This window comes from Paenibacillus litoralis (genome assembly GCF_046244365.1).
In the GTDB taxonomy this organism is placed as follows: domain Bacteria; phylum Bacillota; class Bacilli; order Paenibacillales; family NBRC-103111; genus Paenibacillus_V.
On sequence record NZ_CP176395.1, the window covers coordinates 6,298,394 to 6,356,064 of the forward strand.

Annotated in this window: 50 protein-coding genes and 1 riboswitch (1 of these 51 cut by a window edge); of the genes, 9 read left to right on the forward strand and 41 right to left on the reverse strand. The window is 50.5% G+C overall.

Annotated features, from left to right (window positions below; genetic code table 11):
- The 5 genes from ACKGJP_RS26660 to ACKGJP_RS26680 all read right to left on the reverse strand — a co-directional run.
- Positions 1–658, reverse strand: partial view of an ABC transporter permease gene (locus ACKGJP_RS26660; RefSeq protein ID WP_409341811.1) — the beginning only. Its footprint begins 1,025 nt before the window's first position; 658 of the gene's 1,683 nt are visible here — the first part of the coding sequence; its start codon is at positions 656–658; its stop codon lies beyond the left edge, outside the window.
- Positions 642–1,754, reverse strand: coding sequence for an ABC transporter ATP-binding protein (locus ACKGJP_RS26665; RefSeq protein ID WP_409341812.1), 1,113 nt, complete (start codon positions 1,752–1,754; stop codon positions 642–644). The genes ACKGJP_RS26660 and ACKGJP_RS26665 overlap by 17 nt, the downstream gene beginning before the upstream one ends.
- Positions 1,755–1,926: 172 nt before the next feature.
- A complete protein-coding gene (locus ACKGJP_RS26670) occupies positions 1,927–3,009 on the reverse strand; it encodes an ABC transporter substrate-binding protein (RefSeq protein ID WP_409341813.1) in 1,083 nt (360 codons plus the stop codon).
- Between the two features lie 839 nt (positions 3,010–3,848).
- Complete coding sequence (locus ACKGJP_RS26675) at positions 3,849–4,649, reverse strand: response regulator (RefSeq protein ID WP_409341814.1); 801 nt, start codon at positions 4,647–4,649, stop codon at positions 3,849–3,851.
- Positions 4,642–6,570 carry a sensor histidine kinase gene (locus ACKGJP_RS26680; RefSeq protein ID WP_409341815.1) on the reverse strand — a complete coding sequence of 643 codons (1,929 nt, stop codon included), beginning with the start codon at positions 6,568–6,570 and terminating at the stop codon, positions 4,642–4,644. The genes ACKGJP_RS26675 and ACKGJP_RS26680 overlap by 8 nt, the downstream gene beginning before the upstream one ends.
- A 261-nt stretch (positions 6,571–6,831) precedes the next feature.
- Between ACKGJP_RS26680 and ACKGJP_RS26685 the strand changes: the two genes are divergently transcribed.
- Positions 6,832–7,692 carry a DUF421 domain-containing protein gene (locus ACKGJP_RS26685; RefSeq protein ID WP_409341816.1) on the forward strand — a complete coding sequence of 287 codons (861 nt, stop codon included), beginning with the start codon at positions 6,832–6,834 and terminating at the stop codon, positions 7,690–7,692.
- 67 nt (positions 7,693–7,759) lie between these two features.
- Here ACKGJP_RS26685 and ACKGJP_RS26690 read toward each other — a convergent pair whose 3' ends face one another.
- Both ACKGJP_RS26690 and ACKGJP_RS26695 read right to left on the reverse strand, forming a co-directional pair.
- Positions 7,760–8,695 carry a polyprenyl synthetase family protein gene (locus ACKGJP_RS26690; RefSeq protein ID WP_409341817.1) on the reverse strand — a complete coding sequence of 312 codons (936 nt, stop codon included), beginning with the start codon at positions 8,693–8,695 and terminating at the stop codon, positions 7,760–7,762.
- A gap of 47 nt (positions 8,696–8,742) precedes the next feature.
- Complete coding sequence (locus ACKGJP_RS26695) at positions 8,743–11,064, reverse strand: ATP-binding protein (RefSeq protein WP_409341818.1); 2,322 nt, start codon at positions 11,062–11,064, stop codon at positions 8,743–8,745.
- A gap of 81 nt (positions 11,065–11,145) precedes the next feature.
- Between ACKGJP_RS26695 and ACKGJP_RS26700 the strand changes: the two genes are divergently transcribed.
- Positions 11,146–11,328 carry a hypothetical protein gene (locus tag ACKGJP_RS26700; RefSeq protein ID WP_409341819.1) on the forward strand — a complete coding sequence of 61 codons (183 nt, stop codon included), beginning with the start codon at positions 11,146–11,148 and terminating at the stop codon, positions 11,326–11,328.
- A 115-nt stretch (positions 11,329–11,443) separates the two neighbouring features.
- Here the strand turns inward: ACKGJP_RS26700 and ACKGJP_RS26705 are convergent, their stop codons facing one another.
- The 4 genes from ACKGJP_RS26705 to ACKGJP_RS26720 form a co-directional block, all read right to left on the reverse strand.
- The gene (locus ACKGJP_RS26705) at positions 11,444–12,148 is read right to left on the reverse strand and encodes a hypothetical protein (protein ID WP_409341820.1); all 705 of its coding nucleotides are present in this window, start codon (positions 12,146–12,148) and stop codon (positions 11,444–11,446) included.
- A 42-nt stretch (positions 12,149–12,190) separates the two neighbouring features.
- Entirely contained in the window at positions 12,191–12,643 is a 453-nt protein-coding gene (locus tag ACKGJP_RS26710) for a flavodoxin (protein WP_409341821.1), read from the reverse strand.
- Entirely contained in the window at positions 12,615–12,773 is a 159-nt protein-coding gene (locus tag ACKGJP_RS26715; RefSeq protein WP_409341822.1) for a hypothetical protein, read from the reverse strand. Before ACKGJP_RS26715 ends, ACKGJP_RS26710 begins: the two co-directional genes overlap by 29 nt.
- A 135-nt stretch (positions 12,774–12,908) precedes the next feature.
- Complete coding sequence (locus tag ACKGJP_RS26720) at positions 12,909–13,796, reverse strand: helix-turn-helix transcriptional regulator (RefSeq protein WP_409341823.1); 888 nt, start codon at positions 13,794–13,796, stop codon at positions 12,909–12,911.
- Between the two features lie 163 nt (positions 13,797–13,959).
- Here ACKGJP_RS26720 and ACKGJP_RS26725 point away from each other — a divergent pair, with 163 nt between their 5' ends.
- The 4 genes from ACKGJP_RS26725 to ACKGJP_RS26740 are packed head-to-tail and all read left to right on the forward strand — an operon-like array spanning position 13,960 to position 18,136.
- Positions 13,960–14,163: a hypothetical protein gene (locus ACKGJP_RS26725; RefSeq protein ID WP_409341824.1), complete on the forward strand. Its 204-nt coding sequence runs from the start codon at positions 13,960–13,962 to the stop codon at positions 14,161–14,163.
- Positions 14,164–14,181: 18 nt separating this feature from the next.
- Positions 14,182–15,741 (forward strand): spore germination protein, encoded by a 1,560-nt coding sequence (locus ACKGJP_RS26730; protein WP_409341825.1) that lies wholly within the window; start codon positions 14,182–14,184, stop codon positions 15,739–15,741.
- 29 nt (positions 15,742–15,770) lie between these two features.
- Complete coding sequence (locus ACKGJP_RS26735; protein ID WP_409341826.1) at positions 15,771–16,862, forward strand: endospore germination permease; 1,092 nt, start codon at positions 15,771–15,773, stop codon at positions 16,860–16,862.
- Positions 16,859–18,136, forward strand: coding sequence for a Ger(x)C family spore germination protein (locus tag ACKGJP_RS26740; RefSeq protein ID WP_409341827.1), 1,278 nt, complete (start codon positions 16,859–16,861; stop codon positions 18,134–18,136). The genes ACKGJP_RS26735 and ACKGJP_RS26740 overlap by 4 nt, the downstream gene beginning before the upstream one ends.
- 52 nt (positions 18,137–18,188) lie before the next feature.
- Here the strand turns inward: ACKGJP_RS26740 and ACKGJP_RS26745 are convergent, their stop codons facing one another.
- The 21 genes from ACKGJP_RS26745 to ACKGJP_RS26845 all read right to left on the reverse strand — a co-directional run bounded on the left by ACKGJP_RS26745 (position 18,189) and on the right by ACKGJP_RS26845 (position 41,467).
- Positions 18,189–19,202: a protoglobin domain-containing protein gene (locus ACKGJP_RS26745; RefSeq protein ID WP_409341828.1), complete on the reverse strand. Its 1,014-nt coding sequence runs from the start codon at positions 19,200–19,202 to the stop codon at positions 18,189–18,191.
- Positions 19,203–19,471: 269 nt separating this feature from the next.
- A complete protein-coding gene (locus ACKGJP_RS26750; RefSeq protein ID WP_409341829.1) occupies positions 19,472–20,518 on the reverse strand; it encodes a nucleotidyltransferase family protein in 1,047 nt (348 codons plus the stop codon).
- A 56-nt stretch (positions 20,519–20,574) separates the two neighbouring features.
- The gene (locus ACKGJP_RS26755) at positions 20,575–21,654 is read right to left on the reverse strand and encodes a lipid II:glycine glycyltransferase FemX (protein ID WP_409341830.1); all 1,080 of its coding nucleotides are present in this window, start codon (positions 21,652–21,654) and stop codon (positions 20,575–20,577) included.
- Positions 21,655–21,678: 24 nt separating this feature from the next.
- Positions 21,679–22,455 (reverse strand): formyltransferase family protein, encoded by a 777-nt coding sequence (locus tag ACKGJP_RS26760; protein ID WP_409341831.1) that lies wholly within the window; start codon positions 22,453–22,455, stop codon positions 21,679–21,681.
- A gap of 110 nt (positions 22,456–22,565) precedes the next feature.
- Positions 22,566–24,500, reverse strand: coding sequence for a glycosyl hydrolase family 28-related protein (locus tag ACKGJP_RS26765; RefSeq protein WP_409341832.1), 1,935 nt, complete (start codon positions 24,498–24,500; stop codon positions 22,566–22,568).
- Between the two features lie 158 nt (positions 24,501–24,658).
- Complete coding sequence (locus tag ACKGJP_RS26770) at positions 24,659–26,185, reverse strand: glycosyl hydrolase family 28-related protein (protein WP_409341833.1); 1,527 nt, start codon at positions 26,183–26,185, stop codon at positions 24,659–24,661.
- A 44-nt stretch (positions 26,186–26,229) separates the two neighbouring features.
- Positions 26,230–26,388 carry a hypothetical protein gene (locus tag ACKGJP_RS26775; RefSeq protein ID WP_409341834.1) on the reverse strand — a complete coding sequence of 53 codons (159 nt, stop codon included), beginning with the start codon at positions 26,386–26,388 and terminating at the stop codon, positions 26,230–26,232.
- Complete coding sequence (locus ACKGJP_RS26780; protein WP_409341835.1) at positions 26,389–27,579, reverse strand: DegT/DnrJ/EryC1/StrS family aminotransferase; 1,191 nt, start codon at positions 27,577–27,579, stop codon at positions 26,389–26,391.
- Between the two features lie 38 nt (positions 27,580–27,617).
- Positions 27,618–28,286, reverse strand: coding sequence for an HAD family hydrolase (locus tag ACKGJP_RS26785; protein ID WP_409341836.1), 669 nt, complete (start codon positions 28,284–28,286; stop codon positions 27,618–27,620).
- Entirely contained in the window at positions 28,279–29,265 is a 987-nt protein-coding gene (locus ACKGJP_RS26790) for an ATP-grasp domain-containing protein (protein ID WP_409341837.1), read from the reverse strand. The genes ACKGJP_RS26785 and ACKGJP_RS26790 overlap by 8 nt, the downstream gene beginning before the upstream one ends.
- On the reverse strand, positions 29,255–29,866 hold the full coding sequence (locus ACKGJP_RS26795; RefSeq protein ID WP_409341838.1) for a sugar transferase: 612 nt from the start codon (positions 29,864–29,866) through the stop codon (positions 29,255–29,257). The genes ACKGJP_RS26790 and ACKGJP_RS26795 overlap by 11 nt, the downstream gene beginning before the upstream one ends.
- Entirely contained in the window at positions 29,863–30,993 is a 1,131-nt protein-coding gene (locus tag ACKGJP_RS26800; protein WP_409341839.1) for a glycosyltransferase family 4 protein, read from the reverse strand. Before ACKGJP_RS26800 ends, ACKGJP_RS26795 begins: the two co-directional genes overlap by 4 nt.
- 13 nt (positions 30,994–31,006) lie before the next feature.
- Positions 31,007–32,377, reverse strand: coding sequence for an O-antigen ligase family protein (locus ACKGJP_RS26805; protein WP_409341840.1), 1,371 nt, complete (start codon positions 32,375–32,377; stop codon positions 31,007–31,009).
- Positions 32,378–32,385: 8 nt separating this feature from the next.
- Positions 32,386–33,573 carry a glycosyltransferase family 4 protein gene (locus tag ACKGJP_RS26810; protein WP_409341841.1) on the reverse strand — a complete coding sequence of 396 codons (1,188 nt, stop codon included), beginning with the start codon at positions 33,571–33,573 and terminating at the stop codon, positions 32,386–32,388.
- A 20-nt stretch (positions 33,574–33,593) separates the two neighbouring features.
- Positions 33,594–34,880, reverse strand: a complete 1,287-nt coding sequence (locus ACKGJP_RS26815; RefSeq protein ID WP_409341842.1) for a lipopolysaccharide biosynthesis protein — start codon at positions 34,878–34,880, stop codon at positions 33,594–33,596.
- 11 nt (positions 34,881–34,891) lie between these two features.
- The gene (locus ACKGJP_RS26820) at positions 34,892–36,745 is read right to left on the reverse strand and encodes a polysaccharide biosynthesis protein (RefSeq protein ID WP_409341843.1); all 1,854 of its coding nucleotides are present in this window, start codon (positions 36,743–36,745) and stop codon (positions 34,892–34,894) included.
- 42 nt (positions 36,746–36,787) lie between these two features.
- The gene (gene galU / locus ACKGJP_RS26825; protein WP_409341844.1) at positions 36,788–37,705 is read right to left on the reverse strand and encodes a UTP--glucose-1-phosphate uridylyltransferase GalU; all 918 of its coding nucleotides are present in this window, start codon (positions 37,703–37,705) and stop codon (positions 36,788–36,790) included.
- A gap of 249 nt (positions 37,706–37,954) precedes the next feature.
- Positions 37,955–38,635 (reverse strand): CpsD/CapB family tyrosine-protein kinase, encoded by a 681-nt coding sequence (locus ACKGJP_RS26830; RefSeq protein WP_409341845.1) that lies wholly within the window; start codon positions 38,633–38,635, stop codon positions 37,955–37,957.
- Complete coding sequence (locus tag ACKGJP_RS26835; RefSeq protein ID WP_409341846.1) at positions 38,616–39,374, reverse strand: YveK family protein; 759 nt, start codon at positions 39,372–39,374, stop codon at positions 38,616–38,618. The genes ACKGJP_RS26830 and ACKGJP_RS26835 overlap by 20 nt, the downstream gene beginning before the upstream one ends.
- A 422-nt stretch (positions 39,375–39,796) precedes the next feature.
- The gene (locus ACKGJP_RS26840; RefSeq protein ID WP_409341847.1) at positions 39,797–40,966 is read right to left on the reverse strand and encodes an acyltransferase family protein; all 1,170 of its coding nucleotides are present in this window, start codon (positions 40,964–40,966) and stop codon (positions 39,797–39,799) included.
- Between the two features lie 42 nt (positions 40,967–41,008).
- The gene (locus tag ACKGJP_RS26845) at positions 41,009–41,467 is read right to left on the reverse strand and encodes a hypothetical protein (RefSeq protein WP_409341848.1); all 459 of its coding nucleotides are present in this window, start codon (positions 41,465–41,467) and stop codon (positions 41,009–41,011) included.
- 268 nt (positions 41,468–41,735) lie between these two features.
- Here ACKGJP_RS26845 and ACKGJP_RS26850 point away from each other — a divergent pair, with 268 nt between their 5' ends.
- Positions 41,736–42,101, forward strand: coding sequence for a helix-turn-helix domain-containing protein (locus ACKGJP_RS26850; RefSeq protein ID WP_409341849.1), 366 nt, complete (start codon positions 41,736–41,738; stop codon positions 42,099–42,101).
- A 97-nt stretch (positions 42,102–42,198) separates the two neighbouring features.
- On the opposite strand, the gene ACKGJP_RS26855 is transcribed toward ACKGJP_RS26850, so the two are convergent.
- The 9 genes from ACKGJP_RS26855 to ACKGJP_RS26895 form a co-directional block, all read right to left on the reverse strand.
- Entirely contained in the window at positions 42,199–42,405 is a 207-nt protein-coding gene (locus ACKGJP_RS26855) for a hypothetical protein (RefSeq protein WP_409341850.1), read from the reverse strand.
- A 329-nt stretch (positions 42,406–42,734) separates the two neighbouring features.
- On the reverse strand, positions 42,735–42,881 hold the full coding sequence (locus tag ACKGJP_RS26860) for a hypothetical protein (protein ID WP_409341851.1): 147 nt from the start codon (positions 42,879–42,881) through the stop codon (positions 42,735–42,737).
- A 199-nt stretch (positions 42,882–43,080) separates the two neighbouring features.
- Positions 43,081–49,155 carry an immunoglobulin-like domain-containing protein gene (locus ACKGJP_RS26865; RefSeq protein ID WP_409341852.1) on the reverse strand — a complete coding sequence of 2,025 codons (6,075 nt, stop codon included), beginning with the start codon at positions 49,153–49,155 and terminating at the stop codon, positions 43,081–43,083.
- A 282-nt stretch (positions 49,156–49,437) separates the two neighbouring features.
- Positions 49,438–50,103: a thiaminase II gene (gene tenA / locus ACKGJP_RS26870; RefSeq protein ID WP_409341853.1), complete on the reverse strand. Its 666-nt coding sequence runs from the start codon at positions 50,101–50,103 to the stop codon at positions 49,438–49,440.
- A gap of 46 nt (positions 50,104–50,149) precedes the next feature.
- Positions 50,150–50,953, reverse strand: coding sequence for an energy-coupling factor transporter transmembrane component T family protein (locus ACKGJP_RS26875; RefSeq protein ID WP_409341854.1), 804 nt, complete (start codon positions 50,951–50,953; stop codon positions 50,150–50,152).
- 4 nt (positions 50,954–50,957) lie between these two features.
- The gene (locus ACKGJP_RS26880) at positions 50,958–52,478 is read right to left on the reverse strand and encodes an ABC transporter ATP-binding protein (protein WP_409341855.1); all 1,521 of its coding nucleotides are present in this window, start codon (positions 52,476–52,478) and stop codon (positions 50,958–50,960) included.
- A gap of 26 nt (positions 52,479–52,504) precedes the next feature.
- Positions 52,505–53,086, reverse strand: coding sequence for an ECF transporter S component (locus ACKGJP_RS26885; RefSeq protein WP_409341856.1), 582 nt, complete (start codon positions 53,084–53,086; stop codon positions 52,505–52,507).
- A gap of 200 nt (positions 53,087–53,286) precedes the next feature.
- A riboswitch (TPP riboswitch) is annotated at positions 53,287–53,392 on the reverse strand.
- 52 nt (positions 53,393–53,444) lie between these two features.
- On the reverse strand, positions 53,445–54,863 hold the full coding sequence (locus tag ACKGJP_RS26890; protein WP_409341857.1) for an FtsW/RodA/SpoVE family cell cycle protein: 1,419 nt from the start codon (positions 54,861–54,863) through the stop codon (positions 53,445–53,447).
- Positions 54,860–55,195: a PadR family transcriptional regulator gene (locus tag ACKGJP_RS26895; protein WP_409341858.1), complete on the reverse strand. Its 336-nt coding sequence runs from the start codon at positions 55,193–55,195 to the stop codon at positions 54,860–54,862. The genes ACKGJP_RS26890 and ACKGJP_RS26895 overlap by 4 nt, the downstream gene beginning before the upstream one ends.
- A 262-nt stretch (positions 55,196–55,457) precedes the next feature.
- Between ACKGJP_RS26895 and asd the strand changes: the two genes are divergently transcribed.
- Complete coding sequence (gene asd, locus ACKGJP_RS26900) at positions 55,458–56,249, forward strand: archaetidylserine decarboxylase (RefSeq protein WP_409341859.1); 792 nt, start codon at positions 55,458–55,460, stop codon at positions 56,247–56,249.
- Between the two features lie 105 nt (positions 56,250–56,354).
- Positions 56,355–57,584, forward strand: coding sequence for an MFS transporter (locus ACKGJP_RS26905; RefSeq protein WP_409341860.1), 1,230 nt, complete (start codon positions 56,355–56,357; stop codon positions 57,582–57,584).
- Positions 57,585–57,671 lie beyond the last annotated feature (87 nt).

Consider the following 57,671-nt stretch of genomic DNA (forward strand, 5'->3'; position numbering starts at 1 on the left):
TAAGCGCACCTGCCGACAAAGTCGGGAAAATAAGCGGAAGCGTAATCGTCCGCAGCCTCTGGAAATTGGACCGACCGAGACTTTCCGCCGCTTCCTCCAGCGACGTATCGATCGTTTTGAGCGCCCCGGACACGTATAAATATATGTGCGGGTAAAACTGCAAGGTGAAGACGAAGACGATGCCCTTCCAGCCGTAAACGGAACCGAACGGAATGCCCATGTCGTGCAGGAACCGGGTGATGAACCCGTTGTTGCCGAGCATCAAAATCCACGAGTAAGCGCCGATAAACGGCGGCGACAACAGCGACATGATGACGAGAATCTGGATAAGCCCCTTGCACGGTATATCGTACCTCGCCGTTACGTAAGCGAGAGGGACGCCGATCAGGATCGCAAACACGGTAGCCAGTGCGGAAACCTGCAGGCTGTTCAGAAGGGCGCTGCGAAAATATTTCAGTTTAATGAAATTCCCGTAATTCTCCAAAGAGAACGCGCCTTTGTCGTTGAAAAAGCTGTTAAACAGCAGCGTAAACAAAGGATATACGATAAAAGCGAATAGAAACACATAGACGATCAGCGTCACCCACGTCCAAAAATCCCAGTGGCGCAGGCTAAGCCGTCTTGCCAGCGTCGGCGTAGGTTTAGTCGCGGTCTGCACTGTAGATGACCTCCTCGCCCTCGTTGTCGAACATGGCCGCTTTGGCAAGCTGCAGGTCGAGGTGCACGGTCTGCTTCTCGCTCAGCAGCTGATGCGGATCGATGGCATGCTGCTGGACGTCGATTTCGCTGCCGTCCGCAAGCCGCACGATATAGCTTACTTTCTCGCCCAAATACGTGACGGATGAGATCTGGCCCTGAAAACCGTTCCCGTTGCCGCTTGCTCCAGCGGAAGGCGTGAGCTTGATCCGTTCGGGACGAAGCGCAAACTTGACGCCGCCCGCATACGACTTGTTCAAACGAAGCTTGAAGGAGCGTCCCAGCAAGGCGATTTCCGCTTCCTGCGTAACCGGATCGTATCCCTGACAGGAGCCTTCGAGAAAGTTCGACGTTCCGATAAAGTTAGCGACGAACTTGTTTTCCGGGTAGGCGTAAATATTTTGCGGCGTTGCGATTTGCTGGATCTTGCCTTCGTTCAGCACGGCAATCCGGTCGGACACGGCAAGCGCCTCCTCTTGGTCGTGCGTGACGTAAATCGTCGTTATGTTGAGCTCCTTCTGCAGCTTGCGGATATCGGAGCGCATCTTGATGCGAAGCTTGGCGTCAAGATTCGAAAGCGGTTCATCCATCAGCAGCAAGCCCGGACGGATGACGATCGCCCGCGCCAGCGCGATCCGCTGCTGCTGGCCGCCGCTCATGTCTGAAGGAATCCGGTCCCGCAGATGGGCAAGCTGAACCATTTCAAGCGCTTCCATAACGCGCACTTCGATTTCTCTTTTGCCTACATCGCGTGCCTTCAAACCGTATGCTACGTTGTCGAACACCGTCATATGCGGGAAAATCGCATAGTTTTGGAAGACCATACCGATATTGCGCTTGTGCGTCGGCACGTCGTTCATCAGCTGATCGCCGAAATAAATGCTGCCTTCCTCCTGGCGGTAGAAGCCCGCGATCGTGCGGAGCAGCGTCGTTTTGCCGCAGCCGCTCGGGCCGAGCAGCGTGAAGAACTCGCCCTCTTGAATCGTGAAATGCGCGTCGTTGACCGCCTTTGCGGTTCCGAAATATTTGGTCACGTGATCGAACACGATTTTTTTCATCGTTAAACCTCCAAGTCTTGAAGCGTCGGATAAGGGGTTATAAGTATAAAATGGCTTTCGTTGCGGTTCCTGCTTCTGCAGTTCTTTATCTAAGCTACAAGGTGCCCTTCTCGTATTCCAGGCACCTTGTGCTTCCGCTATTCATGACAATACACGTTAAGCTTGAGGCGGCTTACTCTTGACCGGTCACGATTTTACCGAAACGCTTGATCGTTTCGTCTTTTTTGCTGGCGGCAAAATCAAAATCGTACTGCACAAGCTTGATGTCTTTCGATGCTGGGATGCCTTGGATCGTTTCCGCGTCCTTCCGCACCGAGCGGCGTTTGAACTCTTTCTGGATAAGGGACTGCACGTCTTTGCCTACCAGGAAGTCGATAAATTGCTTGGCTTGCTCCATGTTTTTGGCGCCCTTGATAACCGCTGCACCGTCCGGAACGGCGGACGTGCCCTCGGAAGGATACGCGATGCCTACCTTCGCTCCGCCTTCTACATAACGGAGAGCCGCTTCCTCTAGCGTAACGCCGAGCGAGAATTCTTTATCGGCTACGCCTTTATACACCATGCCGGAGCTGGACAAAATTTTGCCGTCGAGGTTCTTTACGAACTGCTTCACGAAATCCCAGCCAGCGTTGTCGTTCTTGCCGAACGCCGTCAGCATCGTAACGAGCTGCGTATAAGACGAACCGGATTTGGCCGGATCGGCGAAAGCGATTTTGCCCTTCCATTTCGGATCGAGCAGATCCTTCCAGGTTTTCGGCTCTTCGCCCGTTTTGACAAGTTCCTTGTTGTACATGATAACCATCGGCAGTGCCGCGAAAGGCGTCCACACGTTGTTTTTATCGATATATTCCGGCGAAAGGTTGTCGAATTCTTTAGTCTTATACGGTTCAAAGTAGGCTTTGTACGCTTCGAGCGAATCCGCGCCGCCTGCCCAGAACACGTCGCCGAGCGGGTTTTTCTCTTCGGCCTGTACGCGCTTCAGCAGCTCGCCGGTGCCTCCGGAAATGAGCTGAACCTCGATACCCGTGCGATCCTGGAATTCCTTCACGATAGGATTGTTTACTTCGGCCGCATTCGGCGAATACAGGGTCAGCTTTCCGCCCTTTTTACTTGTCGATTGGTCGGCCGGCTTGGCCGATGGCGAAGCGGATCCCGCTCCTCCGGATGTATTGTCCGTCTTGGTTCCCGCGCCGCAGCCGGCAACCGTAACTGCCAGCAGCATAGCTGCAATTGCCCCCGAAAATAGCTTTTTCATGTCGTGGTAAAACCCCTTTCATTTCTGTTTAAGTACGAGGTGTCGCTAGCGATACCTTAACTATAAGGGCGTTATAAAACGCTTTCAATGTGACGGAATTTCGTATTTTGTTGAATATTTTGCACAACAGGAAGCGGAAAAACACGCTAATTATGGAAAAGAAGCATACAAGGATAAACGCCAGGCAGCATCTTATGACGCCGTGGGTTTACCGGTGAAATATAGTCGCTTATCGTGTGAAACATATAAATTCTTATATTTTAGGAAGTTTCACCCTGTCGGTCCTTTTTTGTCCGAAGCCTTACGTCTGCGCGTGGGAGAGGGGACGGGTATGGGATTCCAGCCGCTCTTGAAATCGTGTTACATTGAATTGGTTTTACGGTAATAACACGATTTCAAAGGCGGCCGCTGTCGCTCTTCCACCCCATACCCGTCCCCTCTTCTCACCTTCCCTGCTTTCTGTTACGCCTTGGTTCCCTACCGGTCTTCCGGCCGGTATTCATTGCCATGAACACCGCTGTCCTTGTCCAGACGGAACATAGCTGCGTTATTTGCCGCATTCACTCTCGATTTCATAGCCAAACGGAACGACAGTACGCTATTCGCCTCTTTTTGAATGATACATTGGCGTTTTGCCGAAAATAATGCACTCTCGTTCCGCTAAGCGTCGATATACCGCTCGAAACAAGAAATAAGGGACTGACGTTCCGCTCATTCCTTATTAAAGCCCCATCCTGCTGATTCTTTATGATGGGAACCACGATATACTTTCTGACAAATCAAAAGAACCCGCCGTTTCCGGCGGGCTTACCTGCTTCCTGTAAGGATGCGCTTCCGTTCTAAACCGATACGATGCCAAGCCTCTTCCGGTATTCCGAAGGCGTTTCGCCCGTGCTCTTGCGGAAAATTTGGCTGAAATAGCGGGCATCCTGGTAGCCCACGCGCTCGGCGATCTCGTACATTTTGAACCGGGGATCTGCCAGCAGCTCCTTCGCCGCCTGAACACGCAGGTTCGTAATATATTCGAGAAAACTGACGCCTACGTGCTTCTTAAACAGCCTGCTGAAATAGCTCTCGCTCACGTTCATCCGGTCGGCCATGCTTTGCAGAGGCAGGTCTTCATGGAAATGCACCAGCAGATAGTCCATGATTTGTTGAAATTCGCGGCTTTCGCGGCTCTCCCGTTTGTCCAGTCCCGCCACGACGGGACGCCCATCCGCCCAGCGCCGGTCCTGCTGCTCGGCTAGCTGCTGCCGGCCGCGTTCTTGGTCCAGCTTCGCCGTAATGCGGCGAATGACCTTCTCAAGCTCATCCGGATTCGTCGGCTTCAGAACGTAGTCCACGGCGCCGAGCCGGAGTGCTTGCTGAGCGTAAGCAAAGTCGTCAAAGCCGGTGAGGAACACGATGCTGATATGCGGATGGCTCTCCGTAAGCCGTCCGGCGAGCTCGATTCCGTTCATGGTCGGCATGCGGATGTCCGACAGCATGATGTCCGGCAAGACCCGCTCGATCAGCTCCAGCGCCTCTTCTCCGTCTTCCGCTTCGCCGGCGACCTCGCAGCCGAGATTGCTCCACGGAATGGTCTGTTTCAGTCCTTCGCGGACAAGCCATTCATCTTCAACGATGATGATTTTATACATCGTCCCTCACCTCCGCCATGCCTTTGTCGTTGTTGTCGTTGTCGCTCCGGGACTTGTCGCGGCCGCCCCCCGCCTGCGGCTCGGAAGCGCTCGGCTCGGCCCCTTCCGCGCCGCCTTCCAAACGCATCGCTTCCGCTTGAGTAAGCGCAGGAATTTCAAGCACAACGGAGGTGCCGTGTCCGGTTACGCTGTCGATATCGAACACAAAATCTTTGCCGTAATACAATTGCAGCCGTCTATGCAAATTTTCCAGTCCGATTCCCGTCGTGCGTTCGCTGGTGGACGCGTACCGGCCTAGCTTCATGCCGTGAAGCACCTCGGGGGGCATGCCGGCCCCGTCGTCGATGATTTCGAAGCGAACCCGCTCCTCCGCCATTCGTCCGGATATCCGCAGCGTTCCTTTGCCCCGTTTGGTTTCAAGTCCGTGCGTAATCGCATTTTCGACCAGCGGCTGGAGCAATAACTTAAGCGTATAATACCGCTCTATTTCCGGATCGATGTTTACGATGACCTCGAATTTGTCCCGATACCGCATTTTTTGAATCACGAGGTAATTGTGTATTTGCTGCATATCCTCGCCGATCGTAATAAAATGATTGCCTTTGCGGATACTGAACCGGAGCAGCTCGCCAAGCGAAACCGCCGTTCGGCTTATATCGTCCAGCTTATGAATCCGGGCCATCCAATTGATGGAATCGAGCGCATTATACAGAAAATGAGGATTAAACTGCGCATGGATCGCCTTGATTTCCGCTTCCTGCAGCATCAACTGCTTTTTGTATACCTCGTCGATCAGCAGCTTGATTTGCTGAAGCATGGCGTTGAAGCTCCTTCCGAGCTGTCCAACCTCATCGTTGTGCTTCGAAACGAACGTCACATCGAGATTCCCGTCTTCGACCCGGCTCATCAGGGAACGCAGCTTCCGAATCGGATTCGTGATGTTCACGGAGAGCTTATACGCCAGCCAGCACGAAATAACGACGCCTGCGGCGATAATAAGCACCGTCAGATCGCGAATGCCGGCGCTTTCTTTCGTAAGCGCCGAAACGGGCACGATGCTGACCAGCTTGAAGCCCGTAGCTTCCGCTGTATCGTAGATCACCATATGCGGCGATGAGAAGCCGAGCTTCTGGGTAAAATACCCTTTGCGCCCCTGCAGAATCCGATCCATGTAGGGCTCCGCCAGCTTCGTGCCGACCTGACGCTTCGACGGCGTGCTGGAAACGATATAGCCGTTACGGTCGAGCAAAAACACTTGTCCGCCCGGAACGATCTGGGCCTTGTTGTATTTATCCGCCAGCGCCGACTCCATAATATCCACGACGAAGTAGCCGAGGGGCCGGTTCGTTTCAATGTTTTTAAGGAGCTGGCCGGAGCTTAGGACGATGCCGAAATCCTCCGTCTTTTTCATCGAATAGTGGGTGTCCCAAACGACGCTTCCCGCCGCCAGCTTGGTTTTACGGAACAGTCCCCAATTGACGTTGTATTCGTCGTACTGATTCGGAAGAAGCTCCCCTGTAAAATAACGGTCGCCGTTCTCGCCAAGTACGTACAGGTTGATATCCCACTTCTTAAAGCCGAGAAAGCTGTCCAGCAGCTGGTTGACGCGCTTGGCGTCCTGATGCTTCTCCGCCAGAGGACGGCTTCGGTCTTTGGCGAGCACCTCCTGGATTTCCCTGTTGCCGTATACGTACATGGAAAGCTGCTCGATATCTTTCACGAAATAAGTAAGACTGTAGTTGACCTGCGACAAATTTTCCAGAACCGTTTGACATACTTTGTCCAGGACGACGCTTGCCGATCGTTGATACGAGAATGCCCCCAGCAATGCGAGCGGCAGGATAGCGATCGCCAAATACATCAAAATGAGCTTCGTTTGCAGCTTCATGCCGAACAACAACCGCTGAAGCCGTAAAACCATTACCGTGCCCTCCCTAACGCGTACAAGCGTATCCGTGAATCCGCTTCCCTGCTTGCGCGCAAACTCCCCTTTTGCCTATCATCATAATCGGATCGGAACGCTTATTCAACTGTATCCAGCTGGATGGAATATTGCCTATACTTCCAAATCCGCGGTATCCACCCTTAATTTCGCCAGGTTATAACAAGCCGATAAGTAAGATAATGTAGATGATGCAATGGATTTCAATCTTGAACGGAGCCGGAGTGGAGGGAATAAACAATGCCGGATTGGTTAGAAGTATGCTTGCGGACTTTATTTGCCGTTTTCATCCTTTTCCTGTTGACCAGACTGCTCGGTAAGAGACAGGTTACCCAACTTTCCCCATTCGAGTATATTACCGGGATTACGATCGGTAGCCTAGCCGCTTATATTTCGCTTGATATGGAATCAGAATGGTATCTGGGATTGTTAGCTCTAACCGTATGGGTAATGGTGTCTCTGGGCATCGAATTTTTGCAGCTCAAAAGCAAGACGGCCCGGGACTGGCTCGACAGCAGGGCGACGGTGCTCATTAAAGACGGGAAGGTGCTTGAGGATAACTTAAAAAAAGAACGTCTTACAAGCGACGAGCTTCTCGAGCAGCTGCGAAACAAAAACATTTTCAAGGTGGCGGACGTCGAATTCGCCATTATCGAGCCGAACGGCAGCGTCAACGTTCTGCTCAAAAAGGAAAACCAGCCCCTTACACCCGCCCATCTCGGAATCAAAACCGGGCCGGAGCAGGAGCCGCAAGCCGTCATCATGGACGGTATCGTCATGGACGATCCGCTGTCGAGGCTTGGACTGAACCGGGGGTGGCTGCAAACCGAATTGGAGAAGCTGGGCGTTGCAGCCGATAACGTGTATCTGGGTCAAGTCGATTCCTACGGGCAGCTCTACGTCGATTTATTCGATGACCAAATTAATGTGCCCCAACCTCAGCAAAAAGCATCCTTGCTCGCGCAATTAAAAAAATGCGAGGCGGATCTCGAAATGTTCGGGCTTTCAACCGACAACGAGAAAGCCAAGTGGATGTACGAACAATGCTCCAAGGAACTGGATGACGTTATCGGAAATGTAAAGCCTCTGCTTATTCGCTAATCGAGGTTGATTCACAAGCCAAAGAACCGGCGTATCCGCGATACGCCGGTTCTTCCTGCGGATGAAGCTATGCTGTAACCGCTTCGGGGGCAAACGTCGTTCTCTTAAACTGTTCCTTCCACGGAGAGACCGCGTCGATCGAATCGAGCAAGGCTTCCGCCCTTTTGACGTACAGCTCCTGGATGATTCTCGTATATTCGATACAGCCGGAATTTTCGATATAGTCGATGCAAGCTTGCTTGTGAAGCATAAATTGTTCCTTGGACATTTCACCTTCATAATATTGCCGGAGATAAGGAAACGATTCATTCTGATCCGCCAACAGGTAGAAAACCGGAAGCGTCCGCTTTTTGTGCAGAAGATCGTTCTTTACGTCAATCCGTAGCAAATCGCGCAAGTCGTTGTCGATTTGGGCGATGATCCCGATGCAGCCGGCCAATTCGTCCAATTTGCTTACGGTTTCCTCCGGCAGGTTCAATCCGGTATAGCCCATGCAGCAGGCAAGCCGAAGCAGAGAGCCCGATTTATCCGAAACCATGGCGATATAATCGGCTTCCGTAGCGACGTCCTGCGCAAGATCGCGGTATTGGCCGTTGATCGAGCGCATGACGATCCTGGCGATCAAGCCGGCATTCGGGCCTTCCGAGCCGCCGGTTTCGCTCAGCTTTCCAAGCTCCCCAAGCGTTCCGGCCAGCAAAGCCAGTACGGCGTTTAAAGCAAGCTCGGCCGGACATTGGCACCACGTTTTGGCGTCATTGTCGCCGTCCTGCAGATCGTCCGCAATGTCAAGCGACAAGATGATCATCTCGGTAAGCGCCGCATAGCGAAGCAGTAACGGGGATTTGCCTCCGAGCATGAAATGGACGTTTTCGGTAATTTCTCCCCATCTGGAACCTTCGGCCGCTTTATCGCCGATAAACGTTTTGAGCAGACTGTTAAATCCCGGCACGTGCACCAATTCGTCTACAAGCTCGTTCATTTGCTCTTGGACAACCCGCTTCATTCGACTCCCACTTTCCGTTTAATGTTTTGTTGGAGCACTGCGCTTGCTTATGCAGTCAGCCCGTCGAAGGAAGGCAGCGCGATATTGATTTTTACGCCGCAGCCTTTGCCGGTCTTGAGCTCCCAGATGCCGTTCAGATGGAGCACCCGGCTCTTCAGCTGTTCGATTCCGATGCCGGAGGAGCCGATTTGTTTCGGTACGGTCCGGTTCGGGTCAAACCCTACGCCATTGTCTTCGTACGATAGAATCAGTCCCTCCGAGCCCGCTTTAAGCCGGATCACGACCTTGGACGCTTCCGAATGTTTCTTGGCGTTGTTCAGCAGCTCCTGAATCATCCGGAACAGATGCCGTTTCGTTTCCATATCGCGATTTTCGATCCGGATTTCCTGCTCGGTTTGAAAATCGATGACGAACGGACTGCCGTATGCTTCGCGCTCGATCACTTTCTCCAGCGTGCGGATCAAGCCGATTTCCTTGAGCAGATGCGGATGCAGCTCGAAGCAGCTTTGCCTCAGGTTCGTATTGATGATCTCGATGTATTCGATCAGACTGTTCATCTGCTCCGCATCTTCCTTCTGAAAGGCGTATTTGTTTAACACCCCGCTCAGCCTTCTTTTTAGAAAAAAGAGATCCTGCATCGTCGTATCGTGCAAATCCGTCGCGATTCTCCCTCTTTCCTTCTCCTGAAGCTCGAAAGTCAGCTTGCGGAACCATTGAAAATCGTTCGCCTCGTCTTTGTTCGGCAGTTGCGAGGCCAGATGCTCCAGCTTCGCCGTCAGTTTGCGGATCAGATGCATGTTCTCGAGGCTAACGGCCAAATACGAAACGATAATGTTCAGCCACTGCAGCTCCTCCATGCCGAGCAGCGTATTCGCCCGCGTACGCGTCATGATCAGGTGGCTCGTGAACTCCTCGTGGCTGTTGATCTTCAGACAGGAGAAATCCGGATGCTCCTCCGATCCCGATGCAATGAACGCTTCCACCGCCGGAATGTCGATTTCCCCCTCGTAAATCGTCTCCACCGTCTCCTTGTATTTGAAAACGATGGCGCCGCCGTATACCTCCAGTGTCTGTACGATATCGACGAGAATGATGCTCTTCAGCTCGTGAAAGCTTGTAATGTTCGATAAATTTTTGGCGATTTTCTTAATCGACATTTGCAGAAGATGTTTCCGCGGAAATAGAAAAGCCTGCATTTTCGTAACGAAATATTCAAGCGAATAGAGCAGGAACGATTGCAGGACGACCAAGATGAGAAAGAGCAGCACAAGATTCTCTCCTACTTGATCGCCTTGATAAAAAACGGCAAAAAGTCCGGTAAACACGGCGCTTGGCAGCAGGGCAATGATCGTCGTCATCATAATCCGGCGCACGATCATATCGACGTTGTACAGCTGTTTGGTCGTAATCAGGTAGGCGAACGAAATCGGAAAAAACAGGATCGTCCAGCTTAAAGCAAACGAATCCACCAGTTCCCTTCCGTATATCAGCTTCGGGATAAAGGTCAAGATCACAATCGGCGAAAATGAAATGAACAACGAGCACCAGACGGTTTTGATCAGCGTGGAAAGATAAGACTTCTCCTTGGCATATTTAACGAATAAATAGACGAAGAAAACAAAAATGATCGAAATGACGGCAATGAAGTAAACCATCGTAAAGCCTACCAACCAATTGAACAACGGATACGTTCCTTCGCTGACGATAAAAAATGCGAAATGCAGCAATAGCGAAAAGATGATGGGAACATACATCGCCTTCACGAACCTCGTTGAAACCAGAAAAGCCCCCTTCTCCTGCAGGACCACCATAAGAAAGTGCAGAAAGACGACCGGTATGAACATGACGCCCACGCTGACGATAATTTTGCCCAAAGCGTCTCCCCTAGCCGATGCCCCCAGGCTCATAAAGACGAGTCCCGTATTCAGAAAGACGTATGACAAATATTTCGCCGACGCGGACCCCTTTAGTTTGATCGAAAGCATTAGTGCCATCGCGAAACTCAACATGCCGCCGATTAAAGGAAGCAAGTCGGTATTGGCCGTAAAGGTTCCGTCGTCCGCCTTTACCACAAGCCGCTGTCCGTCGCGTGAAACGACGATTTCTTCAAATTGATCGAGGGTTTTCCATTTCATCACGGAGTCGTGGCGATCGGGAGCTTGTCCGTCAACCTCCAGAATGATATCGCCTAGGCGAAGGCCTTCTTTATCGGCGATATTTTTGGATTCGAAGCTATGGATGGCCCATTGTCCATTCAGCTTCTCCAAGGAAATTCCCGTTATCGGATAGCTGAAAATAACATGGATCAACCATCCCTGTATCGCAACGAATACCGAGAATAAAATAATTCCAAATATTTTATTTTTCATCATTAATTCTCCTATTCATCCAAATTTTCTGATATAATAATGGCGGAAAGACAAATAAAATGTAGAAAGAGGTCGACGAACATGCAAAATGTGATCTGGTCTTCTGATTTGAAGCAGGCGGTAAGAGAATTGAAAGCTTCCAAACAACACGAACTCCCTATCCATGCTGGTCGGTTCTCGCTTTCCCAAGATGAAACTGCCGAAATGCTGAAGCAGTTCCAGCAAAACAAACAACCGCGCCAAGCTGGTGGTCAGTGGGTCTAGTTTCTCTACATAATTTTACCAAATGAAAAAGAGATTGTATATTAGGACTTTTCATCCCTAATATACAATCTCTTCCCTTTTACGACGATTACTGACACGGAATGCGTTTTACCGCTTAATGGCGGACAATTGCCGAATCCGTATCGTCCTGCAGAAGTCCGCGCATCAGCAGCAAATAATCCAGCGATGCCGGCACGTCTTCTTCCACCGGAACCGCGGTATAGGTCGTGCCCTGCAGCAGCGTATGGACCTCGATCCGTTCCGGCAACCTGCCGAAGGCACGGTCGCAGATCGCCACGGCCGTATGCAGGAATGCCCGCACGACGTTCGGATCGTCATGGACGATAAATTTTTTCAGAACGAACGAGGTGGTTCCCCACTCGGCTACCTGAACGATCATCGACAGCTCCGCATCCAGCTCCGGCAAGCGAACCGAATGCTTCTCGAACAGACTGAAGGGCTCCATGCCGCCGGAATCCCGCAGCAGATGAATGACTAAATAGTGCTTGACGATCTTTTGGACCCGTTCAAAATGCTCCTTTGACCGAAACGACTTCACTTTGTTCGTCCACCTCTTGTCAAGACTATTCAAGATGCCGATCGCCGTCCGTTGCTCGGAAGGAAGCATGTAGTAATCGTTAATGGCGTGATTGACCGCATATTGCACGAGGTGCTGCCAGCTGGGTCCGCAGCTGTGGCCGTTACTGCGCTTACGTTTGAAGCAGTCCGGACATTGCCAATATTGCTCCATTTCATAATCCAGCAGCTTCTCCGAGCCTGCCGGCATTTCCGCCGTTTCCGTTACGATCGTTTCATTCACATGAATTCCTCCCTGTCGTTCCCGCCAAAATAGCAAATCCGTCTATTGCTGACTGAGCACCTGCCGCATAAAGCTTCTGCCGAACTCGCGGCATTGCTCCCGCTCCTCCGAGCTTGGGGATAGCTCCAGCTTCAAGCCGTCAAGCTTCAGGTCGCTGCCTAGCTTGCGCAGCTTAGCCTGAATCGTGTCCACCGCAGCGCAGAAGAGCGAGTAGCTCGTATCGCCCGAACCGAATGCGGCGCCCGGCTTGCCCTGCAGATCGAGCCCGTCCATTTCTTCATAGAAATCGAGGAACTCATCCGGCAGATCGCCGTCTCCCCAAGTATACGCGCCAAGCACGATGCCATCGTACTCCAGAAACTCGGATGCGTTTGCATCGAACGCGTCCTTAACCGTGACCTCCCCGCCAATCTCCCGCAAACCTTCCGCGATGGCTTCCGCCATGTCCTGCGTATTCCCCGTCATGCTAGCGTAAACCACGATTATTTTTTTCATTTTTATCGCCCTCCGCATCCTTTTTCTTGTCGTCTATAGAAGTCATTATGGCAATCGGCCAACCGGATTTGCGGTCTGCTTGATCCGGATGCTCCGACAGCCGTTCCACGACATCAAACAATAAACCCATTCCATCACCCTCTAACTCAAAATAACCTTTCATTGAGAAAGATTATCATTTTCAATTAAAGAGATCTGCCCGATAACGGATTTATTTCGACGACAGACGGATTTTTCGGTTTGGAAAGCGATAGCGGATGTGTTCTTATAGCAGCTTGCTTGGGTTCACGCCGTATCTGTCCTTGAACGCCGCGGCAAAATGGCTCGGATTCGAATAACCGATCGCGCAGGCGACTTCCCCTACGTTCATTTCCCCCTGCTCCAGTAACATTTTGGCCTTCCGCATACGTTCCTCGCGCAGGTATCTGTAGAGGGTCGTTCCGAATACTTCCTTAAATCCCGCCTTCAGTTTATAATCGTTCAGTCCTACCATTCGAGCCATTTCCAGCAAGGACGGCGGCTTCTCCAGATGCTTCAGGAGCAGTTCCTTGGCACTTACGATTTTATCCTTGTCGTCCAGCCGCAGCACCGTTTGTTTGCGAGACGGTTCCAAGCCGCTTAACTGCCGATGGAGGTTTATGGCAAGCAGCTCCAGGACTTTACTTTCGATAAATATTTTTTTGACGGGTATGACGTAATCGCATTGAACGATTTGTTCGAGCAGCATTTGCTCCGCCGACTCCGGCTCGCCCTGATCCGCGCGCAGCTCCGCATGTCCGATCGAGCCTTCGAGAAGAAGCGGGCCGAGCTCCGGATGTTCGCCTGTATACTGGTTTACCAGCTGCGGATCCAACTTGATTTCTATATAAACGGTCCGCTCGCTCTGATTATGTTCCGAATGGGGAACAGGAAGGTTCATCGCCGGGATTGAAGGCTCGTTATCCGTCATAAGAATGCTTCTTTTTCTTAATCTATAGCGAAGTACCTCCGTATCCTCCGAAAACGCCTCATCATGCCGGCTCTTCTCCCAATACGGAAAATCGGCTAGAACGATTTCCATCCCTGCCCGCACCTTTAACCGTTCCATGAATCCTTCGCCATGCCGGTCCTTGCTCGCATCCGTCCCGCTCATTCGTTCATAACCAACGCTCATTAACCGTTAGGGCTCCTTTGCGAAATACTGTTCCTTTCATTTTATTGAAAATGATTATCAATATCAAGTTATTGTTCATATTTTTTATCGTTTCGGGGATACTACCGATCAGACAACCGCATTTCCATCATTGTCCATGCCGACCGGAAGGAGGAGCCGTCTCATGCTTACGATGTTATTGTCCGGCGCTATTTTGCTCCTCAGCATTCCCGGCAAAAAGGATCGCGAACGCGACAGCCGTATCTTAGCCGTTTACCTTGTTTTGTCCGTCATTGGCTTCGGCATGTCAGCCGCCTACTGGCTTGGATATTTCCCGAAAATTGCAGGCAGTACGATGGAAGTACTGCGAAGTTTTCATCATTTTTAAAAAAGGATGGCGAGCGGGATGAATGTGCTGTCTTTCTTGAAACGGGGCTCCCGGAAAGAACATCCGGAGCAGCCGACCGCCGATCACACTGCAGAAAAGATGGTGCTCGCCCGGAGGGAGCTTTTCGAACGGCTGGAGGAAAATATAGGCTTTATCCAAGAAACGCTGCATCATCCGTTCGATCTTGTCGTCAGACAGCTCGACCTTCCTCTTGACGGCGGCGGCTCGATACCGGCTGCCGTTCTCTTTATGGACGGTTTGGCAGACCGGGCGATGGTTCACGAATTCATCATTCAACCCATACTCGGCGGTACGGTGTCCAGTGCCAGCCTGGATGAGCTTTCGAATCGCGTCCTGACAGCAAGCAATCTGAAGGTCGTGACGGAGTTTCCTACTCTTATCGCTTCCTTGCTCTATTCCAGCACCATCGTCCTGATTGAGGGACAACCGGCAGCCCTGATTATCGCTACGGAGGGCTGGGAGCACCGCCAAGTAAGCGAGCCGCGTTTCGAGCCGGCGCTTCGCGGAGCCCAAGACGCCTTTAATGAAGTGCTATGCGTCAATACGGCCCTGATGAGGCGAAGAATCAAGGATCCGAACCTGGTCATTCGTTCGCTGAAGATCGGATCGCGCAGCAAAACCGATATCGCCGTCCTTTACTTGCAGGACATGGCCAACCCGAAGACCGTGGAAGAAGTGCTGCGAAGGCTGAAAAATATCGAAACCGACGCGATCCTCGATTCCGGGGAACTTGAGGATAATTTAAAGGACAGCCCGTATTCCCCCTTCCCGACGCTTGCCTTCACCGAAAGGGTGGATCGATCGGCTGCCGCCGCTTACGAAGGGCGGATCGTCATCTTGGTAGACGGGACGCCATTCGCGATTATTGCGCCGGTGTCACTCATTTACCTGATGTTCACTCCGGAGGATTACTATACGAACTATTTCTCGGCGACGTTTATCCGCTGGATTCGGGTATTGGCCCTCCATATGGCTCTTCTACTCCCGTCGATTTATATCGCCGTAACCACGTTTCACCAGGAAATGGTTCCGACCGAGATGATGATCGCCATTGCCGCCAACCGTACGAATATTCCGTACCCTTCGCTGATCGAAGCGCTCCTTATGGAAATCAGTCTGGAGCTTTTGCGTGAAGCGAGTCTCCGGCTGCCTACCACGATGGGGCAGACGATCGGCATCGTCGGCGCGCTCGTTATCGGGCAAGCGGCCGTTCAAGCAAATTTGGTCGGGCCTGTCCTAACGATTATCGTATCGTTTACGGCGATCGGTTCCTTCGCCATTCCGAGCTACAATACGTCGGTAACGATTCGGCTGCTGCGTTTTCCGATCATGTTCTTGGCTGCTACGCTCGGCATTTTCGGCATCGTGTTCGGCGCATCGGTCATTCTTATTCATCTGCTTAAGCTAAAATCGTTCGGCGTTCATTATTTAGCGCCGTTCTTGCCGAATAATCTGAACGAGATCGACGACTCGCTTCTATTCCGCCGTCCTTCGTTCAGCCTGAAGCATCAGTTGAAATATTTACGCTCGAAGCGGAAGCCGCGCCAGAACGCGTAGCTTCTTCCGTCCGAAGGGAGAGTCCGATTATGCCATCCGAACAAATCAGCCAGAAGCAGCTGATGTTCATCCTCGTTTTCGTCCTATACGGGACGGTGTTCATTACCATGCCGCGGGAATTGTCCGTATCGGCCCAGCACAGCGGATGGATCGGCATCGTAATGGCGCTGCTGATCTGCCTGCTGTTCAGCTGGATGGTTGCCAAACTAGCCTCCCATATGGGCAATCAGGACTTCGTTTCCTACTGCCGCAAGCTGCTAGGGCCTTGGATCGGCAGCGTATTTACGTTTGTCTTTCTGTTGGTGCCCACCATTCTGTTCACCGCCTTCACGGGGCGCATCCTAATCGAGATGTTCGTCACGCTCATTTTACCGGAGACGCCGATCGGCCTTCTTCTCGCCATGGAGCTGCTGCTGCGTTTGCAGTTGGTGCACGGCGGACTCAACATTGTCGGCAGGTGGGGACAATTCGTCATGCCCGGGGTCGCCGTCATCTTGATCGCGCTATACGGACTCGCTGCGGTCAACGTCTCGGCCGACAGAATTTTACCGCTCTCGAACGGGACGATTCCAGGAATTATGGAAGCCACTTTCGCCATATGCGGCGCTTTTACGCAAGGGATGGTCGTCCTGTTCATTTGGAACGAGGTGAAGGAACCGGAACGAATCCGACGGTCGCTCATGTGGACGGTCGCGCTGGTTGCCGTTTTCTATCTGTTTACCTACTTTATTACGATAGGCAATTATGGCATTGCTTCCACCCAAAGACTCGCTTTCCCCGTCATTGAGATGATCAAGGATCTTAGTTTTTTTGATTTCATCGAGCATTTGGAAGCGATTTTTCTTGCCGTTTGGATTTTCATGAACGTGACCAAGGGGGGCTTCTCCTTGTATGTGAGCTCGATCATTGTTCAGCAATGGTGCGGTTTGCAAAATTACCGCAAGGTCCTGGTCCCGTTATGCGTGATCATTTACTTCATTTCGCTGCTCCCGCAAAACATGCTGCAAGCGATACTGGAGTACGAAGAAGTAAAAGGCCGCTTGTTCGTCTGGTATGCATTCGGCGTCGTCGGCTTTCTCCTTCTGCTGTCGACCGCCCGGAGAAAGCTGGGGCAGCTATGAGCAGCGGGGCGTCGTTTCGGCGGATGCTGAAGCGAACCGCAGCCATCCTGCCGACCGTCTGTCTCGTTCTCCTGCTGGCCGGGTGCTGGGGGCGAAACGAAGCGCAAAGCCTCGATTATGTGCTTGCCGTCGGCATCGACCTCAACGAGGATAACGATATCGTGCTGACGATTCAGACGCCGGTGCTTGACTCGCTCAAACAAACGGGAGGCTCGCAGGGCAAAGAAACGACGAAGACGGTCAGCATCAAAGGCCATTCCACCTATGAAGCGGTTCGCGCCTATACGAATACGGTGGGAAAGAAGCTTTTCTGGTCGCATATGCAAGTCATCGTATTCAGCGAACAAGCGGTGAAATTCGGCGTGGAGCCGTATTTGGGCTACTTCGCCTCGGATCCCCGCTTGCGGGGAACGAGCTATATTGCGGTAGTGAAGGGCAGGGCAGCCGATGCCATACGCCTAAAGCCTCAATTTACGCTCATTTCTTCCTTGCACTTGCACGATGTGCTGGAAATGGGCACCTTCTCCGGCAAATACCCGCTCGTGCGGTTTTCCGAATTCAACCGGATGCTGGCCGACCCGCAGGGAGCGCAGCCTTACTTGCCCTTGGTCAAGCTGTTTCCCCCAGGCGAAAGCAACAAACAGCTTAAAACCGTACCTAACGACGAGCTGGGGACGTACCGTTCCCCCTCCTTTCATGCGGGCGGCACCGTCGTATTCAAGGCCACGAAATTTGTCGGTCTTTTGAACGAATCGGAATCGCGCGGCCTGCTATGGGCCAAGAAGGATAAATTGAAAAGCACCGTCGTCGTCGTCCCATGCAAGGACAACGGCGGCGATCATACATGCACGATTTCTCTAAATATGATCGCTCCCAGCAAAGTCAACTTTCACGCGAGGTACGAGGACGGCAAAGCGAAGCTGCTGCTGCACGTTCGGGCGAATTTCGACGTCGGGGACAAGTCAAGCAAGCATAATACGACGACGGAGGCGTATTCCCGCTACTTGGAAAATGCGTTTGCCGAGGTGGTCAAAAAGGAGATTCGCTCCGCCTTCGAGAAAGCCGTACGCAGCTATCATTCCGACGTATTCGGCTTCGGCAACGATCTGGAGGACCGGCATCCCGCCACCTGGGAGAAGGTGAAGAACGACTGGGAGGACCGCATCCTTCCGAATGCGGAGCTAGTCGTAACGGTTGACGCCAAGCTGAAGCAAACCTCGCGTAATTTGTACTCCCCTTGGGTGCAGCCTAAGAAAGGAAGCGGAGATCAGTAAGACGAAGAAGGAGCCTGTCCGGCGCGGCCGGAGGCTCCTTTCCTTTGGAGAATTATTGTTCGACCGTCTTTTTGAGCTGTTCCAGGTCGGACGTGACGTTCTCGATCATTTGTACGAATGAGGACAATTCTTGCGAGCTGGCCGCTTGCTGCTGCGCGTAGACCGTCGTTTGCTCCGATTCCTTGCGCAGGTTGTGGAGTAGGCTCGAAATCGTCGTAATCTTGGCATTGATCTTATCCAGAGCGGACTTCGAATGCGTCGCCAATTTGCGGACTTCATTAGCCACCACCTCGAAGCCCAATCCGTGCTCTCCCGCTCGAGCCGCTTCGATCGCCGCATTCAAGCCGAGCAGATGCGTCTGATCGGAAATTTCCTTCATCAGCGTTCCCATATCTTGAATATCGGCCAGCTCTCCGTTCAGCTTCTGCACCATCTGGTGAGAGCGTTCCTGGATTTCCGCGGTGTGGATGGCCGTCTCCGCTACCGATTGGCTGCTGCTGTTCAATTCGAGCATCATGGCCGCCAGCTCTTGTACGGCTTGGCTGATCCCGGTCAGCATGCTTCCCTGCCGCTCGGCCAGCCTCTCGATGCTCGCTTTCTCGTCTTGCTCGTACGCTTCCAAGACAAGCTGGGAATCGAAATTGATCAGCTTGGTCAGCACATGAATAATCGGCAGCCATTCATCCGGCGTAACCCGCTTGAAATGCTGCGTGGCAATATCCAAATACAGCATATAAGTGCCCAAATACCAGTCGGTCGTAAGCCCGATTCGGGAATGCACATGGCCCACATACAGTCTCTTCCGAATAAATTCTTCGTCGATGACGCCTTCCGCCAGCGATTCGAAATACCAGCGCTGCGTATCCTTAAGCCGTTCCAGCGTGCTGTGCTTCTGAATAATTGCCGTCAAATGCGGCTGTTGCGTGATACGCAAATAAAGCTCATCCACTACGCTATCGGTAATTTGCTTGAAATACGCCAGCTTGCTTTTCATATACTGCAAATCCGATTCCGTTATCCCCGTGTAAGCCAACTGATTCCTTCTTTTCTCTTCTAAAACAATCACATAAGAGCCCCCCTGCTGTCTGGATTCCAAAACTCCTCCTATTATCGCAGTACTGGCAGAGGTTGGCAAGCCAGTGCTTTCCAATCGAAATACCTTCGTTTCCATTTGGTCCTCGAGTATCGCCGTTTCATCAGCCGCATCCACTTACAGGTTTCTGTAATTTTCGGAACAACGCAAAAAAAGCCTTGCCCCCAAGCTTCGTAACGATATAACTCGTTCGAGCTTGAGGAGCAAGGCTCTTTTATTTGAAACCAGGGCGGTCGGAACGATTAAGTCCTCTGTCTCCCTAGGTATTTCCCGATTCGTCCGGTAAGCCGTGAGCTCGGATCGGCAAATAACATTCGTATGGCTTGAATTCGAAATCTCCAGCGATCATAGACCCAGACGTATACAACGGTCACGAACAGCAGAAAACGGATATTCTCGCTCCAGCTCTTCGTGCTTCGGATCATGGAATAGTCCCACAGGCTGCTTACCCGATCCACCCGTAACGGTTTAACTTGCTGCAGGTGTGGAAACAGCCTATAGGCGACCGATAAGGCAAAGTGCACCCTCCGGTAAACCATGTCTCTTTTTGCCTGTTCGAAAAGCTTTTCAAAATCGATCTGATCTGAAAAGCGTTCCAGCATCTGTACGATGTCCAGCACATACTTGAGCGAATCCATCCGGTGGTTGGCGCCGTGCAAGCAGATTGCATAGAATGTATGCGGGATTGATAATTCTTGGACAAAAGCACCACCGTTGATTGGGGTTGTCTCTTCCCAAAAATGATCCATTTGCAAACGTGACGATTGTTCTTTTACCAAGCTCCAATGAAGCTCTATACGTATGCTCTGATTGGAAGACTCGATTGGCTTGCTGAGCGAGAAATGGAAATGACCCTCATCATCATCCCCTTCTTCTTGATAGCCGATCGATTGGAGAGAGACAATGGCTTTTTGAATGTCCGACGGGCGAATCAGAAGGTCGATATCGGACGTAGCACGGGCACCTATATGTCCAAAACAACGTTCCGCGAAACGAGTTCCTTTTAATGGAACGGCTTCAATTCGTCTCTCTTCGAAAAGTGTCCGAATGATCTCCTCTTCTGATCGTATAAATAGATTTTGAAATAATGCTCTTTCATGCTCGGCTTGGAGCCCTTTTCTGAAGAAATCCGGGACTTGATGAAGGGTTCCGGATTCTTTAAGCCGTTGATACAATTGAGGAGAAATAGAAGAATGCTCCAAATCAGCCAACATCAAGCGATAAATATGATCTTCATGAGTGACGCGAGATTGTCCTGAATATAAAGATTGAAGCAATTCGAGATGCATGGTTATCCTCCGTTCACGTAGACGCAAATGCAAACAGTTGCTTCCTCCTCCGACTCCTATGCCTGAAGCTGCGGATGACGATAAAACGGGAAGTAGTCCTCGCCAATATTTTCATCCATCTGCAGCAGCAGCTGTTCGTAAAAATCCGGGCAGTGGATTCTTTTCCCGATATAGAAATCGGCGGTCTCTTTTTCGTTAAAGGTGCGCTTAAAGCGGTATAAGCTATCATTTCCGGTATAACCGCCTCCAAGATGCAAATACTCGTAACCTTTGGACTTTGCCCACAGCGCGGCATGGTGAATCATAAGATTTACTGGCGCTAACGGTAAATACTCTCTATTGGAACCCATAAGATGATAGTGAGCCATATTTCCGTATAGAAGGAAAAGTCCCGATGCGACGACCTTTTCATCCAATTTCACTTCGATCAATTCGATATTTGTCTGAAGCAGTCGTGAGGTATCTTGAAAAAAAGATTCGCTGAAGTAGTAGTAGCTATTCGCATTCTTCTTTTCCATCGTGGAATAATAAAGCCTCATTAAATCATCCATATTTTGAATATCCGTATGGCATACCTGTAAGCCTTCTTTAATAGCTTTTCTTATACGATTCCGGTTTTCCGCCGAATAGTCCGCGAGTATTTGAGCCTCGCTTTTACGCAAGTCTATGTATATCGTATTTCTTACAAAAGAAGGAAGCGCCACTTCATAGTCACAATAATTTTTTAGAAGGGGATGAAATCTTATGAATTCCGTAATGATATTTTTCTCTTTGCAATATCTCTGGAAATGTTCCGAGAAAGCTTCGAACATGGCTCTCTTGCGGACAGGATCCATCGTATTGGATAATGGCCCGCCGTAACCATATGGGGTAACGATATCAAATACTTCATATGACAAATTCATGGAACGGATAAAGGGAAGCTCGTTCATCGATCGCAATAAATAAGGATAGCAAACGAACTGGTCATCCTCACGATATACGAACATTTGCGCCAATCCTTCGCCATTATTCTCATGAATTTCGCAATATTCGGGTGTTAAGTAAATATCCGCATAGGGAAGTCGGTTTAAATAGTCGTTCCACATCTCTTTCTGATTAGAACCGACGATTATATGTTCTTGCTTCACGCTCACACCGTTAACCTCCTAAATGTACAGTTAATGATTCAAATATTCCGGAACAGCTACACTTAGAACGATTCTGCCGTTAGGCGTATTGATATAAGCAGGCTCATGACCGGGAAATTGAAAAGCCCTGACCCTGTTCCATGCGGCTTGCTCAGAAATCCCCAAATGCAGTTCCTTATATTGGAGCGCTTCCTTATACGTATAGGTCTTGCTCGCACCGCCGATTCTATTTAAGATTTCAACTTGAGGTTCTGCTATAAGCGAGCCGTCAACGATACCGTCAAAGTATTGTTTGATCATTCTTAACCCCCTCTTATTGCACTGTCTAAACAAAGTGTAAACCGTATCCTCCGCAGCGATCGGAAACCGTTCCACCGCCAGAAGATCTCCGGAATCCACGCCGGTATCCATCCAGTGAAGGCTAACCCCGAAATCTTCGCGATTTTCAATGATCGCCATCACGTTGCACATCGCACCGCGCATTTCCGGCAGCGGGGCCCCATGAAGATTAACGACGCCAAGACGAAAACGCTCCAGATGCGGCTTGCGTAAAATTTGATGGAAGCGAAGGCTCAATCCGATATCCGCTTCCACAGCCAACAGATCGTCAAGCGTCAGTGTGGGCACACCATACGCAGGTGCAACTTCACGCATATCCCTGTCGCCAATCGTTACCCGCCAAGCTGATGGTGGTTCGTTGCTGCAAACAACACCAATCACCTCTACATGCTCAAGCGATAACAACCATTCCAAGCACTCCACCGCAACCCCTATGCTGCCGAATAAAACAACTCTTGTTTTAGCCAATTACAACCCCCCCTATCACGTTTCTAACATTATCTCGAAGAGTAGTATTCAATAAAAAACGCAGCCGGTATCCCGCATAGGATACCTGACCGCGTTGTGCTTTCCTATATTCAATCGAATTGTACCATGAGATCAATGGATACGTTCTGAACTGTACTGGAACTGCTTACACGCAACAAAAGCCGATCTCCGGCGTTAAATGCAAGAGGAGTAGTCAAATCGTAAGCTTTGGCCGTTGATTCGCCACCCACAAACGTACCGCGATCGCTGCCATTAATAAGCGCTTTATATTTATAAGAGCCGCCGTTGGCCGGAGCATTTGTATAGGCGCCGTAACTGGTGATCCTGCCGGCTTTAGGCATAACATATTCCACCACGGCTCCGGCATTCCTCTTCATATCCAAAGAAAGCGTACTTGCTCTTGGTACATTGTCCAAATAGAACGATACCATTGCTTTTGGCTTTGTAAGGGCGGACCAGCCCGTTTTGCCGGTTCCGGTTTCTTTAACGTATATTGCACCCGAACTGCCATCTGTCCGCATCGCAAGGCTTCCTACGGGAGCGGTTACGTTTCCTTCCGGAGTATCCTTGCATAAATAGACCGCGGCGAGATTGGTTCCCCCTCCTAAACGCAGTCGCTCCTTAAAATTACCGCTTGTCGTCCCCCATTCCGCAATGTTTTGAGGATTGTTAATGGAGCCGACTCGCGTTCCATCCATGGCCGCTTCAGTAGAAAATTCAAAAATCCGCTTCGCTTTGCTGCTTCTGTTGTCCGTTACGGTTATCGTATCGATATCCAAAATGGATTTATTCGTATTGTAGGTGGAAACCAGAATGACTTGATTGGAAGAGGAGTCAACGCACTGCATCTCATTAATTTTCACTATATGAGGAGCCGTTGCGTAAATGTTGATTGCCTGATCCTTGAGCTGTTGTGTCTCATAGTGGCCGATATGAACGTCAGCGCCCCATGCGGTAATTCCGCCCCCGAGCGGCCTAGAAACGGTCAAGGATTTTATCGAAACGCTAGGCTTCTCACCGGCGCTCGCCCGTAAATCTAAAGCCATGCCGATACCGCCTTCTATAAAGGCTGTTGAGGCTTCCAATACGCCGCCATAAAGCATTTGAACGCCAAGATTGGATAAATTGTCCAAGGTCCGTATCGTTAATTCGCTCACGCGCAGTGTGACCGCATACATCTGCAATGCCGGCGAATTTCCGTCCACCGTTGACGAGGCTCCGATCGTTGTGACGTCAAAAGTACCCACATCTAAAACCCATTTTTCCGCAAAATCTCGCGTCATTCCTACGGTAAAATCGTTTCCGGTTCCATACGTGGAAAGGTAGTCGAATCGTTGAGAAAAGGTTTTCCTACCCGTATAATTGTCCGGCTCTACATCCAAAGAATTTGCACCTTTAAAATCGGGAGCGCCTCCGCGAGAATTGTCTAGAATCGCAGTTTGAACATGCAGCTTATCGACATAATGAAGGACGAAATTTTTTCTGCCGGCGGTTACACCCCGAAATGTGCCGATATCGATATTCGTCGAGGGTGCTGCTTCCGTACCGCCCACAAATATGTTATCACCGTACGCATCATGCGAATAGGCGGATTCAATCGACACGTTGTTGGCAGAGTAAAGAAATATGCCGGCCATATGCTCGTTTCCAGCCTTTACAGTGGAACATCTCCCATCGACTTCAACCAATCCCTGGATTTGAACATTCGATACATTATTCAGTACAAGCACTCTAGTCCATTCAGGAGCATTATTCATTAGCTTTAATACGGCCCCAGGTTGAAAGTAAAGCTTGGCGTTTGATGGTATTCTTAAACACCACCAATCACTTGAAGAACTTTCCCGCGCTTTCTTGGGGCTAACCAAATATGTTTTGGCCGGAAAATAGACTGTTTTTCCTTCAGCCGTTGCTGTATCGATTGCATTTTGAATCTTCACCGTATCGTCCGTCGTTCCGTTACCGACAGCCCCTTGATTCAAGACATTCACCATATTGAGAAATGAAACGATCGTTGTGATACTCACAAGCTTCCCTCCCTATCATGGCCTCTTTCAAGCTACTTACCAAATAATAGCTTGAATTTCACACCATCATATTCAACTATTGGGAAAATTGTGTCTGTAAATCTAATAAACGGGCCGCAATTAGCGTACGACTTCGATAGACAACGATAGCTTTATTTTCACCTCACCGTGTATTCAGTAATATTGTTGGGATTGTATATTTTACCGATACGCGTATCGGACTTGGCTGCTTCCGAACCGAATTCCAGGATATGACCAACCTTTTTGGTACGGCTGTCCATTACCAGCAATGTTCCGATATCCAATCGGGTTTTGTTGTCCTCGTATTTGGCTACATACAAGGATTGTTCGGCTCCTGAATCAACGATTTTAGCATTTTTAATAGAAACCGAATGCTCCGTCGTTCCATAAAGGTCGAGAGCTTTGCCCATAAGCCTTTTTACTTCGAAATGATCGATCGATACATCAGCCCCCCAAGCCCTTATCCCGCCTCCAAGAGGTCTGTCCACCTTCAGCGTGCCTATTTCCACCTTCGGCTTCTTATCATTGGATTGGGAATGAAGGTCTAGCGCCATCCCTCTACCGCCTTCGATCTGTGCATTTCTGATTTCGAGGACGCCGCCATAGATCATTTTCACACCTTTATTGGCATTATCGTCCTTGGAGACGAGCGTGAATTTATCAATAATCAATGTAATGGCATACATTAGCAAGGATGAAGTATCGCCATCAACGTCTTTCTCAATTCCAACGGTATAGCTGGTGAAATTGCCGACTTTGACCACCCACTTCTCAGCAAGCGCCCGCTCCGTACCGACCGTGAAATCATTTCCGGTACCGTAAGTCGTCAAGTTATCTATCCACTGTTTGAACGAGCGGCTGCCCTTGAATGCGTCCGGCTCAACGTCCAAGGAGTTACTTCCTTTAAAATTCGGCGCTCCGCCCAGCGAATTGTCAAGAACCGCCGTACCTACGTGCAAATTGTCAACATAATGGATGACCATATTCTTCCTGCCCGCCGTTGTTCCCTTAAAATAACGAATAGCCACTTGCTCGGAAGGTTCTTCCTCCGTCCCGCCGACAAATAAATTATCTCCATAGCTATCATGCGAATAGGCGGACTCCATAGATATTTTGGTCGACGAGAAAATGAAGATGCCAGCCATATGCTCGTTACCTGCTTTAACCGTACCGCTTCTTCCGTCTATCTCTACATGCCCCATTAAGTTGACATTGTTCACACGGTTCATCACCAGAATTCTTGTCGTTGCTGGCGCGTTGTCGATCACCTTCAGGACAGCCCCCGGCTGAAACCGAATAGATGCATTAGACGGTATCGTTAAGCACCACCAGTCATTAGACGCCCCGTTCCTTGCTTTCTTCGGACTAACTAAGTAAGTTTTGGCTGGAAAATACACCGTTATCCCGACGGCAGCCGCTTTATCAATCGTTCGCTGAAGATTTACGGTATCATCCGTAATTCCGTCCCCAAGTGCCCCTTCCGATAAAACATTCACATGATTCGAAAGATCGCCTTCTTCGACAGTTAAAGGAAACATGTCTCGATTGATAGACGGCAGCGGGACGGGAGAAGACGGTTTGTTCCATAAATAGAGCGAGAGAACGATGACGATCATAAGGCAACAAGCAATCACAATGAGGACGAGCTTCCTAATGGTCGTCACCTTTGACAACTCCTCGAATATTCCTAGTTATAGTCTGAACTTACCTAGCCCTCTTTTCCACAGGCCACATATTTCAGAAAGATTTGTTTTAAATCGTTAATATAAGATTGAACCGTATGATCGGTCGAAGCGTGCGCCGTCACATTATCTATGAAACGGGCGAGCTCCTCCGTCAATTGCTTCGATTCCTTTTTACCGTTCATTCAGATCACCTTAGGAGGCAACAAGTATCGGCTGTTTGCCGCCTGGAGTAAATTGTTGACGACGCCAACAACCCTCTCCTGTTCATCTTTCTTAAGATCGGAGCCCGAAGGCAAGCACAACCCATTCTCGAACAATTTATCAGAGACGCTTTCCCCAATCTCATGGGGATAGTACGAACATCCCTGAAATAGAGGCTGCAAATGCAGCGGCTTCCAAACCGGCCTGGCTTCGATTTGATGAATCGCCAGTTCTTCAATGATGTGCGCGCTCGTTACCCCGGTCTCCTTCCCATCTACAAGCAGTGTCGTTAACCACCTCGTAGAGCGGCCGAAGTCTGCCTCCGGCATAAATGCAAAAGCGGATACGTTATGCCATGCTTCCGTATATTGGGCGAATACTTGGCGTCGAGCACGTACCCTATCTTCCAGCACTTGAAGCTGACCTCTTCCTATTCCCGCCAGAATATTACTCATCCTGTAGTTAAACCCGAGCTCGGAATGCTGATAATGCCGGGCTGCATCTCTAGCTTGAGTAGCCCAGAAACGCGCTTTCTCCAAAGCCGCCTTATCGTCGGATACGAGCATGCCTCCACCCGAAGTCGTAATGATTTTATTACCGTTAAAGGAATAAATGCCGAAAGTACCGAGCGTCCCGCTAGCCTTTCCCCGATATGTCGCTCCAAGCGATTCGGCGGCATCTTCGATGACCGGTACGCCGTAATGATTGCAAATATGTAAAATCGGATCCATGTCCGCGCTCTGCCCATAAAGATTGACGACAACGACGGCTTTGGGAAGCCGCTTGGCTGATTCAGCTTCTTCAAAAGCACGTTTAAGCGCCTGTGGAGACATGTTCCACGAATGCGGCTCGGAGTCAATAAAAACAGGCTGCGCACCCTGATATAAAATCGGATTCGCGCTGGCGACGAACGTTAACGTCGAACAAAAAACAAGGTCGCCTTCCCCTACGCCAGTTAATTTCATCGCCATATGGAGAGCTGCAGTCCCCGAGCTCAACGCTACAGCTCCGGCAGCTCCGACATACCGGGCTACTTCCTTCTCAAACTCATCTACATTCGGTCCGATCGGTGCGATCCAATTTGTCTCGAAAGCTTCTTCGACATACTTCTTTTCCTGCATGCCCATATGCGGAGGAGATAAATAAATCCTATTTTTTAAACTGAGATTCATTGTGCACCGACACTCCCTCATCATATATAGGAATTACTCTATGAAATAAGCTCTTTCAACGAATACAACGATTCCATCCGATATTCAGCCGCATAGGAACGATCCGGCAAAATCTTTCCGTACTCTCCATCTGAACGGATGATTTGTACGGTCGTCCACCCCAGTTTTTTGGCAGTAACGAAATCTTTTCTCGGGTTATCCCCGACATATACACATTCCATTCCAACACAATCGAGGGCACTCATCATTTTGAGGTAGGGAAGTTCGCTTGGCTTCCAATGTTCTCTGCCGAACATATCCGTACACAAAATGTTGTCAATAGTATCCCGCAGTTGCAAGGCATCGATTTTATTTAACTGAGAAACAAGGTATCCGTCAGTTATAATGCCCGTTCGGTATGCGCCTGCATAAAACGAAATCGCCCATCTAGCGTCATCGAATAGGGAAATATTCGGACGATGTGAGCGATAAACGTCAATGAGTTGTTTAATTAGTGAGTCATCATAAGGAAAACGCAGCGACTCGAGGACGCGATTAAAAATCGTCCCTCTTCCTCCTTGTTCAAAGCAAGCTACAGCTAGATCATAAAAACCTTCTAGGTGCAACTCCTCATTCAGAAAATGGTCCACCGCGCGAAAGCCGCTCCATACAAATTGTTTTTCTGGGTACAGGGTATCGTCTAGATCAAATACGACCGCCTTATGCATGGGCGATCATTTCTTTTCTTATGTAAATGGCGTCATCATACCGCAGCATGACAAGGCCGTCTTCCCAATCGTTTATTTGCTGGCCGATTTGTTGTCCCAGCATCATTTGAATGATCCAGCGCGGAAAATCCGCTCCTGCTGCAGCAGCCAAAGGGAATCCGCCACCGAACCTAGGATTGATTTCGATGAATTTCAATTTGTTGTCGGCGGTCAAGAAACACTGGACGGTTATACAGCCAACAGCGCCCGGCAGCGATTCAACCACATACTTAGCCGCTTCCATCAATTCATGGTTTTTGACCGTAATCCCTTTACTGACCTCGCCGGCACGCGTTTCCAAGCGTAAGCGAGGGACGACGGAACGAACCTTTCCTTCAAAATCCACCAATATGTCAAGCGTATACTCGTCACCTGAAACGAACTCCTGAACCATCGCATTCGGTATATAATTACGAAAAAAAGCAAGCTCCTCGGCATTATTGATTTTCATTGCCCCGACACTACAGCTGCCGTCGAACGGCTTGAGGAAAATAGGGAAACTTGCCGCCGGATCTTGCTCGAATCGTTCGGGATCAAGTACGGCTGGCGTATCTACGCCGATACGGGCAAAGTATTCGTACGTATTTTCTTTATCGAAGCATATCTCGTTCGTTTCCTCAGATGAAACAAGGACGGTCGTTCCTGCTATTTCGAATTCGGGTTTGAATTTAGAAAACAAAGAGAGCTCATTATCGATTAACGGAACAAGAAGTCTAATGTTGTATTTCTTGCATATTCGCAATATCTCGTGAATATACGAGTCGTCGGACACCTTGGGAACAAGTTCATGAAAATCGGAGACAAACGATGTCGGGGATGTTGACTTGGCGTCTACCGTAACGATTTTGCCTTCGATCCGCAAATCGCTTAATGTTTTTTTGAAATGCCGGATCAGGGACACTCTTCTACCGGAACTAGTGAATAATATATTAAAGTCCATGATCTTTAATCTCCTTTTCTCCTGTGTAAAGCGGCATCGTAACGTATACTTCCTGCCTAACGTCTCTTGTATCGAGCACTTCCTTGACGGTAAGCCATATGATTTTGAGATCCAATAGAAAAGAACGGTTCTCCACATACCAAAGATCCATGGCAAACTTTTCTTCCCAACTGATTGCGTTCCGCCCATTGACCTGAGCCCAACCCGTCAATCCCGGTCGCACTTCATGCCTTCTTGCTTGACTCGGCGTATATATTGGCAAATATTCCATTAAAAGCGGGCGTGGCCCGACCAAGCTGATATCACCTTTGAATATATTGAAAAGCTGCGGCAATTCATCAATGCTAAATTTTCTCAGAAACTTTCCGAAAGCGGTTAACCGCAAACCGTCCGGGAGTAAATTACCGGCGTCGTCGACACTATTCAGCATCGTACGAAACTTATAGATCACGAAAGGTTTACCGTGCAAGCCTGGACGCTGTTGGGTAAACAATACCGGCGATCCAAGCTTGAGCTTAACAAGTAAAGCAAACAGAAGGATGATGGGAAAAAGCAGGGCTATCGCGCATAATGAGACTAGTACATCAAACGATCGTTTCATCCGTGTAATAACTCCTTATAGATGGCATCGTGCTCGCCCAGAATTTTATCGAGTTCATATTCCTGTTCAATTTTTTTTCTGGAGAGCGCCCCCATTTCATGCCTTAACGCCGGATCCTGAATGAGCGCCAAACAGCTATCGGCTATTTTTTCCGGCTGCATGACAGGAACCAGGAATCCATTTTCGCCATGGACGACCAGGTCGCGGTTCCCTCGGATATCCGTCAATACGACCGGAATGGCCATCGACATCATCTCCATAACCGAACGAGGCAGTCCTTCCCTTAAGGAAACAAGAAGGCCGATATCCGTAATGCTTAAAATATCGTCGATATCGCTGCGATAGCCCAAGCATTTGACATGACTCTCCAAATGTCGAAGCGCGATTTCCTTCTTGACCATCTCCTGATGATGCCCTTGACCTGCCAGTAAAATCACGAAGTCCGTATATTTTTGCTTTAAACGCTCACACGCTTCAATGACGTCGATATGTCTTTTGTTTGCGGTAAATTCCGCCAAGTGGGTAATGACGACGGTATCTCTAGCGATGCCGAGCTCCTTCTTTACTTGATCCCGCCGACTATGCGAATACTCCTTGAGATCGAACCGCCTCATATCAACGCCAATCCCTTTGATATACAGTACTTTGTTCTTGTGGACTAATTTATGAGCGGCTTGGTAATCGTCGCTGTTGATCACGATGAGCTTATCCGTTCTGTATCCGGCTACTTTCTCGCTAAGGAAATAAATCAGATTAGATAGTCCTTTTCCTTGTTCATTGAAATGAAAGCCGTGAGCCGTGTAATACACTTTGCATGTTCTATACGCAACCATTCGCGTAATAAATGAAGCGATCGGCGTGTGAACGTGTACGGCATCATAATGATAGGTATTGAACAGCTTTCTGATTTTCTTAACGGCAACCAGATTCGAAAAGCTCAGCAGGCCTCTGCTGAAAGGGATATGGAAAATCGTAACTCCACCTAGCAACTCGCTAAACTTCGGCAAATCCGAAATACAGGTAGCGACATGGACGTCAAAGCCTTGTTCCTGCAATCGACGAATATGCGGAACTAAAAAAGCGCTAATCGTCGCTTGCACCGTTGTCACGATCAATATCGTTTTCATTTTATTCCCCTCTTCAGGAAGCCTCTTCATGAATCGGCTTGGAAATCCAATATAGAACGAATGCAAAGTAAACCCAAAGGACCCTGAAATTCTCAATATTGATCGAGAATGCTTGAACCCCCAAGGCAATCAGACTTATGAATAAGTAAGACGAAACCGCATCCCCCTTCTTCATGCGCTGGCTCAGCTTGATAATCAAAAACGCCGGCAGAGAAAGCAGTGCGATGAATCCGAGAGCGCCCGTTTCAGCCAAAAAACCCAGATAGGTGTTGTGCGGAATGTTGTGGATATTTGAGTTGAACATAGAGGCAGCCGTTCTATACTGTCCTGACCCCACTCCAAAAAGCGGATTTTTTTGCCACAATTCGAGTGCTGTTTCCCAAAGCATCAGCCGATTTTGCGTTCCGGGATCATTCCCGCTGACCTGCGTGATCCGATCCACTGCCGTTTCAATAAATGTAACGTGCAAGTTGAGTAAAATCGTTCCGACGATGGCAAAAATAGCGGCAATGGTAATGAATTTCATTATATTCTTGATCCCGTTGCCTCGTTGACTTACTGCGATGACGACCATCGAAAGGACGAGGCCTATCAATAAACCGATTACGCCTCCGCGCGAAGAAGTCAGAAACAGGGCTATTATGATCAGCAGGATGTTTATTCCGAACCGTCTGCCTCGAAGCCGGTTGTATGTCAAACAAATACCAAGCGATAAAATCAAATAGGCGGCTGCAAGGTTCGGATCCTCGAATGTCCCCTGCGCCCGGAAGGCAAGCGTAAGCCCCGTCGTTTTTCCGACATAAAACAAGCTGACTCCAATAATGCAAAGCAAGGAAAAAATGACGGAAATGAAGTTCCAGCTTTTCAGAAACCGGGGCTCAAACGACTTCCCCCCGCGGTGAAAGCAGAGCAAAAGCACAATAAAGTAAACGAAGCATGTCGTTATTTTAATGAAATTGGAAATGCCATATCGGTAATCCACCACATTGGCTATGGCCGATAACAGAAAAGAAGAAGACATCGCACACATTAAACCTAAGACTGCAAGCAAATATTGTCTGTATTTACCAAAAAACGCCTTCATAGAAGACCAGGGCATCTTATACATGGATAACATTAACAACGGCAAAATAAAATCGGCAAACGAAATGTTTAAGTTGAAGCCGACGTTGAGGTAGAACATAACCGGAAGCAGCAAAACAAGATATTCGAACAATCCGATCCGGTAGATTAAGGTTATTGCTATCAAACCCGCAACTCCGACCGTATAAATAGCATATTGCGGATAAAAAGAAATGAATAAGCCGAACGAAATTCCGAGTGCCAACAAACAACCAGCTTGGAAAAAACCGAGCTCTATATTTCCGATTTTGGATCTACTCATATAGAGCTTCACACATTCACCCCTAATTTAACGAAACCCTCAAAATCCCTCCAGAACGTCGTACGCCTCGTCTCCAATTGTTCCGAGGTATACTCCTTAGCTTTATTCAAGCTTTGTTCGGAAGCACGCCGCTGCCACTCTTTATCCTCGTACATCTTCCGGATAAGCGTCGCCAATTGCTTGTTGTCACCTGGACGAATCAAGCAATTGGCCGGTAAAAGCTCCGGAATGCCGCCAATTGTGGATCCGATAGCCGGCAAACCTCTGCTCATCGCTTCCACAAGGGCACGCGGCAGCCCTTCCTGACGGCTTGGCTGAATGTATATGTTTAAATCGTCAAGCCACTCGTAGACTGCCGGTCCGCTTGGTAACGGTTTGGAAAAAACGACATTTTCCGCAACATCGAAGCTTTTCGCTATTTCTATCCATGGCTGAGGATTTCCGACTCCCAAGACTCGCAGTTCGACATTCGGAATGTATTTCTTCACTTCGGCCACTGCTTGTATCGCCGTATCGATTCCTTTGTAATTGACGAGCGACCCGATCAGTCCTATGCGAAAAGGCTGCTGATCGAAATCGTCGATTTTGGCATTTCGGGTAGCAAGTACTCCTTCATCGACATTCGGTATGAAAACATCGGAACAACCTACTGTTTTGCCTTTCGAAGGAAAATGATCCTGCAAAAAACGGGTAGTTACGTAAAGGGCGTAGGGTGCGTTTTTGACCAAGTATTTGGTATATATCGTGTTAATCGGAGCATAGAGCTTTCCTTGCCACGACCCATAATTCCAGAGCGCATCCCATGGATGACCGACTACTTCAACTGCATAAGGTTTGCCCATCGTCTTTGCGATTTGTATGGCCATCGCTCCAATTTCACTGGGAAGCCTTGCTATCAGCGCATCCGCATCCTTTAATTGACGCTCCAATTCTTGCTTAACTTTCGATCGTTGTGTAAAGCGGGAAGTCGGACTGCTAAGGGAAGGAACGGGTGCAAAATCAACATTCGGTCCACTCGACAATTTCCGTTCATCATACGTGCCGGCGGCGTTCTGATCGCGTTTTCTGGTTACGACCGTGACATGATCAAAAACCTTTAAATATCGCTGCCACAACCTGTAATTGAATGTTTCATTAAAGTACAAACCGTCCGGACTCTTCTCTAAATAAACGTCATGTGCAAAAACGACGCGCATGAGATACACCCCATTTTTTATTATTCGACAGACAAAGCAGACTTTGGTTCCCCGATGCCTTGTTGCTGTGAGGCCGACGACTTTCGTTTGGTTCGAAGCGAATAGACATTGATCGTAAACGTCATCAGCAATTGAATGAACGCTACCGCTGTTACGGATACGGCGGCTCCTATCAGTCCATATCGTGGAACGAGAACTACGCAGCTGATTAACGTCAATACATTTACGCATATAAAAACGGGAAGCTGGACTTTAAAATATTGTGCTGCGGTAACGCCATACCACAGAATCGATTCCACATTGCCGATCGTGGCGGCTACCATTAACCAAACAAGCAGGACGTCTTGCTCCGCAAATTCCTTGCCATAGAGCGCATGCAGCAATCCATTTCCCGCGAGCAGCGTTAGCGCTATACCGACTGAACCGAACAACAATCCAAATATGGCGAGCTTGCTCAATAGCTTACGGAATCCGCTTACGTGTTCGACATAATAACGGGATAGCCTAGAGCTTGCCGACTGTCCGACCGCGTTAATAGGTATGCTGTTAAATAACATGAAGTAAGCGATGGCCGAGAAAATGCCAAGTTCGTAGGTGCCCAACTGATTTTCTATCACATAGCGCGGAATATTAAGATTAACGGAAATTAACAAAGACACGATACCAAGAGGCAACGCTTTTCTGACTAGCATGAACAACCGCTTTGCCGAACCTTGCTCTTCAGGCAAGGTTTGTATTTCTGCTTCCGTATTCGTCATTCTTCCCTTTTTGCTATCATAAAAGAAAAGTACCGACAGCCACGCAACGGCAAGGCCCACAGTACCCCATAACACGGAGCCCGTGATGTACACGCCAATGAATACACAAACGATCGAGAAAGTCCCTTTCAAAAACATGGATTTGGATATGATGTCCATCTTCTCTTCTTTTTGAAACTTTCCATAATAGACCTCACTCGTCGCTTCAAACGCCTTCGCTATGCCAATGAACGATATGATTAGTACTGTCGTCGAGTCATAGCCCGAGATAAATGCAAAGAGCACGATTACAGCTAACGCCGCAACCATGCTCCACAATCGCAATTTCACATATTCCCGGAAAGTGTACTCCTGCTTCGTATCGGTAGCTTGAATTAGCCGCAAGGAGAAGTTAAAGAAAATAATGATTGGAGCGGTCATGACAAGTCCAAGCGAGAACTGACCTACCATTAAGGGACCGCCGAGCTTGGCAATTACGAGTAAAATGAGCCATTGGCAAAAAGCGTAATACAAATTTCCGGCAACGGACCAGACGACATTTTTTTTCAATGAATGCTCCTTCACACTAACGATACTTCCTTCTTCGAAGGTTTAACCGTTTCCGTCTGGAAGGATGGAACGATGTGACCAAGCATGTTTCGAATGATATCCGGATTCTCGCCGATCATCTTCTCCAATTTCTTCATCTCGAAATCCAGATCGTATCGATTGATGTTCATTGGCTTTCCGATAAATATGCGGTCATGCAGCGTTGATGTAATCCCTTCCTCGTCCGTAAGCAGCTCTTCGAAAAGCTTCTCGCCAGGCCGTATGCCCGTATATTGAATATCGATATCCACGCCGGGCTCGAATCCCGAAAGCTTGATCAAGTCTTTGGCAAGATCTACGATTTTTACGGGTTTCCCCATGTCCAGAATGAAGACTTCTCCTCCCTGCGCAAAAGAGCCTGCCTGAATGACCAACTGTACGGCTTCGGGAATGGTCATAAAATATCGGATCATATCCGGATGCGTAACCGTTACAGGCCCACCCATAGCAATTTGCTGCTTGAAGAATGGAATGACACTCCCTCTGCTGCCCAGAACATTACCGAATCGTACCGCTACAAATTTAGTCGCGCTCGTTTTGTCCAAGCACTGAATGAACATTTCGGCAACTCGTTTCGTCGCCCCCATAACGCTGGTCGGATTGACGGCTTTATCGGTAGAAATCAAGACAAACCGTTCGGCTTGATAGCGGTCCGCACATTCCGCAACATTTTTGGTACCGAACACATTGTTCTTAATCGCTTCGGTAGGATTTCGCTCCATTAACGGGACATGTTTATGCGCTGCAGCATGAAACACGACATGAGGTCTGCTTTTACTGAAAACTTCATCCATTCTAGCGGCATCTTGAATATCCGCAATGACCGTTTCCAAAACGAGAGCCGGAAATTTCCTGCGAAGCTCCATCTCAATGGTATAGATGCTGTTTTCTCCGTGACCGAGCAGCATTAGTCGAGCGGGCTTGAATGGCGCAATTTGCCTGCACATTTCCGAACCGATTGATCCTCCCGCTCCGGTAATCAATACGGTCTTCCCTTCCACGTAGTTCGCTATACCGTCCAAATCCACTTTTATGGGCTCTCTGCCGAGCAAATCTTCGACTTCCACATCGCGAATTTGATTTACCGTAACTTTCCCATTTATTAAATCATTGAGATGAGGCATGATCTTCAACTTTGCTTTAGTGCATTTGCACATACTCACGATCTCCGAGATTTCTCTCTTTGAAACGGATGGCATCGCAATGATAATATCGTCGACGGCGAACTTTTCCACCGTATGACCTATCAGTTGCCTTCCTCCGATGATGGGAACTCCATGAATGCGGGAATCGCGTTTAAGCGGAGCGTCGTCAATAAAAGCGACGGGGTACATATCCGAGGAGCGGTTGTATTTAAGCTCTTTTGCAATCATCGTTCCGCAGTCGCCTGCTCCGATAATCAACGCATTGTGATGTTTTTTGGCTTTATGATTGAAATTGTACTGGATGAGCTTCCATGAGAATCGATATCCCCCGAGCAATAGAAACATCGATTGAAGCGATCCTAGCCAGATCGACATGGGGACTAGCTTCCCATCGATAGTAAACGTTACTAGATAGGAAATGATCCCCCCTATTAGAACCGCTTTACCGACCGACAATAGTTCCTCAATGCCTGCATACCGCCAGAGATGGTGGTACAACTTCAAGGAAGTCATGCAACCTACTCCCAGGCAGGAGGCAAAAGATGCGAAAATAATAAACTGTTTCAAATAGGTTGACGTTATCGCCCCGTCGAACCTCAATACATAGGACATGAAAATACATGACCAAATTAGTAATATGTCAATAACTACAAACAGGATAACCCTTCTTGGAACATTCACGTTTCCATCACCCGACTAGTGTTTTATTTTTCAAATTCGGCTTTAAAGAACGTGTGCTAGATGTTCAGCATGCTTTGAGGTTCCTAATTGTTCCCTAGCGACTATCTGTTCAAGATTTCGTAGTAAGGGCAAACGAAACTCTTCATTTCTAAGAGCATAATCAAGGGTGGCAATAATATAACCGAGCTTGTCTCCAACATCGTAACGCAAGCCGTCAAAATGGTAGGCGTAGACGCTTTGTATTTGGCTTAGTTTACGTAGCGCATCGGTTAATTGAATTTCACCGCCCGCACCTTGTTCCTGATTGCCTAACAGATCAAAAATTTCCGGGGATAAAACATACCTGCCCATGATGGCCAAATTAGAAGGAGCTTCAGCCTTTTTCGGTTTTTCAACCATCCCTTTAAGAGCATACAACCGTCCGTCATTCTTTAGCGGATCAACGATTCCATATCGTTCTATCAAATCATCCGCGACAGGTTGTACCCCGATTACGGAGCTGCCCACACATTCGTACTGCTCGATCAGTTGCAGTAAGCAAGGCGTCTTCGCTTCAACGATGTCATCCCCAAGCAGCACGGCAAACGGTTCATTTCCGATAAATTTTCTGGCGCACCAAACGGCATGACCAAGACCCTTAGGTTCCTTCTGACGAATATAGTGGATGTCGATCATTCTAGAAGATTTGAGTACTTCTTCCAGCAAATCCAGCTTGTTCTTTTCCAACAGCTTTTGTTCCAACTCGAATGAACTGTCAAAATGATCCTCGATGGCTCGCTTCCCTTTACCTGTTACGATTATGATATCTTCTATGCCTGATTGTATCGCTTCTTCTACGATGTATTGAATGGTCGGTTTATCGACAACCGGCAGCATTTCCTTCGGCATGGCTTTTGTTGCAGGCAAAAACCGCGTTCCATAACCTGCTGCAGGGATTATTGCCTTTCTGACTTTCTGCATGCATCAGCCCTCACCTTTCAATAGAAAAATTAAATGTCTTAAAAAACTAATGCATGCCACTCCCTAAGTTACCAGCAATGATATGCATTAATATTTCAAGCCAACTTATACAGGGCATCAAACCCTTCCTCACGTCACACCCTCGACGATCTACGTCTAAGGCATCCAATGCCCACAGCATGACCGAGTATCTACCGTGATAAAGGTGCAGTAGACATGACCTTCGGAATGAAAGAAATCTTCTATCCGTTACCCGTTTAAGTAGTAAGACGATGATTCATTCCTTGCGTATGCGCTGTTATTCAATACAGAGCCAATGATCCGCGCATTTACGAATTTCAAGCGGTCAATCGCTTTTTTCGCGTTGTCGCGTTTTAATTTGCCGCTGCTGAATACAAGCAGAACACCGTCGCATTTTGCGGCCAAAATTTGCGAATCCGTTACGGCTAGTGTAGAGGGCGTATCGACCAAAATGATATCGAATTGCGAGTATACCCGCTCCATCAAAGCGGTCATCCTTTTGGACCCCAGGAGTTCAGCAGGGTTAGGCGGTGTCGGCCCCGACGGTAAAATGGAAACACCCGTGCCGTGAGTTTGCGTAATCGCTTCTTCCAGCGTATTTTGATTGACTAGGACATTGCTTAAGCCAATACGATTCGAACAGGCAAACAACCGATGAATCGACGGTTTTCGCAAATCGCCGTCAATCAGCAACACGTTTTTTTCTTCCATGGCATAGGCGATAGCCAGATTTGCAGCGGTTATCGTTTTCCCCTCCCCCGACTGTGCGGAGGTAATTGCAATACTTTTCGCCTCATCATCGATGGTCGAGAATTGAATATTCGTTCGCAGTGTTCTAAATTGTTCAGGGACAGGACATTTTCCATGCAGATCAGGCAGTAGTTTGTTTCTAACGGTTGACGCCCGCATACACGGTCTCACCTGCGACTTTCTTGCTAGATTTGCTCTTCGCATCTGCCTTCAAATCAGAGGATTTGATTATCGAAATCGATGACAGTACAGGAATGCCCAGATGAGTTGTAATATCCTGTTCATTTCGTATAGAATCATCGAAATACTCAAGAATGAATGTAATCGTCACTGAAAGAAATAGGGAAACAACAAAAGCGATGATCAAGTTCATTGGCGGGTTCGGCAACACTGGCGGCAAATTATCCGCTATTTTGGCTTCATCCAGTATCGTTACATTATCCACGTTCATTACATTTGCAGACTTGAATACTTCTGCCACAGCGTTGACGATTTTGACCGCTCTTTCATAGCTGTTATCACGCATCGTGATGGTCATGATTTGCGTTTCCGGAATGGAACTAACCTGGATCGTCCGAACCAAGTCCTCCATTGTCACGTTCAACTCGGGGTAGAGGGTGACAACCTTAGACATGATTGCCGGGGTTCGAATAATCTCTTTATAGGTATTGATAATGAGAATGTTCGCCTGTATGGCATTGACCTCCAACCGTTCTGACCCTTGCTGACTATCCGATTTATTGACAATCAGTTTGGTGCTTGCAGAATAAACCGGTTTGACGAAGTAATAGCTGACAATGCCTGTAGTCGTGCAGGTTATGAGCATGATAGTGAAAATGAGCCAAAATCTTCGTTTGATCACCTGCATATATTGTTTAAAATCAATGTCCAACATCATGTACCCTCCTTAATTGAGAGCTAGACGGAATATAGGATTCGATACATTTTGTATCATAACTATCATGTTCCATCACTTTCATAGCTCTTTGTCGAAAATACCGCAAAGTACTCGCACATATTTTGATACGTTTCGTATATATGCTTAGAATATGATACGAAACGTATCATGTCAAGCCTATTTTCAACACGAAAATACAGTTTCACTCATGCTACTTTGCTTATTACCCTCCTGCTTCGACATCAGATGTCCTAAACTCCGATTGCTGGCAGTCCCGACACTCCCCAATCGGATATACGATTTGATAAAAGCCTGTAACAAAAATACTGCGGGCTTGCTCTCGCGGTACAAGGGTGTTACAAGAACAACAATAGACCATTTCCGTTTTAACCGTAAACATCTTAATTCCTCCTCGGCGATCGCTACACCTTCACATCCGTACTGCTCGACGGATGAAGCGGAACAGCTAGCTGCTTTTTAGTCGTACCCGTATCTAAGCCGAGCCTCCCTACTAAATAAGTCCCGTACTTTATTTTGTTTGCGATGTAAACCGATACGACTGACAGTATGATACTGGAAAAAAAATATAGCCCTACAAGCGGGACGGAGCTTATCGTAAAAGGAATTTTATTCTCGAACGCTTTAAACACAGCCATGTAAAAAGGATGAAACAAATAAATACCGAACGAATATTTACTTATTTGCACAATTATATTCGGAATGCTGCGCAGCTTAAGCGCCATTAAGAATAGAAATAAGGTCATGGCTATGACAAAAGGAACCATGTCAAATCGTTTGGAAGATATTTCGGTATACACGCCGAGCTTATACAAAACGATCGGTAAAATGGCCGTTACGATCGGTGCCATCACTACCCATTTGGTGCGTTTGATAAGCTGACGTTTAAAGGCTTCATAATTTCTCCCGCAATAATAAGCAATCGAGAAATAGGAAAGCCAACCGAAGACAGGCAGCCAAAAGAGTTTATCCCATATGTAAGCGGCAAACGGAATATCCAACGGTTTAACCAAGTTAAAAAATGATAAGTATAAAAGTTGTATGAGCAAGCTTACGCTTATGACTGTAATAGGCGAAATGCGATCCCGGATAACCTTCGTATACAAGCCGTGCAGGGCATAAAACTGAAAGATAACTAAAATGAAGTAGCCATGAAAATCGCCAAGCAAAATATGTTTCCATAATAATTGCAACGCCGCTTCACTGTAACTTAAGCCATTTCTCATCTCAACAGCTTTTACGAAGGCATAAAAGGTCCCGAAAAAAAGATAAGGAAGCAGCAAATATTTTAGCCGCTTGGTCCAGAATTGCTTCGGCTGTTTATCGGGATAAGAATGAGCCAGAACGAATTCGGAAATAAATACGAACATTGGCGTGGCAAAGGTTAGCAGCAGGTTAACCGTATTAATCGCCTCTATGTCCGACCCGTACACCCGTGCAAAGGAATGCAGCAGTACTAAGCTCAGGCAAGCCGTGCTGCGTAGGACAAACAACTCGCCTATTACTTTCTTACTCATCAGATCACCTGCCTGCTCTCTTTTTAACAAACCAAACATCACGACTTCAAGAATCACGAAATCGCCTCACCCCACTTCATGGCTGAGAGGCAGCTTCGGTCACATCAACAAATTAATCCGATGATTCGCAAAATCATACGATGATTCGGCAAAAAAATGATAATAGTATTCCGCTTTCATATAGTGCGGCACATACAACATCGCAAGCTTATGCAGCTGATCGCGCAGCTCGACGCGTGTCGTTTCGTCGATGGTCAAGACGAGCTCGTATTCATTTTTCGCTCTTTTTCTCCTGCTGTAGACAATATATCCTTTTAACCGGATAGGACGGTCCACTATAGTCAAATTTATGGCAAGCACAACAAAGGGCCCGACGGGGAAACTCAGCTCCGTTACGAAACGCATGCACTTGGAGCTGATCGCTTCAACCTCGACGCAGGCCGGACGGGAGCTGGAGGCATTTCCTTTCACCTCAATGATGCGCAGTTCGGCATACATATGGTCTCGGAATAATAATGGAATGGACCCCGTTCTTCCGATGCGACCGTCGTTTGACATACAGAGATCCCCTTCATTCGATACGTTATGTATCTTTTATATCGTAACTTTACGATACACTATGTATCATGTCAAGCATTTTTTCTTCAAAATTCCGTTAAATCCTTGGCTATCCGAGTGTTTTCTGGTGTATAATGAAAGTAGTTTTCGTGCAATTTTGCAGAAAAGTGCAAGCGCAATCAAGAAGAGCACGTTGCTCGTCGACGATCGTTTCTCACGTGACGACAGCCTACAACAGCGCTACAACAATCAGGGAGGAACCTCTGCTATGAAATACGGCAACCGGATTGCCCAATTGCGCGATGAAAGACGGCTAACCCAAGAAGAGCTGGCCGGCAAAGTCGGCATCACCCGTGCTGCACTTTCTCATTATGAAAATAACCGGCGCGAGCCGGACTATGAAACGATTCAAAAGATCGCAGACTTCTTCCAAGTATCCATCGATTATATTATGGGGAGAAGCAGCGAACCGTCTGTGATGGATGCCAAGGTACAAGATTTTATCGACCAGCTCGAGCTGTCCGACCAAGCTCTCCTCGATAAATTCGCCTTGACGATCGACGGCAAGCCGCTTACACCCGAAGAAGCCAAACGCTTTATCGCTTTTATACGCGCCGATCGCGCCATGAAATAGCCACCATAAATCAGTAAAAACTCATGATGATAAGTTATCACCATGAGTTTTTTTGTTCGTTGTCATTCGTTCCGTTCCATTCTCATATCCTATCCAGCTAGACGGCATTGCGCGATTTCAGTTCATATTCATAGCCGGCCGCGGACTGTTCGAGAATCCAGTTATTTCCATCAATCGGGCGAGGGAGCCGATCGGTGTGTTCGGTTTGTTCGGTCAGCTGCTTCCATTCCTCATACTGTTCGAAGCGGATATCTAGCTGCGCTAAGATTTGGCGAACATCCAGTACGACGCGCTCTGCCTTCATCGGATTACCCCACTTTTATGGTTTGTCATTCAATGCCTTTGAATCCTTCCCCACAACTAGTATTATAGACCATCCAAACAACAAAGGTTGTCAGAAACTGGGACAAGTTAATAAAATTTTCTTTCTTTTTTTGTCGAAAATGTGGAGTTACGATGGATTTTTGAAAAAACAGACGAGAATTCCATACCCATTATCCTATGAACACACAGCCATTAGTATGACTTCCATCAGCTACCCCCTCAAAAGAGCGAGTCCTTCCGTTCAACCTTTACCGAAAAATTCAGCTCAAAGAGCCGGGTCCGCTCCGGTCCCGGCTCATCACGATGCGATTATTGCGGATTGTTCTCCTTGCTGACTTGATTTAAGCTCGGCACATAATCCGCCGCTTTCTCCGGCTGCAGCTCCGTCTGCTCCTGCACGAATTTATTTTCCCGGTAGTCGGGGCTGGCATTTTTCTTTTTGGCTTTCTCATCCATTTTTCGTCACCTCCCCGCGTATCATACCCGCAAGCGAATGCGATTATGCATGGATAAACGCCTAACGGAGTCTTTGGATGCCGTGCGTTTGCCGAGACGATGAACAATCAGCGGAGATATACTTGCTGAATCGTCAAAAAAACGATCCATGCCTGCCTGCCGGCGTGCACGGATCGTTTGATCGTGGCGAATGTAAGACTTATCGTCCGATTTGTATGAGGAGGAAACGGATATCGTAGCGGTCCGATACGCCGTCTCCCGTAACATCGTGAACCCGTCTCAAATATTTGACGACATCATCGATTCGGATTCCGTTCAGGTTGGCATCTAGATCCGCACGAATGGCATCCACCTCGGACGGACCTTTAACAGGGATCGTTTGGCCGACATTCGTTTGGCCCGACCCTTGCCGTATGGCACCCTCGGACAGCTTGAGCGTTATCCCGCCATCGGTCAAAGGAGCGTCGAGCGTCAGCGTCAAGGAATAACCCGCCGGATCGCTAATATCGAATGCAACGTCCGCAGGCGTAACGATACCGGCTCCATCATGGATCTCGAATCGCTGAGGATTCAGCACCGCGTGCGGATCCAAAGCCTGGGAGAGCATCACCGTAATCGTATGGCGGGCGGGATCCGCAAACGCAAATTTCGCTTGAAGCGGATTTGACTCGGCCGCCAGAGCGACTTCATACGATTGTTCAGTCCCATCCTGCGCTTTTATGACGATTCCGAACCGGTATTGTCCCGCTTGAATACCGTTAATTTGCACAAGTCTGTCCGCTTGGCCATATACCGTTTCGGTAACGGTCGGGCCGGATACTTGGCTAATCGTAAAGGTGGCCATGGGATCCGACAGAAGCAGCTGCCATTCCAGCGACTGCTGGGACGCCGCTACCGTGATCGAAACTTCGTTGCCCACAGGCTGGGCGAGGCCCCCGGCATGCGCAATGCCGATCAATTCGGCATTATTCGACCCGCTTCGGCTTACCGCCAGTACGTAGCTTCGGGTCGACTGATTTTCCGCTGTAACGACGATCTCGATATGCGTTATACCAACCTCTACATATACGTTGTCCGTTACGGAGACATGCGCTCGTCCGTTGACATTGATATTCAGGGTCGCCTTCCCTAGATCCGCAAGCGTCGGCGTGACAAAAATTTCGTACACGCTGTTCGCAACCGTTACCTGATAATCCTGCACACTTGGCGCGAACGGGAGCGGAACCGGTACTTGTTGGCCTGCGGCATCAAATCCTAGCAGAGAGATGTCGCTTAAATAATTGTTGGCCGATAAAGATATTGCGGTTACCGTGATCATAAACGTTTTCGTCTCCGTCACGGCGCCCTTGGTGATCGTCGCCTTCAATTCGACAGCTTGATTGCCTTGCGCCGCCGCCGGACGGTGAACCGTTCCGTCGGTTCCGACGAACGCTTCGGGATTCGCGTTCCACGTAATGGCCGAACCGTTATCTCCTGTGGCCGGCAGCGTCAAGTTGTCCGTCACGTCCCACAGGTAGCTGTTCGTCCCCAAGATAACGGCGTCTGTCAGTGCTTCTTTGTCCGCCGCGACGATCTGCGCGTCCGGGTTAGGCTGTATGACAAGCGAATCCTCGAGCGCCGCCGGCCATCCTGAGAATCTCGCATAGAATGTCTTTGCTCCTGCAGCGGGATTCGTCAAGCCTGCATCCCCTGAGATGACGACAGTGACCGGAACGAACGCCTCCAACTGCCCCCGAGGCTTGATTCGCATCGACGGATTGGCTGCGGCAGCGTCCGTTTCGACGCTATCCGCGCTTACTCCTCCGATCGTGACAAGCGAAGGATCCACCGTCACCGGCAAGAAGGTTCCTGCCGGGTAAATAAACTCCAGCCAATCGCCTGCCAGCAACGGCTTGCCCGGTGTGACGGTAAACGAGTATGTGACATTCGTGTCCCCTTCCGTCCGTTTATCCGCCGAAACGTCGAATGCCGTTAACCCGGACGGAGTCGTTACCTGTAAAACGGCTTCGATCGAATCGTTATATAGTGTAGAAATGGAGAATACGTAGGAACCCGGTTCTGACGGTAAAACGAACGTCTCCAGTTCGTTCCGACGAAGCGCAATTTCGACATTCGTATTCCTCGCAATACCGGACACCAGCTTGAGTCTCAACCGATGCGTTCCGATGACGGAAACAATCGGCCGTTGGCCGTTGACTTCCGCCACGGAACCGTCAAAGCCCGTCATATCGATGGCGCTCGGGAGCGAAATATAAATATCGTCACCCGCAGACAATTCGTCGACCGTTTGCATATGCATCAAAAGCATAGTTGACATTCCGGCAGGGTTCCCCGGCATTTCGGAGAACACCCCCGCTGCGGCAAGCGGGCTGCGATAGGCCTGAACGGCAAACGCACTGCCGCTGCCGGCATATCCGCCGCCGAGCCGGCCGTTCGCATTGGCGCCCCAGTTCCAGATGGTGCCGTCCGTCTGCCGGGCAGCCGTATAATGCTCGGAGACGGTTACATCCGCAACGCCAAGGAGCGGCGTACTGTCAGGAGTCCCTGCGATATTCACGTAGCCGGGGCTGCTTCGATCGCCGCCGGAGATGCCGCTGCCGAGCTCCCCCTCGTCATTCGAACCTGCAGCGCGAACCGAGCCGTCGGTCATTACGGCCATTGTAGCCGCATGGCCGGCATGTACGGACCGTATGCTTTTGCCGCCATCGGGAAAGCGGTCGTTAGCGATCGGTACCGGACTCGCTTCGTATTCCTCGACAGGCAAACCGAGCCTGCCGTTTTCATTGCTTCCCCACACATACGCTTGACCGTCCGCTCCAAGAGCCGCCATATGCTTATCGCCTACGCTGATTTGAGCGGCGGTGAAACCGTTTAGCCACGAGGGAAAGGGCATTGCCGCGAGCGCTTCTTCGCCCAGACCGAGCTGCCCGAAAGCATTGTCGCCCCATGTCCAAACCGATTGGTCGTATCGAATCGCAGCGAGCGCATTGCCTCCCGCAGAAATGGCTTTCATAGCGGATAAGTACGGTACGGCCGCCGGAACGCTGCTGCGTTGACCGATTATCGCATGCTGCTGCGTCCCGTCCCGCAGCGTTCCCCACGTCCAAACCGACCCGTCTTTCAGGAGAGCCGCCGTCCCCTCGTCCGTCGCAGCTATCGCTACGACATTCGACAGCTTTTGATCCGGATTGTCCGGAGCATTCGGATCCCGCACGGCAACCGGAGTCGCGATCGGAATCTCGCTATACGTGCCAATACCTAGCTGGCCGGAGCCGTTCAAGCCCCATCCCCAAACCGTACCGTCGTTCTTCAGAACGACGACATGCGACTTGCCGGCGGCTACCGCAACGACTCCGCTCAGCCCTTCTACCGGAACCGGCCTGTTTCTGACGATGCCGTCCGGCGTTCTTCCCCACTGCCAGACGGAGCCATCCGGTCTAACGGCAACCGTCATTTCGCCGGTACCGGCGATTTGGGAGCCTCCCGGTGCGAGCGCAGGCGCTTTATTGATCAATACGGTAATCCTGTTTGCTACAGGCTGAGGCGGCGTCCCGTATTCGTTCGAGATTTCGATGTCCAAATAATGCTGGCCGACGGTTAAAGCAGCCGGATCGAACAGGATGGGCGTGTTTGCCTGCTGATCGACATTATCCAGCCTTGCCGTAAATGTCGCTCCCGCCTTCAGCTGCGGCGCGATGGAGACCGGCAAGCCGAATGCATGTTCCAGGTTAAGCGTGTACACCGTCCTTCCTTGCTCGAACGTCTCTACCGTACGAACGGGTGCTCCGCCGGCCTCGATCGATAAACCGTCTGGAAAAGCGGATGATGTCAGGAAAATGGAGGCGGAGAACAGATCCGGTTTAGGGAGCGGTTCGGTTTTGTGTTCAAGCTGAACAAAAACGGTTTTCAGCCCCACGGTCGTATCCGGGAAGGACAATTTCGTTTCGTTCGCCGCATCCATCCACCCCCCGGGCCAATGAATGCCGTCGTACGAGAGCCGCATACGGAAATCTGCGATATTCTCCATCGTCAGATTGACTTTCACATTCGGGGATCCGGTCACGGTCGCGCCGTTATTCAGCGTGACGGCGGCATCGGATTGCGTCCAGAACGATATCGGATAACGGCTTTCTGCAGACGAAGTCTCATATTTCAACGTGACGGACGCCGAATCCGGCTCTCCTGCGCCCGGCAAAAACCATTCGGAATTATACGGATTGGTCACCCCGGAGATGTCCAATACGGCTTTATTTCCTTTGGTTGCCTCCGGGTTGCTTATGTACAGCCAGCCGTCGGCACTGGCATTTATTGGCCGGCCGTTCATATAAGTATGCGTAGTTTCGTCCATTTCTCCGGGGAACGAGACCAGCAACCGCTCGTCCGGAACGTCGCCTCTCTGGAAAAATTCGATATGGTACTGAACGTCGTTCGCTTCCCAGCGGTAGCTGCTTGCGGACACGTTTAAGATTTCGATATCGGAAAGACTCATGACGGCATAGGCATGAGCCTGCGAAGAAGCCGAGAGATAGAACGCATAATCGCCGGCGCCGGACGGAAGCGTAAAGCCCTCGGCCAGCGAAGTAATCGCCACAGCCATACCCGGTTCTATCGCTTCCGCAAGCGGAATCGCAATCGTTCTATTGCCCGCATCAACGGCTATCGGTGAAGAAACCTCGAGCGGCGCGCCGTTTGCCGTAACCGCAAATGCCGTACCTGAAGTGCCGTTCCAATAGAAGCTCTCCGGCCAGCGGATCACTAGCGGAGCATTCTCCGGTTTCCGGTAGTCCGCCGTATAATGGAAGGATAACGGCACCTGTTCCCCGTACCCTTTCATCGCGCCGCTCTCGAACACCGCTCCATGCTTGGATACGGGAATGACCGCATGCGCTACGGATCCTGTATCCGTACGGCCGTTGCCCAGCTGCCCGAGATCGTTCGCTCCCCAACCATACAGCTTGTCCGTTTCGCTTTCCTGCGCAAACGCAAAAGTCAGACCGGCCGCAAGAGCCGCAAACCTTTGATTGGAAATGGTTACCACCGGACCGGCTTCCAACGGATTCTCATTGGACGCATTCCCGAGCTTGCCTTTCGTATTGTCGCCCCAGCCGTAAAGCTTGTATTCGTCGCTGCCTTCCCTTACGGCAGCCAGCATATAGTCCGGACCGGCGGTAATGGCGCTAATCTTGTCTTTAGTGAATACCTCTTGCGGCCATGCTCTTCCCGGGGAAATCTCCCGGTTCCCGATCTGGCCTGCGTCATTGGCTCCCCAAGTCCAAACCGCATCTTCCTCCACCCCGTCGACGGAAGTGCCAAGGAGCAATGCGCTGTATTCGGACCCTGCAGCAATGCTACGGATACGGTCGTCATTTTGCAGCGGAATGATGCTGGTGGAAGAAGAAACAAGAACGACCGGCGTCTCCCGGCTCTCGGAAGTTTCAAGGCCTAGCTGCCCTTTGTCGTTTCTGCCCCACCCTATTACAAACTGCCCCTCATGACTCTCTTGAAACACTAACGCGTGGCCGTCGCCAAAAGCTGCATCGATAATCTCCATGTTCCGAGGAATTCCTCCCACCCAGCCCGGAGAATCCGAAAATAGAGCCTGCACCGTCCTGCCAAGCCGGCCGTCGGCCGCATTTCCCCACGTGTACAGATCGGTGAGAAAACCGTCTCCGTATCCAACCGTCACCGCGCCGGCAAAATCGCTGCCAGCGTATACGCCCGTTACTTTTGGACCGAAGCCGCCGCGTGGGGCAAGCTCATCGGACGCGAGTTTGGCAGGCGCATCTCTATCCTCGGTATCGGAAGCGGCTTCGGTACCGAGTCCAAGCCGTCCGTCTCCGTTATATCCCCATGCCCAAACTTGCCCGTTCGCGTCGAGCGCTATCGTAAACCCCCTTGGGTTGCCGTCGGGATCCAAATCCCCGCCGGCGGCCGCGTCGATGAACCGGGTCCCCGAGGGAAAGCCCGTTACCATTGCGGGTTCAGGATGGGCCGAAGCATCCGTTTGCCCGATCCCCAGCTCCCCGTAACGGTTAGTCCCCCACGTCCACAGCGTGCCGTCATTTTTAATTCCGACGACGTGTCCCGGCCCTGCCGACAACGTTCGGTAAGTTTCTTCCGCGAACTGCGAATCGCCGTCCGCTTCGATATGCCATCCCCCATAGGCTTCCGCCTTGTTAGTATATAGACCGCCGGCGGCGCCGATAACGACGCCCAGTACAAGCAGCATTAGCAGCATGTTGCCGCGAATGGTCCGAGCTCTCTCCCCACTCATCGCTTGCATCCTTCCTTAACATGGACTGAGAAATAATTCCTTCTCGTTTTCCTTCGATTATACCGCAACTTTCGACCTAATAGGATAAGATTAATATAAAATCGACAATTTCAATAGAGATAGTGATGCATTTTGTCGAGACTGCCGTCCTATCGAGATCCGTACCCTAAGAATGAAAGCTCCCTCCGGCCGGAACGATCAAAAAAAAGAACCTTCGTCCCCCCATACCTGGCGGAGTCGAAGATTCTTCTAAACATTCCTGGCAATTCCGGCGGTAAGCCGCTACACCGGCCACTTCTCCTGGCGGTAAGCCATTTCCCAGAACATCAGCTCATAACGGCTGCTGATCAGGAAATGACGCTTCATCCGCTCGCGGTCCGCGTCCGATATTTTTGCCGCAATCTCGTCAAACCGTTCGATCTGCTCCTTGACGAGCTCCCCGAACCATTCGCCGCCGTAGGCGTCGATCCATTCCTGATAAATCGGATGGCCGGGCTTCGAGCCCTTCAACCGCTCGCCGATCTCATAATAGAGCCAGTAACACGGCAGAATCGCCGCGATCACATCGCCGAGATGCCCCGTATACGCAGCCCTATACATGTGCGACGTATAAGCATAGGCGGTAGGCGCCGGTTCGAACGAAGCTTTTTCTTCATCGGTTATGTCCAGCAGCTTGGAAAACTTCTCGTGCAGCGACAGCTCGGCGCCATATGTACCTTGCGCATGCACCGCCATCCGGTTCGTCGTAAACAAATCGTCCGCTTTGGCGGCTCCCAGCGCCTGCACGCGGGCGAACTGCGACAAATAGTAAGCATCCTGCATCACGTAGTAGCGGAACGCCTCGATCGGCAGCGTGCCGTCGGCGATGCCGGTTACGAACGGATGATCGAAGCTTGCCTGCCAAATATCATCGGCCTCTTGCCGTACCTGCTTGGAAAATGTCGTCATGCTGCATCCAACCTCCTAAGTGTGAATCTCTGTAAGTTTGCCGGTTCTACCCGATCATTCTAACGTCCGTCATGTCAAAAACGGGAGCGTACCCGCTCAGTCCGATCGCCACGGCCGCAATAGCCGAATACACGATGATCGCAAGGATATCGGTCCGCGACAAGCTCAGCTCGTAGTAATACGTTCGCCGCTTGGCTTCCGAGAAGCGCTTGGCCTCCATCGCCACGGCGATCCGTTGCGCCCGCCGAATGCTCTGCGCGAGCAGCGGAACCGCATATGCCTTCAGCTTCCGGTACAATCCCCCCAAGCCTCGCTGCCGCCGGATGCCGCGTACCTTGAGCGCATAGCGCAGCGTCTGCAGTTCCTCGAGCAGCAGCGGAATAAGCCGGATCGAAGCCATGAAGCTGTACGCGTATTTCGGCGGCAGCTTCGCTTGCTGCATGAGCGAATAGAACAGGTAGACCGGCCTCGTCGTCAAGGCGAACGTCAACCCGAGTACGGCAAAATCAAGCGCCCGGAAGCCGAGATGCACGCCGCGGAAAAAGCTTTCCTTCGTCACCGAAACCAGTCCCCACTCGAACCAGAGCGTCGTTCCTTTGCCGAATAAGGTCATGGACAACGCGCTGGACACGAAAATGAGCAAAAACGGCGACATATACAACAGCAGCCTCCGCAGCGGGTGTCCCGAGAAAAGAAGAAGCAGCGCGAGATGAAACAACGTCATGTAAACGAGGGTATCGAGATTATGGACGAACATCGCATACACGAAAAGGACGATGAACAGCAGCAGCTTAAGTGCGGGATTGCCGCGGTGCAGCCACGTTTCCCGGTAGGTGAAATCGATCTGCATCGGTTCAGCCCCTCCCTATTCCGGCGGGAGCTTCGCTTGAGCGGACAGTCCCGGCGCATGCATCGGCGGGCTGCCCTTCCTTCTCTCGTCTCGGGCTCGCCAAGCAGTCCGAAGCGAGCTTGCCGCCTGCGACCGTCCATATTCGCGTGGCAAAACGGTCGACGATTTCCCTATCATGCGTCACCATAACGATCGTCGTTCCGTGCCGCCGCCATTCCTCCAGCTTTTCGAGCATGGCGAACGTGTTTTTGGCATCCTGGCCGAAGGTCGGTTCGTCCAGCAGCAGAACCGGCTGCTCCTTCACGATAGCGCAGGCGACGCTCAGTCTGCGCTTCTGGCCCATCGACAGCAAATACGGATGCTGCGCGGACTTCCCCGTCAGTTCGAACAAACCGAGGAGCCGCTTCGTCTTCTCCGCGACCTCCTTCTCCGGAAGCCTGTCAAGCCGGAGCGTATAGGCGACCTCGTCATAGACGGAGTTGGTGACGAATTGAAATTCCGGGTTCTGAAAGACGTACGCGAGCTGTGAAGCAAGATCGTCAACCTGTGCCGCATCCCGCCCGTTCACCTTGTAGCTGCCGGACGTTCGGATGAGCTGCATCAGCGACAGCAGCAGCGTGCTTTTGCCCGCGCCGTTATGTCCAACGACGGTGATCCACTCTCCCGGACGAACGTCGGCCTTTTGCACGAACAGCTTTTCGGTTTTTCCCCGGTAACCGGCAAACGCGTCCAGCGAAAGAAGCGGATTGCCCGAAGCCGGCAGAAGCGGCTCAGCCTCTGGCTGGGGATGCCGCGCCGAATAATCGTCCCAGACGCCGGGATACCAAATGCCGTAATCGATCAGTTGCTGCTTGTAGCGGTCGAACACTTCGTTTTTCCCGCCGTCCCCCAGGATTCTGCCTTGGTCGTCGAACAGGACGACCCTATCGACAAAATCGACGATGCTGTCGATCTTGTGTTCGACGATGAGCACCGTTTTATCGCGGCCGACCGCCTTAATCGTTTCCCAAACTTGCTCGGTCCCTTCCGGATCAAGGAGTGCGGTCGGTTCGTCGAGAAACAGCACGTCAGGCTCAAGGGCGAGAACGGAAGCGATCGCCAGACGCTGCTTCATGCCTTGGGAAAGCGCGTTGATCGGCGTATGGATATCATCCAGCCGCAAACCGGCAAGCTCCAGGTAATGCCGAATCCGCTGCGGCATCTCCGCGCGCGGAACCTGCAGGTTTTCGAGCACGAAAGCCAGCTCTTCATCTACGAAAGGCATGCAGAACTGCGTATCGGGATCTTGAAACACATACCCCCATGACGAAGGGAGCGTAATGTCCTCGTGCTTCATCGGCACTTCCACCGATCGGGGGATGATGCCTGTCAGCACTTGAAGGAGCGTCGATTTGCCGCATCCGCTCGGACCGAGCAGCAGTACCTTCTCCCCTTGGCCTACCTCAAAAGACAGGTCGCGGAACAGCAAGCCTTCGTCGCCGGGAAATTTCAGTCGCAGCTGTTTGACGCCTGCTTCCGTAATCATCTGTCATTCTCCTCGGCTTTCCAAATTTAATGGTCCAGCGCGTTGTAATCTTCCTTGGATACGGGACGCAGCTGCTTCGTCACGCCGGTAGCCTCAAGAGCCTTGACGAGATAGTAAGCGAAAAAGCCGCAGATGACGATCGAACCGATCGTCCTGGCTCCGATCATAAGGGTCAAATTCCATGCCGACAGATCGGTAATGTAATTATTGTAGAAATCCATAATAAGCGAACCGACGCTGGAGCCGATCGCGGCGAGCGAGGCGACGCCTATCGTAAACCTTTTGTACCCGAAGGCGGCAAATGCCAGCTCCGCGAATAAGCCTTGCAGCAGGCCGGACAGCAGCACGGATACGCCGTATTGCGAGCCGGTAACAAGCTCCGCCGACGCAGCCGCCACCTCGGCCAAAAGCGCGACGCCGGGCTTGCGAATCAGCAATGCCGCTACCGTTCCGGCAATAAACCACATCCCGTAGATGAGCTCCTCCAAACGGATACCGAACGGTTTGGCCGCATCATAGAGCGGTCCCCACAGCTTATAGACGATCCCGAACACAACGGCGATCACAACCGTCACCAAAATATCTGCCAACTTAAGACCTTTTCCCATCGTCCTGCACTCCCTTTTCTTCTAAAATGTCCAGCCGGCTCCCGTTCCGGAGCCCGGACTTTATGAATTGCCACTAGACGCCTCACCGTATGAGGCGTGTCCTCAGAAGCTTACTCCTTACCTTACGAGGGGGACTAAAACAAAAAAGCCACCCCGTAAAGGAGTGGCGGAAAGTCGATGCCGCGCGGCAACCGGTTCAAGGAACCGTTCTTCCACTTCCCTACGCTGGTTCTAACCAGATCAGGTTCAGAGGGTCTAGGATCTTGCGATCCAGTCTCAGCCGCTTTGGCTCCCCTAGTGACAGTTTTATATTAGCACGCATTTGTCAAAAGTCAACATTCAAGTTGTAACCCGCCCGTCACGCTTCCGTCCTGCCGAATGCCGGGTCATTCGCCGCAGGCTTGCGTCCAAGCCGGTAAACGCTGAGAAAAAGACCCATCAGCAGCGCCTCGGTAATCGAGCTCGATCCGCCGTAGCTGATAAACGGTAACCCCAGCCCGATAATCGGCAGCAAGCCGATCGCCATCAGGAAATTCCAGAAGAAGTGAATCGAAAAGTAAGCGATAACGACCGCGGCCAGCATTTTCCCGAATGAATCGGTAGTCCGCCCCGCGGCTTGCAGAAAGCGCAGTGCGAGCATCACGGCCGCAGCGACGACGATTGCGCCTGCCGCCCAGCCGAGGGCATAAACCAGATATGGAAAAATCAGCTCCGCATGGACGGCGGGAATCCCCTTTACACCGTGTGCGAAGCCTTGTCCCCATAGTCCGCCCTGCTCGATCAAGAACAACGATTTCTTCGTGTAAAAGGAGGCGTCGGGATCATTGCCGAAAAACGCCTTCAGTCTCTGCAGTCCATAAGAGCCTCCGGCTGCCAAGCCGACTGTACAGCAGGCCGCCGTTAGGCCGATCAGCGCGAACCGCTCCTTCATGCGCGAGCAAACCAAAAGCAAAATCAGTCCCGTTGCGTAAACGAACAAGGCCGAAAACGAACGAATCTGAAATAACCCCATAAACGGTATGACAACGAACCATAGCAGCTTCCACAGCAGTCCGTCCGCATACAGCGCCCACTCTTTGGCGAAGCGCGGAATTTGAATGCGCATAAGCGGCTCCGATCCGGAGATTCCATCCCGGGAGCCCTTACTTGATTCGCCCGAAGCCGGGAATACGGTATCCTTTACCCTCGTGCCCGCAATCTGTCCGCTTACCGCAATCAAAAGCAAGACGGCAGCAAAAAAAGAAACGTCGATACGCATGGAGTTGAAAGGCAGCTCGAGATGCGGGACGCCGTTTACCGTGCCGCTGCTCCACGCCGTCATTACGATCAGCAGGATCGCTCCTGCATAGAGGTGCCAGGTGTAGCGGAGCAGCTTGCGGTAATCGAAAAGCGCAACGCCCGCGAGCACGAAGACGCCTGCCAGCTGGGCCTTCAGCTTATTGACGAACAGCGCATCGTTAAGCCAGCTCCCGCTTACTACGATCGATAGCATGGCCAGCAATCCGACCGCCATAAAGAATGCCGTCAGCGCGATGACCGTCCATTCGATTTTCACTTTATGCGTCCGGTTCAGATCCTTGCCGACGCTTAGCGGGTCTCCCATGCCGGCGACCGCCTGCCGGATCGCTTCCTCTTCGGACATGCCCCGCTCCATATTCCCGATGACCGCATCCTCCAAATGAGCGAACAATTCCTCCCGGACGTCCGGATGGACGCGCTTATTCCGGATTTGCCCGCAGACCGCCTCAACGTATAGCTCCATCGCTTCCGTACTCATGCGCGGCCCTCCCCGAGCACTTGGTCCACGGCATTGCGGAATAGGCTCCATTCCCGGGTTTTCTCCGCAATCAGCTGGCGGCCGCGTTCCGTAATGCGGTAATATTTTCGCTTGCGGCTGCCTTCTTCCTGGAACCAGTAGGCTTCGACGAAGCCCTCCGCCTCCAGCTGATGCAGAATCGGATACAGCGTCCCTTCCTTAAACTGAAAAACGCCGCTCGAACGCGATTCCATCTCTTTAATCATCTCGTAGCCGTACATCGCCTTTCGCTCCAGCAGCGTTAAAACGAGCGTCACCGTGCTGCCCTTCATCAGCTCTTTGCTTATTTTCACGCGATTCTCACTTCCCTCCGTTATCTATGCATCGTTTATCTAGGTATAATAATAATCGCCGTTCCACGTTTTGGCAAGCACCCGTTCGACGGAAGGAACGCCTCAAAAAACGTCGAATACGGTAAGCGACTTTTCGCGATATTATTGCTTTGTCGCGCAATCTGTGTCAAGATGAGAAAAGCGAAATCATCGCCCGCTCTGCAGCGTCAGCGCAAGCGGCTCTAGAACGATACGAACTCTATAGAACAGGTGACATGTACATATGGCGAAGCCGTTTTTCCGGTTATTGACAGAACTTTCTTCACGCAAAACCGTTTCACGGGTAACAGGCGCTTTCGCCAAATCGAGAGCCAGCCGCAGCTTTATTCCTTGGTTTGCCAGAACGTACGGGATCCGCATTGAAGACGCCGAGAAGCGCATATCGGATTACGCGTCGCTCAACGATTTTTTTACCAGAAAGCTTAAGCCCGGCATTCGTCCCGTCGAAGCGGCCGAAACCACGCTGGTCAGTCCGGTCGATGCTATGATTACCGGCATCGGAGAGATTAAAGCAGGCCAGATTTTTAACGTAAAAGGGCAGGATTACACGATCGAGGAGCTGCTCAACCGCTCTCCCCGGCTCGTCAACTATAAGGACGGCTTTTTTTTCGTGCTCTACTTGAGCCCTACCGATTACCATCGGATCCACGCGCCGGTCAGCGGCAAAATTGTCGAAAAGGAACACGTGCCGGGCAAAGTGTACCCGGTTAACGAGTTCGGCCTGCGTCACATGAAGAGAGTACTGAGCCGCAATGAACGGCTTATCACATATATGCAGCATGCGTTCGGAGAAGTCGCCGTCGTCAAGGTCGGCGCGTTGAACGTGAGCAGCATTCAATACGTCAAGCCTCTGCCGGATCAACTGGCGGGCGGCGACGAGCTGGCGTATTTCGAATTCGGTTCGACGATCGTCCTTCTTACCGAGTCGGGCACGTTCGAGCCTCGCAGCGATCTGCAGCTGGGCAGCGTCGTCAAAATGGGACAATCGCTCGGTACGCTGCAGCCCAAAGGCTGATCCGCGGGCCATGCCGGCCGAAGCTCAACTACAAAGCACATCATACGGGCAAGGACGGAGCTATCCGTCCTTGCCCTTCTCTAATTGAGAAGGGAGACTTTCATAATGACGACCTCAGCAGCTATAGCGGCCGGTTCTGCTCCGGATACGAACAAAACCGCTTACCGCATTTTGCTGGCGATCAGCTTGGTTCATTTGTTCAACGACTCGATGCAATCGGTCATTACCGCCATTTTTCCGATCCTTAAAGACTCCATGTCGCTCACATATTCACAAATCGGACTCATTTCCTTCGCGCTCAGCTTTACCGCTTCGCTTATGCAGCCGGTCGTAGGCATGTTTACGGATGCGAGGCCCTCGCCTTACTTGCTGCCTATCGGGATGGCCTCGACCTTAGTCGGCATGCTCTGTCTGGGCTTTGCGCCCAACTATTGGTTCGTTCTGCTGGCCGCCATGATGGTCGGACTTGGCTCGTCGGTATTCCATCCGGAAGGCTCCAGAGTGTCTTATATGGCCGCCGGGAACAGAAGAGGACTCGCCCAATCGATTTTTCAGGTCGGCGGAAACGTCGGACAGGCGCTTGCGCCGCTCATGGTCATATACATTTTCTTCCCGCTCGGCCAGAAAGGCGCACTATGGTTTACGTTCGTTGCCGGAGCGGCCATTCTCGTTCAAATTTTTATCGCCAGATGGTATAAAGAGAGGCTGCTCGTCATGCCTAAGCGCACGCGCAACGGCGCGGCGCGCAGCAACGGGGGCGTACGCCGCAAGCAAATCGGCTACGCGATCGTCGTGCTCATCGTGCTCGTCTTCGTCCGTTCTTGGTACGGCGCCAGCATCTCGAACTATTTCATGTTTTACTTGAACGAGAACTTGGGCGTTTCCAAACAGAATGCCCAATATTTCATTCTGGCTTTCGGCCTTATGGGCGCGGTCAGCACGTTTCTCGGCGGGCCTATGGCCGACCGGTTCGGACGGCGCAACGTCATCTTCTTTTCGATGCTCGGATCCGCGCCCTTCGCCTTGATTCTTCCGTATGCCGGACCGACGCTCGCCTTCGTGCTTCTGCTCGCAATCGGATTTATTTTGCTTTCCAGCTTCTCCGTAACGGTCGTGTACGCGCAAGAGCTCATTCCCGGCAAAATAGGCACCGTATCCGGCCTCATTACCGGCCTCGCTTTCGGCCTGGGAGCCGTCGGCGCCCTTGCGCTCGGTCATCTGATCGAGCTGACGAGCCTTGCGTTCGTCATGCAGGCATGCGCTTTTCTGCCGCTTATCGGGATATTGACGATTCTGCTTCCTTCCGACCGCAAGCTGCGGGAGTGGTCCAACTGATCGTAACGCTTGCAAAGGCCGCGGCTGCCCGCCATTTTCATGCTCGGGCGCCGCGGCCTTTTTGCGTACGGCAAACTTCCTGCAAAA

Bases quoted from the DNA above. Each gene is read 5' to 3' on its own strand.
- ACKGJP_RS26665 (WP_409341812.1), bottom strand. From the start codon at position 1,754: ATGAAAAAAATCGTGTTCGATCACGTGACCAAATATTTCGGAACCGCA.
- ACKGJP_RS26670 (WP_409341813.1), bottom strand. From the start codon at position 3,009: ATGAAAAAGCTATTTTCGGGGGCAATTGCAGCTATGCTGCTGGCAGTT.
- ACKGJP_RS26675 (WP_409341814.1), bottom strand. From the start codon at position 4,649: ATGTATAAAATCATCATCGTTGAAGATGAATGGCTTGTCCGCGAAGGA.
- ACKGJP_RS26680 (WP_409341815.1), bottom strand. From the start codon at position 6,570: ATGGTTTTACGGCTTCAGCGGTTGTTGTTCGGCATGAAGCTGCAAACG.
- ACKGJP_RS26685 (WP_409341816.1), top strand. From the start codon at position 6,832: ATGCCGGATTGGTTAGAAGTATGCTTGCGGACTTTATTTGCCGTTTTC.
- ACKGJP_RS26690 (WP_409341817.1), bottom strand. From the start codon at position 8,695: ATGAAGCGGGTTGTCCAAGAGCAAATGAACGAGCTTGTAGACGAATTG.
- ACKGJP_RS26695 (WP_409341818.1), bottom strand. From the start codon at position 11,064: ATGAAAAATAAAATATTTGGAATTATTTTATTCTCGGTATTCGTTGCG.
- ACKGJP_RS26700 (WP_409341819.1), top strand. From the start codon at position 11,146: ATGCAAAATGTGATCTGGTCTTCTGATTTGAAGCAGGCGGTAAGAGAA.
- ACKGJP_RS26710 (WP_409341821.1), bottom strand. From the start codon at position 12,643: ATGAAAAAAATAATCGTGGTTTACGCTAGCATGACGGGGAATACGCAG.
- ACKGJP_RS26715 (WP_409341822.1), bottom strand. From the start codon at position 12,773: ATGGGTTTATTGTTTGATGTCGTGGAACGGCTGTCGGAGCATCCGGAT.
- ACKGJP_RS26720 (WP_409341823.1), bottom strand. From the start codon at position 13,796: ATGAGCGTTGGTTATGAACGAATGAGCGGGACGGATGCGAGCAAGGAC.
- ACKGJP_RS26725 (WP_409341824.1), top strand. From the start codon at position 13,960: ATGCTTACGATGTTATTGTCCGGCGCTATTTTGCTCCTCAGCATTCCC.
- ACKGJP_RS26730 (WP_409341825.1), top strand. From the start codon at position 14,182: ATGAATGTGCTGTCTTTCTTGAAACGGGGCTCCCGGAAAGAACATCCG.
- ACKGJP_RS26735 (WP_409341826.1), top strand. From the start codon at position 15,771: ATGCCATCCGAACAAATCAGCCAGAAGCAGCTGATGTTCATCCTCGTT.
- ACKGJP_RS26740 (WP_409341827.1), top strand. From the start codon at position 16,859: ATGAGCAGCGGGGCGTCGTTTCGGCGGATGCTGAAGCGAACCGCAGCC.
- ACKGJP_RS26750 (WP_409341829.1), bottom strand. From the start codon at position 20,518: ATGCATCTCGAATTGCTTCAATCTTTATATTCAGGACAATCTCGCGTC.
- ACKGJP_RS26775 (WP_409341834.1), bottom strand. From the start codon at position 26,388: ATGAACGGTAAAAAGGAATCGAAGCAATTGACGGAGGAGCTCGCCCGT.
- ACKGJP_RS26780 (WP_409341835.1), bottom strand. From the start codon at position 27,579: ATGAATCTCAGTTTAAAAAATAGGATTTATTTATCTCCTCCGCATATG.
- ACKGJP_RS26785 (WP_409341836.1), bottom strand. From the start codon at position 28,286: ATGCATAAGGCGGTCGTATTTGATCTAGACGATACCCTGTACCCAGAA.
- ACKGJP_RS26790 (WP_409341837.1), bottom strand. From the start codon at position 29,265: ATGGACTTTAATATATTATTCACTAGTTCCGGTAGAAGAGTGTCCCTG.
- ACKGJP_RS26795 (WP_409341838.1), bottom strand. From the start codon at position 29,866: ATGAAACGATCGTTTGATGTACTAGTCTCATTATGCGCGATAGCCCTG.
- ACKGJP_RS26800 (WP_409341839.1), bottom strand. From the start codon at position 30,993: ATGAAAACGATATTGATCGTGACAACGGTGCAAGCGACGATTAGCGCT.
- ACKGJP_RS26805 (WP_409341840.1), bottom strand. From the start codon at position 32,377: ATGAGTAGATCCAAAATCGGAAATATAGAGCTCGGTTTTTTCCAAGCT.
- ACKGJP_RS26810 (WP_409341841.1), bottom strand. From the start codon at position 33,573: ATGCGCGTCGTTTTTGCACATGACGTTTATTTAGAGAAGAGTCCGGAC.
- galU (WP_409341844.1), bottom strand. From the start codon at position 37,705: ATGCAGAAAGTCAGAAAGGCAATAATCCCTGCAGCAGGTTATGGAACG.
- ACKGJP_RS26830 (WP_409341845.1), bottom strand. From the start codon at position 38,635: ATGCGGGCGTCAACCGTTAGAAACAAACTACTGCCTGATCTGCATGGA.
- ACKGJP_RS26835 (WP_409341846.1), bottom strand. From the start codon at position 39,374: ATGATGTTGGACATTGATTTTAAACAATATATGCAGGTGATCAAACGA.
- ACKGJP_RS26845 (WP_409341848.1), bottom strand. From the start codon at position 41,467: ATGTCAAACGACGGTCGCATCGGAAGAACGGGGTCCATTCCATTATTA.
- ACKGJP_RS26850 (WP_409341849.1), top strand. From the start codon at position 41,736: ATGAAATACGGCAACCGGATTGCCCAATTGCGCGATGAAAGACGGCTA.
- ACKGJP_RS26855 (WP_409341850.1), bottom strand. From the start codon at position 42,405: ATGAAGGCAGAGCGCGTCGTACTGGATGTTCGCCAAATCTTAGCGCAG.
- ACKGJP_RS26860 (WP_409341851.1), bottom strand. From the start codon at position 42,881: ATGGATGAGAAAGCCAAAAAGAAAAATGCCAGCCCCGACTACCGGGAA.
- ACKGJP_RS26865 (WP_409341852.1), bottom strand. From the start codon at position 49,155: ATGAGTGGGGAGAGAGCTCGGACCATTCGCGGCAACATGCTGCTAATG.
- tenA (WP_409341853.1), bottom strand. From the start codon at position 50,103: ATGACGACATTTTCCAAGCAGGTACGGCAAGAGGCCGATGATATTTGG.
- ACKGJP_RS26875 (WP_409341854.1), bottom strand. From the start codon at position 50,953: ATGCAGATCGATTTCACCTACCGGGAAACGTGGCTGCACCGCGGCAAT.
- ACKGJP_RS26880 (WP_409341855.1), bottom strand. From the start codon at position 52,478: ATGATTACGGAAGCAGGCGTCAAACAGCTGCGACTGAAATTTCCCGGC.
- ACKGJP_RS26885 (WP_409341856.1), bottom strand. From the start codon at position 53,086: ATGGGAAAAGGTCTTAAGTTGGCAGATATTTTGGTGACGGTTGTGATC.
- ACKGJP_RS26890 (WP_409341857.1), bottom strand. From the start codon at position 54,863: ATGAGTACGGAAGCGATGGAGCTATACGTTGAGGCGGTCTGCGGGCAA.
- asd (WP_409341859.1), top strand. From the start codon at position 55,458: ATGGCGAAGCCGTTTTTCCGGTTATTGACAGAACTTTCTTCACGCAAA.
- ACKGJP_RS26905 (WP_409341860.1), top strand. From the start codon at position 56,355: ATGACGACCTCAGCAGCTATAGCGGCCGGTTCTGCTCCGGATACGAAC.